The 40887-nt window shown below is 61.5% G+C and carries 35 protein-coding genes and 2 pseudogenes; 26 read left to right on the forward strand and 11 right to left on the reverse strand.

The features are described from left to right. The 5 genes from EOB59_RS14950 to lpxK form a co-directional block, all read left to right on the forward strand. Positions 1 to 752 (forward strand): 3'(2'),5'-bisphosphate nucleotidase CysQ (locus EOB59_RS14950; RefSeq protein WP_245486633.1); only part of this gene is annotated, 752 nt, incomplete at its 5' end. A gap of 103 nt (positions 753 to 855) precedes the next feature. Beyond that, positions 856 to 1101 carry a DUF4170 domain-containing protein gene (locus EOB59_RS14955; RefSeq protein ID WP_027038609.1) on the forward strand — a complete coding sequence of 82 codons (246 nt, stop codon included), beginning with the start codon at positions 856 to 858 and terminating at the stop codon, positions 1099 to 1101. Positions 1102 to 1106: 5 nt separating this feature from the next. Beyond that, complete coding sequence (locus EOB59_RS14960; RefSeq protein ID WP_128288669.1) at positions 1107 to 1898, forward strand: lysophospholipid acyltransferase family protein; 792 nt, start codon at positions 1107 to 1109, stop codon at positions 1896 to 1898. Continuing rightward, positions 1895 to 3211: a lipid IV(A) 3-deoxy-D-manno-octulosonic acid transferase gene (waaA, locus tag EOB59_RS14965; protein WP_027038607.1), complete on the forward strand. Its 1317-nt coding sequence runs from the start codon at positions 1895 to 1897 to the stop codon at positions 3209 to 3211. Before EOB59_RS14960 ends, waaA begins: the two co-directional genes overlap by 4 nt. Position 3212: 1 nt before the next feature. Then, positions 3213 to 4238: a tetraacyldisaccharide 4'-kinase gene (lpxK, locus tag EOB59_RS14970; protein ID WP_128288670.1), complete on the forward strand. Its 1026-nt coding sequence runs from the start codon at positions 3213 to 3215 to the stop codon at positions 4236 to 4238. On the opposite strand, the gene EOB59_RS14975 is transcribed toward lpxK, so the two are convergent. After that, positions 4235 to 4468 carry a DUF2093 domain-containing protein gene (locus EOB59_RS14975; RefSeq protein WP_128288671.1) on the reverse strand — a complete coding sequence of 78 codons (234 nt, stop codon included), beginning with the start codon at positions 4466 to 4468 and terminating at the stop codon, positions 4235 to 4237. The genes lpxK and EOB59_RS14975 overlap by 4 nt on opposite strands. A 77-nt stretch (positions 4469 to 4545) precedes the next feature. On the opposite strand from EOB59_RS14975, the gene EOB59_RS14980 reads away from it, so the two are divergent. Further along, positions 4546 to 5181, forward strand: coding sequence for a hypothetical protein (locus EOB59_RS14980; RefSeq protein WP_245486634.1), 636 nt, complete (start codon positions 4546 to 4548; stop codon positions 5179 to 5181). A gap of 42 nt (positions 5182 to 5223) precedes the next feature. Here the strand turns inward: EOB59_RS14980 and EOB59_RS14985 are convergent, their stop codons facing one another. Then, positions 5224 to 6159, reverse strand: coding sequence for a LysR family transcriptional regulator (locus tag EOB59_RS14985; protein WP_128288672.1), 936 nt, complete (start codon positions 6157 to 6159; stop codon positions 5224 to 5226). 91 nt (positions 6160 to 6250) lie between these two features. On the opposite strand from EOB59_RS14985, the gene EOB59_RS14990 reads away from it, so the two are divergent. The 4 genes from EOB59_RS14990 (at position 6251) to EOB59_RS15005 (ending at position 8735) form a co-directional block, all read left to right on the forward strand. Then, on the forward strand, positions 6251 to 7144 hold the full coding sequence (locus EOB59_RS14990; protein WP_128288673.1) for a DMT family transporter: 894 nt from the start codon (positions 6251 to 6253) through the stop codon (positions 7142 to 7144). Between the two features lie 85 nt (positions 7145 to 7229). Beyond that, a complete protein-coding gene (locus tag EOB59_RS14995) occupies positions 7230 to 8105 on the forward strand; it encodes an alpha/beta hydrolase (RefSeq protein ID WP_128288674.1) in 876 nt (291 codons plus the stop codon). Positions 8106 to 8165: 60 nt separating this feature from the next. Next, complete coding sequence (locus EOB59_RS15000; RefSeq protein WP_128288675.1) at positions 8166 to 8492, forward strand: hypothetical protein; 327 nt, start codon at positions 8166 to 8168, stop codon at positions 8490 to 8492. A gap of 12 nt (positions 8493 to 8504) precedes the next feature. Continuing rightward, a complete protein-coding gene (locus EOB59_RS15005) occupies positions 8505 to 8735 on the forward strand; it encodes a hypothetical protein (RefSeq protein ID WP_128288676.1) in 231 nt (76 codons plus the stop codon). 26 nt (positions 8736 to 8761) lie between these two features. Here EOB59_RS15005 and mutL read toward each other — a convergent pair whose 3' ends face one another. Both mutL and EOB59_RS15015 read right to left on the reverse strand, forming a co-directional pair. Next, positions 8762 to 10636, reverse strand: a complete 1875-nt coding sequence (mutL, locus tag EOB59_RS15010; protein WP_128288690.1) for a DNA mismatch repair endonuclease MutL — start codon at positions 10634 to 10636, stop codon at positions 8762 to 8764. Positions 10637 to 10722: 86 nt separating this feature from the next. Next, the gene (locus tag EOB59_RS15015; protein ID WP_127408827.1) at positions 10723 to 11625 is read right to left on the reverse strand and encodes a LysR substrate-binding domain-containing protein; all 903 of its coding nucleotides are present in this window, start codon (positions 11623 to 11625) and stop codon (positions 10723 to 10725) included. Between the two features lie 90 nt (positions 11626 to 11715). Here EOB59_RS15015 and EOB59_RS15020 point away from each other — a divergent pair, with 90 nt between their 5' ends. The 5 genes from EOB59_RS15020 (at position 11716) to EOB59_RS15040 (ending at position 17030) form a co-directional block, all read left to right on the forward strand. Further along, positions 11716 to 13266 carry a trimethylamine methyltransferase family protein gene (locus EOB59_RS15020; RefSeq protein ID WP_128288677.1) on the forward strand — a complete coding sequence of 517 codons (1551 nt, stop codon included), beginning with the start codon at positions 11716 to 11718 and terminating at the stop codon, positions 13264 to 13266. A 42-nt stretch (positions 13267 to 13308) separates the two neighbouring features. Further along, the gene (locus tag EOB59_RS15025) at positions 13309 to 14958 is read left to right on the forward strand and encodes an ABC transporter substrate-binding protein (RefSeq protein ID WP_128288678.1); all 1650 of its coding nucleotides are present in this window, start codon (positions 13309 to 13311) and stop codon (positions 14956 to 14958) included. 96 nt (positions 14959 to 15054) lie between these two features. Further along, positions 15055 to 15531, forward strand: a complete 477-nt coding sequence (locus EOB59_RS15030) for a DUF3828 domain-containing protein (protein WP_128288679.1) — start codon at positions 15055 to 15057, stop codon at positions 15529 to 15531. 4 nt (positions 15532 to 15535) lie between these two features. Further along, complete coding sequence (locus EOB59_RS15035; protein ID WP_128288680.1) at positions 15536 to 16147, forward strand: hypothetical protein; 612 nt, start codon at positions 15536 to 15538, stop codon at positions 16145 to 16147. 7 nt (positions 16148 to 16154) lie between these two features. After that, positions 16155 to 17030: an alpha/beta fold hydrolase gene (locus tag EOB59_RS15040; protein WP_128288681.1), complete on the forward strand. Its 876-nt coding sequence runs from the start codon at positions 16155 to 16157 to the stop codon at positions 17028 to 17030. Between the two features lie 7 nt (positions 17031 to 17037). Here the strand turns inward: EOB59_RS15040 and queF are convergent, their stop codons facing one another. Beyond that, positions 17038 to 17499: a preQ(1) synthase gene (gene queF / locus EOB59_RS15045; protein WP_010915503.1), complete on the reverse strand. Its 462-nt coding sequence runs from the start codon at positions 17497 to 17499 to the stop codon at positions 17038 to 17040. 101 nt (positions 17500 to 17600) lie between these two features. On the opposite strand from queF, the gene EOB59_RS15050 reads away from it, so the two are divergent. Continuing rightward, positions 17601 to 19646, forward strand: coding sequence for an NADH:flavin oxidoreductase (locus EOB59_RS15050; protein ID WP_127810750.1), 2046 nt, complete (start codon positions 17601 to 17603; stop codon positions 19644 to 19646). Positions 19647 to 19858: 212 nt separating this feature from the next. Further along, complete coding sequence (locus EOB59_RS15055; protein ID WP_127270107.1) at positions 19859 to 20596, forward strand: hypothetical protein; 738 nt, start codon at positions 19859 to 19861, stop codon at positions 20594 to 20596. 55 nt (positions 20597 to 20651) lie between these two features. Here the strand turns inward: EOB59_RS15055 and EOB59_RS15060 are convergent, their stop codons facing one another. Together EOB59_RS15060 and EOB59_RS15065 are read right to left on the reverse strand one after the other, a co-directional pair. After that, positions 20652 to 21392, reverse strand: a complete 741-nt coding sequence (locus EOB59_RS15060) for a polysaccharide deacetylase family protein (protein WP_127399265.1) — start codon at positions 21390 to 21392, stop codon at positions 20652 to 20654. Between the two features lie 133 nt (positions 21393 to 21525). Beyond that, complete coding sequence (locus EOB59_RS15065) at positions 21526 to 23592, reverse strand: EAL domain-containing protein (RefSeq protein WP_127330657.1); 2067 nt, start codon at positions 23590 to 23592, stop codon at positions 21526 to 21528. Positions 23593 to 23923: 331 nt separating this feature from the next. Between EOB59_RS15065 and EOB59_RS15070 the strand changes: the two genes are divergently transcribed. The 7 genes and pseudogenes from EOB59_RS15070 to EOB59_RS15100 all read left to right on the forward strand — a co-directional run bounded on the left by EOB59_RS15070 (position 23924) and on the right by EOB59_RS15100 (position 32601). Next, complete coding sequence (locus EOB59_RS15070) at positions 23924 to 25111, forward strand: glycine C-acetyltransferase (RefSeq protein WP_128288682.1); 1188 nt, start codon at positions 23924 to 23926, stop codon at positions 25109 to 25111. A gap of 52 nt (positions 25112 to 25163) precedes the next feature. After that, positions 25164 to 26198, forward strand: a complete 1035-nt coding sequence (gene tdh, locus EOB59_RS15075; RefSeq protein WP_128288683.1) for an L-threonine 3-dehydrogenase — start codon at positions 25164 to 25166, stop codon at positions 26196 to 26198. 714 nt (positions 26199 to 26912) lie between these two features. Beyond that, positions 26913 to 27081 (forward strand): annotated as a pseudogene (locus EOB59_RS36315) (transposase); the annotation flags it as partial. An 812-nt stretch (positions 27082 to 27893) separates the two neighbouring features. Then, entirely contained in the window at positions 27894 to 28580 is a 687-nt protein-coding gene (locus tag EOB59_RS15085; protein WP_024505585.1) for a response regulator transcription factor, read from the forward strand. A gap of 71 nt (positions 28581 to 28651) precedes the next feature. Further along, positions 28652 to 30073 carry a type II and III secretion system protein family protein gene (locus tag EOB59_RS15090; protein WP_245486636.1) on the forward strand — a complete coding sequence of 474 codons (1422 nt, stop codon included), beginning with the start codon at positions 28652 to 28654 and terminating at the stop codon, positions 30071 to 30073. A gap of 12 nt (positions 30074 to 30085) precedes the next feature. Continuing rightward, positions 30086 to 30646, forward strand: coding sequence for a CpaD family pilus assembly lipoprotein (locus tag EOB59_RS15095; RefSeq protein ID WP_128288684.1), 561 nt, complete (start codon positions 30086 to 30088; stop codon positions 30644 to 30646). Between the two features lie 83 nt (positions 30647 to 30729). Further along, entirely contained in the window at positions 30730 to 32601 is a 1872-nt protein-coding gene (locus EOB59_RS15100; protein WP_128288685.1) for an acyltransferase family protein, read from the forward strand. A 483-nt stretch (positions 32602 to 33084) separates the two neighbouring features. On the opposite strand, the gene EOB59_RS15105 is transcribed toward EOB59_RS15100, so the two are convergent. Next, positions 33085 to 34224: a porin gene (locus EOB59_RS15105; protein ID WP_128288686.1), complete on the reverse strand. Its 1140-nt coding sequence runs from the start codon at positions 34222 to 34224 to the stop codon at positions 33085 to 33087. Positions 34225 to 34905: 681 nt separating this feature from the next. Here EOB59_RS15105 and EOB59_RS15110 point away from each other — a divergent pair. Then, positions 34906 to 35262, forward strand: a complete 357-nt coding sequence (locus tag EOB59_RS15110; RefSeq protein ID WP_024505577.1) for a hypothetical protein — start codon at positions 34906 to 34908, stop codon at positions 35260 to 35262. Between the two features lie 467 nt (positions 35263 to 35729). Then, a pseudogene (gene hemN / locus EOB59_RS15115) lies at positions 35730 to 37055 on the forward strand (oxygen-independent coproporphyrinogen III oxidase). A 234-nt stretch (positions 37056 to 37289) separates the two neighbouring features. Here the strand turns inward: hemN and EOB59_RS15120 are convergent. From EOB59_RS15120 to EOB59_RS15130, 3 genes are all read right to left on the reverse strand, one after another. Then, the gene (locus EOB59_RS15120) at positions 37290 to 38933 is read right to left on the reverse strand and encodes an MFS transporter (RefSeq protein WP_024505576.1); all 1644 of its coding nucleotides are present in this window, start codon (positions 38931 to 38933) and stop codon (positions 37290 to 37292) included. Between the two features lie 173 nt (positions 38934 to 39106). Next, on the reverse strand, positions 39107 to 40090 hold the full coding sequence (locus EOB59_RS15125; RefSeq protein ID WP_024505575.1) for a beta-ketoacyl-ACP synthase III: 984 nt from the start codon (positions 40088 to 40090) through the stop codon (positions 39107 to 39109). After that, positions 40087 to 40887, reverse strand: an 801-nt coding sequence (locus tag EOB59_RS15130) for an aminotransferase class III-fold pyridoxal phosphate-dependent enzyme (RefSeq protein ID WP_128288687.1), incomplete at its 5' end; no start/stop codon positions are given. The genes EOB59_RS15130 and EOB59_RS15125, both read right to left, overlap by 4 nt.

A 40887-nucleotide genomic window follows, 5' to 3' on the forward strand; every position in this document is an offset into this window, starting at 1 on the left:
TGCGCGATGCCGCCCGCGAGGCGGGGCTCATCGCCATGCGCTACTTCGGCAACAGCCCGCAAGTCTGGATGAAGGGCGGCACATCGCCGGTCAGCGAGGCCGACCATGCCGCCGACGCCTACCTGCGCGAAACGCTGCTGGCGGCGCGACCGGATTATGGCTGGCTGTCGGAAGAGACCGTCGACGATCCGGTCCGGCTTTCGGCACGCCGCACCTTCGTCGTCGACCCGATCGACGGAACGCGCGGTTTTCTGGAAGGCCAGCGCACCTGGTGTGTCAGCGTTGCCGTCGTCGAGCATGGCCGCACGCTGGCCGGCGTGCTGGAATGCCCGGCGATGGAGGAGACCTATTGGGCGCTGCCCGGCCAGGGCGCCTTCCGCAACGGCAAGCGCATTGCGGTTCGCAAGCTGGCGGATACGGCCGAGATTTCCGGGCTGAAGCAGTTGACCGACCTGATGCCGGCCGAATGGCAGGCGCGGCTGAAGCGGGCGCCCTACAGCCCTTCGCTCGCCTATCGGCTGGCGATGATCGCCAATGGCGTGCTGGATGCCACTTTCGTCAAGCCGAACGCGCATGACTGGGATATCGCGGCGGCCGACCTCATCCTGCGCGAGGCCGGCGGCCAGCTGCTCGACCAGCATGGCCGTGCTCCACTTTATGCCGGCGAGGTGACTCGTCACGGCGCCCTCGCTGCCGGCAGCGGTGAATTGCTGGCCGTGCTCGCCGGCGTCATCGCCGGTCTGGACGCGTGAAAGCGTTTTCCCCGGCGAGATGAATTCATCTCGCCCTAAAGGTTCCAAAGTTGGCGGCTTTGGTCTAGACCTGTGACAAACTCACGATATGTGAAGGACCGACATGGCCGCGGAAGACGGAAAGAAACAGCTTTTGCATCTGGTGTTCGGTGGCGAACTCAAGAAGCTTGGCGGCACCGAATTCCGCGATCTCGAGGGCCTCGATATCGTCGGCATCTATCCCGACTATCAATCCGCGCACACGGCGTGGAAAGCCAAGGCGCAAGCCAGCGTGGACAACGCCCACATGCGTTACTTCGTCGTTCATCTGCACCGGCTGCTGGACCCCGACAACAAGGTTGCCGGTTGACTTCGATGGAGCATGACCTGGCGAAAGGGCCAGCAAGCGATGCCGCGCCCACGGGCAGGGGACGCAGCCGCACGACCAAGGCCTTCTGGCGCAAGATTCGCCAACCGCTGGCGCAGTCGCGATTCGTCAAGAACGCCATCGCCAGCCTGTTCGCCCAGCTCGTGCGCTTCGTGCGCCTCACCAATCGCGTCGTCGAGGGATCGGCACGGTTTTCGGGCGGTGCCTATACCGAATTCGAGCCTGGCATCATCGCCTTGTGGCATGGCCAGCATCTGCTGACGCCAGCCTATTACCCCAAGCGCAAGCCGCTGGTCGCCATGGTTTCGCGCAGCGCCGATGCCGAGCTCAACGCCTTGATGCTGGAAAAATTCGGCATCGAGGCGGTGCGCGGCTCGGGCGGGCGGGAGAATGCCAGGCACCTCGACAAGGGTGGGGCAAAAGCGCTTATCGCCCTGAAAAAGTCGCTCGCCGTCGGCAAGAACGTCGCCATGATCGCAGATATTCCGCACGGCACGCCACGAGACGCAGGGCTTGGTATCGTTCTCCTGGCTCGCCTCTCGGGCCGGCCGCTTGTGCCTGTCGCCATCACCACCAGCCGCCGCAAGGTACTGGAGAAGAGCTGGGACAAGACCACCATCAACCTGCCGTTCGGCCGTTCGTCGATCGTCATCGGTCAGCCGATCTTCGTGGCGGCCGGCGCCGATGAGGCCGAAATGGAGCGCAAGCGCCAGGAAGTGACGACCGCGCTCAATGCCGCGACCGCCGAGGCCTACCGTCTCGTGGATGCCCCGCGATGAGCGGCCGCTGGGCGCGAGCCATGCTGTCGGCATACCGTTTCGCGGGTGCGGCCGCCTATCCGCTGGTCGGGCCCTATGTGGCCTGGCGCACCTCGCGCGGCAAGGAAGACCGCTACCGCCGCCGCGAGCGCTATGGCGTCGCCGGCCGCGCGCGCCCCGACGGGCCGGTGATCTGGATCCATGCCGCGAGCGTCGGTGAGACCATAGCCGTCGTGCCGTTGGTCGAAAGCATCCTCGACTATGGCGTCAACATCGTGCTGACGACCGGCACGGTCACCTCGGCGCAGGTCGCCGACGAGCGTCTCGGTGACCGGATCATCCACCAATACGTACCGCTCGATCTCAAGCCGGCGGTCAGCCGGTTTCTCGATCACTGGCAGCCGGATCTGGCGATCATCGCCGAATCCGAGATCTGGCCGATGACCATCCTCGAGCTTGGCGCGCGCCGCGTGCCGCAGGTGCTGGTCAATGGCAGGCTGTCCGACCGCTCGTTCAAATCGTGGAAGAAACGCGCCAACATCGCTGAGGCGTTGTTCGAGAACCTGGCTCACGTCGTGGCGCAGTCGGATGTCGATGGCGAGCGGTTTCTGGCGCTCGGCGCCCGGCCGGTCACCGTGTCGGGCAATCTCAAGGTCGATACCTCGCCGCCGCCCGTCGACGAACGGGCGCTGGCGACGCTGCGGCGGCAGATAGGCACGCGCCCGACCTGGGCGGCGATCTCGACCCATGACGGCGAGGAAGTGGTCGCGGCTGAAGTCCACGCGACGCTGCACAAACGCCACCATGGTCTTCTGACGATCGTCGTTCCGCGTCATCCCGATCGCGGCGAGGCGCTTGCGGCGCAGATTTCCGGCATGGGCCTGAAGGTCGCGCGGCGCAGCAAGGGCGACAGGATAGCCGCCGACACGGATATATTGCTCGGCGACACGATCGGCGAAATGGGACTCTATCTCCGGCTGACCGAAATCGCCTTCGTCGGCCGCTCGCTGACCTCCGAGGGTGGCCAGAACCCGCTGGAGCCGGCCATGCTCGACACGGCGGTTCTCGCCGGGCGCAATGTTCAGAATTTTCGCGAGGCCTACCAGCGTCTGCTCGACAGCGGCGGCGCCAAGCTGGTGCGCGATCGCGACATGCTGGCCGGCGCCGTCAATTTCCTCCTGACCAACGAAGTGGCGCGCCACGAGATGATGGCGGCGGGTGTGGCGACCGTCGACGAGATGCGTGGCGCGCTGGCGCGCACGCTGAAATCGCTTGAGCCCTATATCCAGCCGCTGGTCGTCAAGTCGCGCCTGAAGGGCGCGAACGGTCGCTAGCGTGGCCTCGGAAGCACCACCATTCTGGTGGGAAGAGCCGGACTGGCGGGTCCTGGCACTGTCGCCGCTATCGGCCATCTATGCCGCCGCCGCCGGCCGCGGCATGCGGCGGGCCAAGCGCGAGAAGATCCAAGCACCCGTTCTGTGCATCGGCAATTTCACGGTTGGCGGCACCGGCAAGACACCGGTGGCCATCGCGCTCGCCGAGCAGGCGAAGCGAATGCATCTGAAACCAGGCTTCCTGTCGCGCGGCCATGGCGGCTCGTTCGCCGAGCCTCACGTGGTCGATATCGACCATGACAGTGCCAAGCATGTCGGTGACGAACCGCTGCTGCTCGCCGAACACGCGCCGGTGGCGGTGACGCCGAACCGCGCCGCCGGCGCCCGGCTGCTGCTGGAACGGCATGGCTGCGATTTCCTGATCATGGATGATGGCTTCCAGAGCGCCCGCATCCACATCGACTACGCGCTGGTCGTCGTCGACGCGCGCTATGGGATCGGCAATGGCCGCGTCATTCCGGGGGGGCCGCTCAGGGCCAAAATCGTCGACCAGTTGGTCTTCACCAGCGGGCTGTTGAAAATGGGCGAGGGCACTGCCGCTGACAGCGTGGTCCGCCAGGCCGCACGCGCCGGCCGGCCGATCTTCGAGGCCCATACAGAGCCAAGCGGCAAGGCAGGGCTTGCCGGCAAGCGGTTCCTCGCCTTCGCCGGTATCGGCCATCCCGAGAAATTCTTCGACACGGTGCGCGAAGCCGGCGGCGAACTGGCGTTGACGCGGCCGTTTCCGGACCATCATTTCTATGCCGAGGACGAACTTGCCGAGTTGGTGGCGACCGCACGCGCCGAAGGGCTGGTGCTCATCACCACCGCCAAGGACGCCGCCCGACTGCGCCACGGCGCCTCACAGGACTTTCTCGACCGGCTCGAGGTGCTGGAGATCGACACGGTCTTCGAACTCGATCACGTTCCCGAGCGCATCATCGACGAGACGCTCGATGCCTGGCGCCAGCGCAAGCTGAAGGGTTAACCGCGCTTGCGCAGCTCCGGATGCATCTCGATTTCGCGGCGCAGCGAGGCGGTGGCGCTGATGTAGGGCTCCTGCCTGGCGACGCTCCAGTATTTCAACTCGTCGAGCGGAATGGTTTCGCCTGTCACCGCGCAACGCACGAACGCGCCGGGACTGGTAACCTGGAAGTCGCCATCCAGATAGCGGATGCGGGCTTCCTTGCCGCCGGGGCCTTCGAAACGGTTCATCATGCGGGGACGCCAGGGTTCATGAGGATTTCATCGCCATAAATTCCCGGCGAGGTCAAGCATGCGACAAGCCTGAGACAATGCTGAACGCTTATTGTGAGGCGGAAAAATGGTGTTGGTGGGCCGCAATGGACATTTCCTCCACTCGTCTTCCCGCCTTGCTCAGGGAAGTGATGACGCCGCAGGCCGTGCCCTCGGGGCAGGCTGATCCAGTCATGACGGCACTGGTCAAGGCGCTGGTCCAACCGCCGGCGCCGTCTCTGCTCGCACAACAGACAGCGCCAGCGCTGTTGACTTTGCCGGCCGCGCCAATGGCCGTCAAATCGCAGCAGATCGCATCGGCTGGCATCGTCGATGCCTATCTTGCCCAACTTGAGACGGGCGAAGAGGCGGCGTTGGCAACGATCGCGGCGAGAAAGGCAAAACCCGAAGCCGAAACGCCGCGAGCCTTCTTGCCGCCTTCGACAACGGCTAATGATAATGCTCCTGCCAGGGTTGCGGGGCTGTCATTGCTGTCGCTTATCCCGCCGCAGGCTCCAGTCCCGCGCAACGCTGCCGCTCTGGGTGCATTGGCGGGCAGGCACAGGCCGGCCAATCAATCCCATGGTGCGGCGCCGAACCCTGAGCACTTGCTGGTGAAGGTCGGCTTTGTTTCGATAATGGCCGGTTTGCTGGGAACCGTGATCCTTGGGTTCGTTCTGTTGTTGCTTCGCTGAGCTTCGAATCGGCTGGTTCTCGATATATGCCCGGCGGAAGGCCTACCGCTCGGCTTCGATGAACGCCTCGATCTTTTCCGGCGCCAGCCCGGCCTCCCCCGCGATGCGGCGGGCGAGGTCGGCGGCTGCGGTACGCGCGGTACGCGGCCGCCCGATCGGCCGGTCGAGCCAGTAGGACACCGGATTGAGCGCGGTGCGCTCATCGACGGGCGTGATGCGGCCCGATTGCAATTGATGCCCGGTCAGGGGTGGGCGTGCCAGCGCGATGCCGAGCCCATAGGCGGCGGCGTCGAGCACCAGATTGTAGTCCTCGAAGCGACGGTCCTGCGGGCGCGGGCGATAATCCATGCCTTGCGCGGCAAACCAGGCGCGCCAGGCAGACGCGTCGGAATCGTTGATCAGCGGATATTTGAGCAGCCGGGCAGGGTCGCCGCGGCCGATCTCGCGGGCAAGCTCGGGTGACGCGACGGGGAAGACATGTTCCTCGAAAAGCTGCACCGAGACGCGGCCCGGAATGCCGCCGCGTCCACAACGGATGGAGAGATCGATGCCCTCATCGGCAAGATCGGCCTGGCGGATGTCGACATCGAGCACGATGCGCAGCTTCGAGGGGTTGTTCTCCAGAGCCGCCATGCGCGGCATCAGCCACAGTCCGCTGACCGAGGGGATCGAGGTCAGCCGCACCACCGCCGTGCCACGCGGCTCGACCCAGCGGTCGGAATGGGTCGATATCAGCGCAAAGGCTTCCGCCGTGCGCAGATGCAGCCGGTTGCCCTCGATCGTCAGCGAGACACCGCGCGCCCCACGGTCGAAGACTTTCAATCCCAGCCAGTCCTCGAGCTTGGCGATCTGCCGGCTGACGGCGCCATGGGTGATGTTGAGCTTTTCGGCGGCCGCCGAAAAGCTGCCTGTTCGCGCCGCCGCATCGAAGGCGCGCAGTGTTTCGAGCGGTACCATTGTGTCCGAGCTGTGATCCATAGTCACAGGTGATCCTCGATTTGGTCGTTTGTCAACTGGCCTGAAATGGCGTTTTCTGCCTTTCAGGACCGAAGAATGCGAGGGCAGTGAGATGAACGGAATGACGGGCACGTTGAATTCGACACAGCGGATGGACACCACGGCAGCCATTGCTGTCGCGCTGACGGTGGTTGGTTGGGCCTCCGCCTTTCCGGCGATCCGCGCCGGTCTCGCTGCCTTCGGACCGCTGGAACTCGGCGCATTGCGCTTTGCCATCGCCGCCGTGCCGGCGGCGATCTTCCTGGCCGTCAAGCGACCGGCGCTGCCAAGGCTCGACGAAGTGTGGCGCCTGGTCTTTGGCGGCGCCATCTTCGTCGCGCTCTACACCGTCATGCTCAATTTCGGCGAACTGACCGTCTCTGCCGGTGCCGCCGGCTTCATTATCAATGTCAGCCCGATCTTCACCGCCATCATGGCGATGGTCCTGCTGGGCGAGCGCTTTTCGGGCATGGCCTGGGCCGGTACGGTGATTTCCTTCGCCGGCATTGGCGTCATCGCCATGGCCGACGGGAATGGACTGTCTTTTAACACGGGTGCTCTTCTGGTGCTTGGTTCGGCCTTGTGCTCGGCCGTCAACACCATCGTCCAGAAGCCGCTGTTTGCCCGCCATCATCCGTTGACCATCTCCGCTTCGAACATGGTGCTCGGCGCACTATGCCTGGCACCCTTCCTGCCGTCGGCCTTTTCGCAGGCGGCGGTTGCCGACGCAGCAGGCCTCGGCGCCGTCATCTTTCTTGGCATCGTGCCCAGCCTGATCGCCTATGCCGCCTGGGCGACCGCGCTGTCGCGTCTGCCCGCCGCACGTGCCTCCAACTTCCTCTATCTGGTCTCGCCGATGTCCGCGCTGATCGGCTTCTTCTGGCTGGGCGAAGTTCCGACGCTGCTCGGCATAATCGGCGGCGCGCTGGCGCTGGGCGGTGTCATCGTGGTGAATTTGAAGAGATGAATATTGCCGGCCGTCCGCTTCCCTCATTCGGGAACGATGCCTCGGTCAAACGCGTTTAGCCGGTGTTTATTCGACGGAGGTCCGAATGCCGGGTGCAACGACGCACCGACGCATGCAACTGGGTGATCTATCCATTTTCTATCGCGAGGCAGGGCCGCCAGAAGCACCTGTCTTGCTGTTGCCGCACGGCTATCCCTGCTCTTCGTTCCAATTCCGCCGACTGATGCCGGCGCTCGCCGACCGCTGGCGAACGATTGCATTCGACTGGCCGGGCTTCGGATACAGTGGCACACCAGATCCGGCCGCCTTTGGCTATGATTTCGACGCCTATTGCGACGTGCTTTCCAAACTTGCCGATGAATTCGGTCTCGAACGCTACGCCTTGTGGCTGCATGATTACGGCTCGCAGATAGGACTCCGGCATGCGATCTCGCACCCGGAGCGGATCAGCGCCCTGATCATCCAGAACGGCGACATCTACGAGGACGTGCTTGGCTCCAAATACGCCACGATCAAGGCTTGGTGGACCGACAAGACGCCCGACAAGCACCGTCCGCTCGAGGCCGCGGTAAGTGAGGACGGGTTCCGGGCCGAGTTCATCGGAGAAGTGGCTGACGACATCGCTACGCGCGTGCCGCCCGATCTCTGGAGCCTTCACTGGCCACTGATGAACACGCCGGTTCGTCGGCAGATCGCCGTCGGTCTGATGGAGAAGCTGGAAGCCAATCTCACCTGGTTTCCGCGCTACCAGGCTTATTTGCGTGAACACCATCCGCCCACGCTGATCCTTTGGGGGCCAGAGGATGGCTATATGCCCGCGGCGTCGGCACGGGCCTATCATCGCGATTTGCCCGATGCGGAACTGCATCTGATCGAGGGGGCGGGTCACTGGCTGCTGGAGACACATTTCGACGACGCGTTGCCGCTGGTCCGCGATTTCCTGGCTCGTGTTCACGGCTGATCATAGCCGGCGTCCGCCGCCATGCTCAGTTTGCTGTCCGCCTGACTGAAGGAGAACCTCATGCCGACCAAACCGACCATCGCGCGCATCTGGCGCGGCCGACCCCGCCGCGACGTTGCCGACGCCTATGAGCCATACCTGCGTGCCGAGGGTATTCCGCCCCTCGAGAAGACGGCGCTTGGTGTCCAACTGCTGCGCGAAGACCGCGATGCCGAGACGTGGTTCACAACCATCTCGTATTGGGCCGACATGCAGGCGATGACCGCCTTTACCAAAGGCGAACCGACCAAAGTCCATCATCTGGACCGCGATGCCGAGTTCCTGATCGAACTGCCGGAGCGGATCGACATCCACCGGATACTCGTCGATCGCCAGGGACTGCGCTGAACGGCGAATTTGGTGGTTCGCAATCTCGCCTTCTTCGCGGTGATGTCGCTGATCTGGGGTCTGACCTGGGCGGCGATCAAGCTCGGTCTCGATGACGTGCCTCCGCTCCTGCTGGCGGCGGCACGCTATTTGCTGACCGCCGCGCTTCTGGCAACAGCGGTGCGTGGAGCCGGCGCGGCGTTCGCCCACGGGCGAACGGTGGTCTCGGCATTGCTGGTCAACACCGGCACCTACGAGCGGTGAAGCGATGGCCCGCAATCCGTCCGCAGCTACCGCCGCCCGAAAAGCCGTTCGATGTCCGCCAGCTTGAGTTCGATATAGGTTGGGCGGCCGTGGTTGCAGGTGCCCGAACCGGGCGTCGCCTCCATCTGCCGCAGCAGCGCGTTCATCTCCTCGGCCTTGAGCAGGCGGCCGGAGCGCACAGAGCCGTGGCAGGCCATGGTCGCGGCTATTTTGTCCAGCCGCTCCTTCAGCGTGTCGACCGTGTCGTTGTCGGCGATCTCGTCGGCGAGGTCGCGCACCAATTGCCCGACATTGGTCTCGCCCAGCATCGACGGCGTCTCGCGCACCGCGACGGCGCCGGGGCCGAAGCGCTCGATGCCGAGACCGAAGCGGGCCAGCGTTTCCGAATGCAGCGCAAGCCGCTCGGCATCCTCTTCCGGCAGGTCGATGATCTCGGGCAGAAGCAGCATCTGCGAGGGCACCGGGCGCGAGTGCAGCGCATTCTTCAGCGCCTCGTAGACCAGCCGTTCATGCGCCGCATGCTGGTCGACGATGATGAGCGAATCCCTGGTCTGGGCGACGATGTAGTTCTCATGCACCTGGGCGCGCGCCGCGCCCAGCACCGCGCCGAGCAGGGTCTCGGCCGCTTCATCCTGCCCTGCGCGCGCATCGGCGCTGGCAAGCGGACCGGCATCGAAAGCCGCCTGCTCGTTTTCACGCAAGCCGCGCTGCTCGAAGCCCGCACCCTCGAAACCCATATCGACCGGCCGCTGCGACGACCGGACGGGATCGAAGCCGGACGGGCCCGACGCGCGGTAGGCCGCGTCGTAGCTGCGGTGGCCGTTTGCCGGTCCGCCGTGGCCGTAGGATGCGGCCCCTGGCCGGAACGCGGCCATCATGCCGGCGGCACCCGTGGTGGCGGCGCGGACGCCGGCATCGGCCAGTGCCTGTCGAATTGCACCGACGATCAATCCGCGCACAAGGCCGGGATCGCGGAAGCGCACATCGGCCTTGGCTGGATGGACATTGACGTCGACGATGGCCGGGTCGAGCGTCAGGAACAGCACCGTCACCGCATGGCGGTCACGCGGCAGGACGTCGGCATAGGCACCGCGTATGGCGCCGGCGATCAGCTTGTCGCGCACCGGGCGGCCGTTCACATACGCATATTGCTGCAGCGCGTTGCCGCGGGTGAAGGACGGGATCGACACGTGGCCGGTCAGATGCACGCCTTCGCGCATCGCATCGATGGCAATCGAATTGTCGGGAAAGTCGGTGCCCATCACCTGGGCGACACGGCGCAGGCTGCCTTCCGCGCTGTCATCCGCCGCCGGCAATTCCAGCGTCGAGCGGTCCGAGCCGGCCAGCGTGAAGCGCACTGCGGGGAAGGCGATGGCGATGCGCTTGACCACATCGCTGGTGGCCGAGCTTTCGGCGCGTTCGCCCTTCATGAACTTTAACCGGGCCGGCGTTGCGAAGAACAGGTCGCGCACCTCGATCGTGGTGCCGCGATTGGCCGCCGCCGGCCTGACAGGCAGAACGCGGCCACCCTCGATGCCGATCTCGGCGGCGCTGTCACTTGCTGCCGTGCGCGAGCGGATCGACAGTCGCGACACCGAGCCGATCGACGGCAGCGCTTCGCCGCGGAAGCCCAGCGAGCGGATGTCGTTGATATCCTCGGTGAGCTTGGAGGTGCAATGACGTGCGATCGCCAGCGCCAGCTCCCGTTCGGGAATGCCAGAGCCGTCATCGGTGACGCGGATCAGGTTCAGCCCGCCGCCGGCTGTGACGATCTCGACGCGCGAAGCGCCGGCATCGAGCGCATTCTCGACCAGTTCCTTGACGACGCTCGCCGGACGCTCGATGACTTCGCCGGCGGCGATCTGGTTGATCATCGTTTCGGAAAGCTGGCGGATGGGCATGGCAGCACTATAGGCGGATTCGAGGCTGATGCGGAAGGATTCGGTGTTGCGGAACAGTGGATAGGCTGGCTGGGAGGCGCTGCCCCTCACGCTTGCTCCGCCAGCCAGTCTCGCACCTTGCGGGCGTTGTCGCTGAGTTCCCGGTTTTTCGGCCAGACGACATAGAACGCCTTGCCGGTCTTCAGCACATGATCCGTCACCGGCACCAGCAAGCCCGACGCCAGCAGCCGCTCGGCGAGGTGCCGCCAGCCGAGCGCGATGCCCTGGCCTTCCATGACGCCCTGGATCACCAGGCCGTAGTCGTTGATGCGCAGGCCGCGCGCGGTATCGCTGAGATTGGCGCCCGCCGACTGGAACCATTCGTCCCAGCTGGCCGCCTCGCGATACGGCTCCTCCAGATGGATGAGGCGGTGCGTGGCCAGTTCGGCAGCGGATTGGGGCAGGCCGAACTTTGCCGCATAACTGGTGCCGGCGACGGGAAATATCTCCTCGTCAGCCAGCGGCAACGAATGATAGTCCGGCCAGTCCCGCGGCGCGCCGCCGCGCACGCCGAGCGGAATGCCTTCCGCGATGATGTCGAGGTCGCGGTCGGCGGTCTGGATACGCAGGTCGATGCCCGGCAGTTCGTCGCGGAACTGCTGCAGGCGCGGCATCATCCAGAACGAGCCGAACGCGGTCGAGGCAGCCAGCGTGACATGACCGCCGGTTGCCTGCAGGCGCAGATCCTCCGCCGATTTGCGGATATGCGAAAGGCCGAGCGAGACATCGGCATGGAAGCGCTCGCCGGCCTCGGTCAGGAGAACCTGGCGGTGGCGGCGCTGGAACAGCTTGGCGCCAAGCCGTTCTTCCAGCCCGCGCACGGCATAGGAGACGGCGGCCTGCGTCATGCCGAGCTCGCGCCCGGCGGCGGTGAAGCTCGACAGCCGCCCGGCCGCCTCGAAGACGATCAGGCTGCCGGCCGAGGGCAGGAGGTGGCGCAGGCTTCGCATAAGCTGAGCTTATACAAGAGATCAGGATTTTCCAGCGTCACATCACCATTTTGTCGCGTTAGGCTCCTTCATGAGTGGAATGGAGTTGCCATGAACGCACCGGCCCCTGAAGTGACCGAACATGCCAACCGCCGCAGTGGCGGCCGCCTGGGACGCAAGGCCCTGCGCGGAGCTCCGGTAACGTCGTTTCCGACCCTGGTCCGCCAGATCCCCGTCTACCAGATGATCCCCGATGAGGCGGTCGAGCTGATCCACGAGGAGTCGCTCTTGATCCTCGAAGAGGTGGGATGCGAATTCCGCGACGACGAGGCTATCGCACTGTGGAAGGCGGCGGGCGCGGATGTCTCGGAAACTCGTGTGCGGATCGACCGGGCCCTGCTGATGGAACTGGTATCGAAGGTCCCGTCGGAGTTCACGCTCAATGCGAGGAATCCGCAGCGTACGGTGCGGGTGGGCGGCAACAATACCATCTTCGTGCCGATGTATGGCGCGCCCTATGTGCGTGACCTCGACAACAACAGGCGCTACGGCACGCTCGCGGACCTCAACAATTTCCACAAGCTCGCCTACATGGCGCCGGCGCTGCATTCATCGAGTTCGGTCATTTGCGAGCCGATGGAAATCGCGGTACCGAAGCGTCACCTCCACATCATCCATTCCGCGCTTAAGCATTCCGACAAGCCGTTCATGGGCATCGTCACGTCCAAGGAGCGGGCGGAAGACACGATGGCGATGGCAGGCATCGTGTTCGGCGAGGATTACGTCCGCGACAATCCGGTCCTGGTGTCGATCACCAACTGCAATTCGCCGCTGGTGTGGGACGCCACCATGCTGGACGCGATGAAGGTCTATGCCCGAAGCAACCAGCCGCTGATCCTCGCACCCTTCGCACTGTGCGGCGCCTCGACTTCGGCGTCGGCCGTCGGGGCAGTCGCGCAGGTCAATGCGGAAGCGCTGGCGGGCGTCGCCTTCACGCAACTGCTGCGCCCAGGGTCGCCACAGATCTACGGACAGTTCATGGTCACCGTGGACATGAAGACCGGCGCTCCGATGGGCGGCACGCCGGAGGCGGCCCAGATGATGTACCTGATGGGCGCGCTGGCGCGGAAATACAAACTGCCGTGGCGCACCTCAGGCTTCCATGTCGGATCGAAGCTCAACGACGCCCAGGCGGGCTACGAGGCCAACATGCTGATGCATGCCGCCATCCTCGCCGGCGCCAACTACATCTGGCACTCCGCCGGGTGGCTGGAGGCCGGCCTGAGCTGCGGCTATTCGAAGTTCGCAACGGACTGCGAACAGCTGGTTGGCTGGTACAAATATGCAGGCGGCCTTCCGTTCGACGATTTCAAGGAAGCGATGGCAGCGGTCCGCGAAGTCGGGCCGCAGGGCCATTTCCTCGGCACCAAACACACGCTCGAACATTTCGAGTCGGCCTTCTTCATACCCTCGATCATGGACTTCAATTCGTACGAACAGTGGAAGGCAGAAGGGGCGAAGGACCACGACACGCGCGGTCGCGAGAAGGCGCGCAACATGCTGGCGGATTACGAGGAGCCGAAGCTCGACGAAGGCATCGCCGATGGCCTGATGGATTTCATCGCGCGGCGCGAGGAGAGGCTGCCGGACAGCGTCAGTTGACGCGAAGAACCAAGATCAAAGGGAACCAGACGGGAGGAAAAAATGGCATTCTTCAGAAGCAGTGGCGATCGCGTGCCGAGCGCTATCGAGGCAATGGCGGTCGAAGCACGCGCGGGTCGTGTCGATCGGCGCGAGTTCCTGGCGCTGGCAAGCGCCTTCGGCGCATCGACGGCGCTTGCCTACGCCATGATCGGCCTTGCCGTGCCGGATCGGGCCTTGGCCGAAGAGCCGAAGAAAGGCGGAACGCTGCGCGTCTCGATGTCGGTGAAGGGGCAGAAGGATCCGCGCACCTACGACTGGGTTGAGCTGGCGAACATTTCGCGCTGCTGGCTGGAGCCGCTTGTCCGCTATACCAGGCAGTTCACCTTCGAGCCGGTTCTGCTCGAAAGCTGGGATATCAATGACGACGCCACCGAATACGTGCTGCATGTGCGCAAGGGCATCACATGGAACAACGGCGATGCCTTCAACGCCGATGACGTCGCTCACAATCTGACGCGCTGGTGCGAGAAGAATGTCGCCGGCAATTCCATGGCCGCCCGTGTCGGCGCGCTGATCGACGCAAAGACCGGCAAGGCCAGGGATGGCGCGATCACCAAGGTCGACGACAACACGGTCAAGCTGAAGCTAAGCGAACCAGACATTTCACTGATCCCGAATTTCACCGACTATCCGGCGCTCGTCGTGCATCGCAACTTCGATGCCGACGGTGCCGATCCGATCAAGAAGCCGATCGGCACGGGACCGTTCGAACTGGTCTCCTACGATGTCGGCCAGAAGGCGGTCGTCAAGCGTCGCGAGAATGGCAAATGGTGGGGTGGTGAAGCGCCGCTCGACAGCGTCGAGTTCATCGACTACGGCACCGATTTCAACGCCACCGTGAACGCGTTCGAATCCGGTGAGATCGACCTCAATTTCGAGTCGCCCGCCGACTTCATCGACATTCTCGACAAGATGGATCTGGTGAAATCGGAGGTGGCGACGGCGACGACGCTGGTTGCCCGCACCAACATCACCCACAAGCCCTATGATGACCAGCGGGTGCGCAACGCCCTGCAAATGGCCGTCGACAACAATGCGGTCCTCCAACTTGGTTATGCCGGGCGAGGCACCCCTGGCGAAAACCACCACGTTGCCCCGATCCATCCGGAATACTATCCGCTGCCCAAGAAGACACGCGACGCCGCCGGCGCCAAGAAGCTGATGGCGGAAGCCGGACACGCTGACTTCGAGCATGAGCTGATCACCATCGAGGACGATTGGCAGAAGAATACCGGCGACGCCATTGCCGGCCAGCTGCGCGATGCCGGAATCAAGGTGAAGCGCACGGTGCTGCCGGGTTCGACCTTCTGGAACGACTGGACGAAATATCCCTATTCGATGACGATCTGGTACATGCGCCCGCTTGGCGTCCAGGTGCTGGCGCTCGGCTATCGCACCGGCGAGGCCTGGAATGAATCGGCATATTCCAACCCCGATTTCGACGCCAAGCTCAAGCAGGCGCTATCGCTCATCGACGTGGAGAAACGACGCGAGGTCATGAAGGATGTCGAGCAGATCCTGCAGGATTCGGGCGTCATTATTCAGCCGTTCTGGCAGAAGCTCTACAGCCACCAGAACAAGAAGGTGAAGAACTATGGTGTCCACCAGACATTCGAGATGGACCTTCAGAACGTCTGGCTGGACGGCTGAAACAAGGCGCGGCAGGACTTCATGAGCCGCAAAAAAGCCGATATGCAGGATGCGTGGTATTGATAGGCTCAAGCCATCAAAAGCCGGAGATTCTGCATGAGACTGACAGTGCTCGTTGCCGTCCTTTCGATAGCCCTGCCGGGCGCCGCCGTCGCCGGACCGGCGTCCGACGCGGTGAAGTTCTTCTATGTCCCGGCGGTCAAGTTCGAGGCCGACGAACAATATCGGGATCGGTTCACCGAACCGGTGACGAAACTGTTCGAGCTGAACGACCAGGCAACGAAGACGAACCCGGACCAGGTCGCCTGCATCGATTTCGATCCTGGTCTCGACGCCCAGGATTTCGATCAGAAAACCGTCTCGAAAACGCTGAAACTGTCTGAGAAGTTGGATGGCGATAACGCACAGGTCACGGCATCCTTCAGCCTGTTCTCCGAGGGCGATTCCAAACGTGAAATGCTCTGGTCGCTCAAGAAGATCGACGGCAAGTGGAAGATATCGGACATCGCTTCCAAGACCAGCGACTGGACGCTCAGCGCGCTGGAATGCATGGCCGGCCAGACGCCGGAGTGAAGCGATGGCCCATCGCCGGTTCCTGACGCTGTCGGGTGTGTGCCTGCTGGCGGCTCTGAGCGGCGCCGCCGCGCAAGGCTTGTTGGGTGCGCCGCCGGCAAACGCCCCGGCCGGCACCCAGCCGCGCGACAGCGGGGCACCGCCCGCAAATGCGCCGGGCGGAGCGGCGGAACCGGCCACGCCGCCGGTGGGATGGTCGCCAGCCGAAGCGGCGCCCGCCGCACCGATCCAGCCGGGCTCGCCGACCGCCGTGGTGCGGCCGTTTTACGATCAGGTCGGGCTGGAGATCGATCCGGCCGAGCGAAGCCATTTCATCGACCCGGCCAAAACCGTGCTCGACAAGAGCGACGCGTTGCGCAAATCCGGGCAGGGCGAGTGCCTCGACCCCAACATGGCGCTCGACAATGCCGATTACGACAAGGCCGAGATCGACAAGAGCCTGAAGACGCTCGAGGCGATCAACGGCGACCAGGCCAAGGTCATCGTCGCCTTCGTCATATCGGGCAACCCGCACCGGCTGGAATGGAAATTCAAGAGGGTCGACGGCGACTGGAAGATATCGGACCTATTGTCGGTGACCGGCGAATGGGCACTCAGCCAGTATCAGTGCGAATGAACCGGCGATGAAGCTTTGCTTTTCGCTAGCCATCGTGCTGGTCGGACTCGGCGTTGCCGGGGGCGTGTTCGACTGGCACATCGGCACGATACTGGTCGCTCGCCAGCCGCGGCAAGCTCTGGCAGCGCCTGGCGACTTCTCCGTCGAGCGCGTCGTACTCGACCAGGCCGATGCGCCCGAGCTTGTCGGCTGGGTAGCCGATCGAAAGGGCAGTTGCGGTGCGATTGTGCTGCTACATGGGCGCGGCGCCAACAGGCTGGCCTTGGTTCAAAAGGCGAAGCTCTTGTTCGACGCTGGCTATTCCGTTGTCTTGTTCGACCTCTCCGGTCATGGAGAGAGCGGCGGCGCCGTTCAGGGCTTCGGGTATTCGGAAGGCCCGGACGCCTCCCGTATTATTACCTTTGCTCGGCAACGCTTTTCAGGCCAGAAGCTTGGCGCCATCGGCTCGTCGCTTGGCGCCGCCGCACTTGTCTTTGCCGCACCGCAAGCGCCTGCCGATGCTTATGTGCTGGAGCAGCTCTACGCAACCTTGCGCGAAACTACAGCGTGGCGAATGCCTTTCCACTTCTGGCGCGGTTTCCAAGCCGATGTCCTTTTGGCACAGATGCCGCTTCGTCTCGGGTTGAGCGCCGATGATGTCAAGCCGGTCGACCATCTTGCTGCTATCGGCAAGCCGCTGATGCTGCTTGCAGGCAGCACCGACCCTTTCATCGATCATGGACAGGTGCTGGCGCTGCAGAATGCTGCCGCTGGTTCACAACTCGTCTGGTTTGGGGGCGCAGGCCATGTCGATCTGCTGCGCTACGACCAACTGCGCTACAGCGATGCTATCTTTTCCTTTCTTGCAACAAAGCTCTGCCGGACGGGTGCCATCCATGGTTGACGTTCGCTCAACCTCGTCCGCGATAGGGCGCAACCCCGGTGTCGGGCAGCCAGGCGCCTTCCGGCGGAGCGCCTGTCTGCCAGAACACATCGATCGGAATGCCGCCGCGTGGATACCAATAGCCGCCTATGCGCAACCACAGCGGCTTGGTTGCCGCCACGATGCGGCGGCCGATCATGACGGTGCAGTCTTCATGGAAGGCGCCATGGTTGCGGAACGAGGTCATGAACAGCTTGAGCGACTTCGATTCCACCAAAGCCGCATCGGGTGCGTAGTCGATGACGATATGGGCGAAGTCCGGCTGGCCGGTGACTGGGCACAGCGAGGTGAATTCCGGGCAGGTGAAGCGCACGATCGCCGGCGGTCCGTCACCGCGCGAAAACGGTACGGTCTCCAGGACCGCTGCTTCGGGGCTTTGTGGCGTCTCGACGTGCGCGCCGAGTTGGGTGAGGGTTTTGGTGTCGATCATGGGCGCAATCCTTGTCGCATGCTTCCGGAGTGCGTGCGGGACGACATGCTTGAAAACGAATTTTGCCGCTCATTAGCACAATTTGAAACCGCAGGAAGACGATGACCAGCAACGATCCGCTTCTCCAGCCCTACCAACTCAAACACCTGACGCTGAAGAACCGGGTCATGTCGACCAGCCATGAGCCGGCCTATTCCGAGGACGGCATGCCGAAACAGCGATACCGGCTCTACCATGCCGAGAAGGCCAAGGGCGGCATGGCGCTGACCATGACCGCCGGCTCGGCGATCGTCTCTCGCGATAGCCCGGCCGCTTTCGGCAATCTGCATGTCTATGACGACAGGATCGTGCCGTGGCTCGCCGAGCTCGCTGACGCCTGCCACGAGCACGACTGCAAGGTGATGATCCAGATCACCCATCTCGGCCGCCGTACCGGCTGGAACAAGGCCGACTGGCTGCCGGTGCTCTCGGCCTCGCCGGTACGTGAGCCGGCGCATCGCGCATTCCCGAAGACGATCGAGGACTGGGACATTGAGCGCATCGTGGCCGACTATGCTTCGGCCGCCCAGCGCTGCGAGGCCGCCGGCCTCGACGGCATCGAGTTCGAATCCTACGGCCATCTGATGGACGGCTTCTGGTCGCCAGCCACCAATCATCGCGACGACGAATTCGGCGGCTCGCTGGACAATCGCCTGCGCTTCACCAACATGGTGCTCGATGCCGTGCGGGCAGCTGTCGGCGACAAATTCGTCGTCGGCATCCGCATGGTCGCCGACGAAGATTTCGAAAAAGGCCTGTCGAAGGCGGAGGGGATCGAAATCGCCAGGCGGCTGGCGGGCTCCGGCAAGGTCGATTTCCTCAACATCATCCGTGGCTCGATCGAGAGCGATGCGGCGCTGACCAAGGTCATCCCGGTAACCGGCATGCGTTCTTCGCCGCATCTCGATTTCGCCGGAGAGGTGAGGGCGGCGACGAAATTCCCGACCTTTCACGCGGCGCGCATATCCGACGTGGCCACTGCACGCCACGCCATCGCCACCGGCAAGCTCGACATGGTCGGCATGACCCGCGCCCATATCGCTGATCCGCACATCATCAAAAAGGTGATGGAGGGGCGCGAGCATGAGATCCGCCCCTGTGTGGGCGCCACCTATTGCCTCGACCGCATCTATGAGGGCGGTGAAGCGCTTTGCGTCCACAATGCCGCGACCGGCCGCGAGGCCGAAATCCCGCATATCATCGTCAAGACCGAAGGACCGAAGCAGAAAATCGTGGTCGTCGGAGCCGGCGCCGGCGGACTGGAGATTGCGCGGGTCGCGGCTGAGCGCGGCCACAAGGTGATGGTGCTTGAAGCATCGAGCCAGGCCGGCGGCCAGGTGCGATTGGCGACGCAGAACCCGCGCCGCAAGGAACTGATCGGCATCATCGACTGGCGGCTGGCCGAACTCGACCGGCTCGGCGTCGAGATCCGCTACGACACCTGGGCGGAAAAAGACGATGTCCTGGCGCTGTCGCCCGATGTGGTGGTGGTCGCTACCGGCGGCCTGCCGCAGAACCCGCCGCTGACATCAGGCGACAACCTTGTCACCTCGAGTTGGGACATCATGGCCGGCAGCGTCAAGCCGGCCGAAAATGTGCTGCTCTATGACGACAATGGCGGCCATCAGGGCATGGGCGCCGCCGAACTGATCGCCAATGCCGGCTCGAAACTCGAGCTTGTATCGCCGGAGCGTTTCTTTGCCCCGGAAATGGGCGGCATGAACCATGTGCCCTATATCAGGGCCTTCCAGGAAAAGGGCGTCACCATCACCATCAACACGCGGCTGCGTTCGGTGCGGCGTGAGGGCAACCAGCTGATCGCAGAGCTGGCTTCGGATTTCGCCGATGGCTGGCGCGGCGAGCGCAGGGTCGACCAGGTGGTGGTCGAGCACGGTACGCTGCCGCTCGACGATCTCTACCTCGCGCTGAAGCCGCTGTCGAAGAATGGCGGCGCGGTCGACTACGAGCGGCTGGTGAGTGGTGGCGACATCTTTCCCAAGCGCAATCCAGAAGGCGGCTTTGTTCTGTTCCGCATTGGCGACGCGGTCGCCTCGCGCAACATCCACGCCGCCATCTATGACGGCATCAGGTTCGGCTTGCGGATCTGAAATTAGCTATCGCCAGGATCGGTGGCGCGCGGCCGAAGCTTCCTGCAAGAGCCCCTAGACTGGACTTTCCCTGTCGTACTTGTAACGATCTAGGGTGATCCAAACGCTTGGGATCAGTTTCATTCTACTGCAAGTCTGCAGGGAAATCGCGAAGCAGTGCGTCTTCTGCCGAGAAAAGCTGACGAAAACCTAACAAAGTCCGGGGGGACAAGTTGACCAAGAAAGATCCGTTCGTTCCGCGCCAGACCAATACGGCGCTCTACATGCAGCTATACGAGAATGGATATTCGGTTGCCGATATCGCCCGGGTGCAAAAGGCGTATCGTGTGTGTTGCGCGATGTTCAACGGCCGCTACCGCAAGACAGGACGGCCGTTCATCTGCCATGCGGTGGGGGCTGCGTCATCGGCCGCGCATTTCGATAAAAGCGTCGATCTTGTCTTGGCCGCGATGTTTCACGCTGCCTACGACAGCGGCCACTATCCGGACGGAAAGTCCAGCAGGCGCACCGATGCACACCGCAGATGGCTGGAGCAAACAATCGGTCCCCGGGTTGAAGGTCTTGTCGCCCGCCTGGTCGGACTGAAATTCGATACCGGAGACCCCGAGCGCCTTGTGGATGCCGGTGTGCCGGCCGGCGACGAGGACATCTTGTTCCTAGTGCTTGCCCATGAGGTGGATGACCTGGCGGACGGAGGATTGGCGTTTGCGCCCAAATACGGTCAGTCCATACGATCGAGGGTTGCTGCCTGTGCCACTCTGGCGAGGTATCTGGGCCGCGAAAATCTTGCCGTCACCATCGAAGGTTACGGTGCCCGCTACGAGACGATGGCGTGGGCTGCTCCCCTCCAGGAGACGAAGCTGATTGGCTTTCAGATTACGCCAAATTTACGCACATACATCAAATTGCGTCGCCACAAGTTACGCGGCGAATCAGTCGAGGTGCTTTGACACCTTGCTGATCCCGCGATGCGCAATCCGCTGAGAACTGGCCGTCCTTGCCGGCTCAGTCGTCATAGCCCTGGATTGCCCCAAAGCTGTAACGGCGCAGCTTCAGCGCGGTGATCAAATTGGTCAGCTTCGTCTTGCCGTCGAAACCGTTCTGGAACATTTCGTCATGCATCAGCAGGATCAGCTTGCCGGGCTTGACGAAGCGGCCATAGCCGAACAGGTGATCGATCTCGCTGACCAGATGATCGACGCTCTGCACCGGCTCGCCGTTGTCCTTGTGCACCCATTCATGGTCCCAGCCGTAGAGATAGAAGCCTGAGGCCGCGACAAACTCGTAGTCGGGCTCTTCACGCCCCTCCTGGGCGAGCCCAAGCGAGGTGTCGTTTTTCGACATGGAGGGCAGCCTGAACACGTCGCGCCCCGGTAGCCTTGCATGCACCACGGGCTTCAACCCGAGCACCGCGTTTGCCCTTACCATGTCGGCGACGACACCTTCGGTGTCGCCGTAGAAATGCCGGTAGTGATTGTAGGCATGGCTGTAGCTGTGGTTGCCGAGCGTCACCAGAGGAAGCTGCCTGGCGCGCTGGACGAGCGCTCTGTTGGCGGCGCTAGCCTGTGCGTGCATGCCGACCATGAATAGGGTTGCAGGAACCTGCTCGGCTTCCAGCACATCGAGGATGTTGCTTGTGCCGTTCAGCGGCCCATCGTCGAAGGTAAGATATATTATGCGATCGGCCCCTTGGGCGGGAACCGCAAAAATCAAAACCGCCGCCAGCACAAACCGAAACGGTGTCATCAGCCCCGATATCCGGTTGCGATCACGACAAGGCCGCCATGTCCACAACGGCTTGTCAAGGCGAGCCGGTGCATGTCGCCCAAAAGTGCGCAGCGGTTTTGGGATAACGACATGCGCAAACAAAAAGGCAAACCTATGCCAGGCTTCCTTGCAGCACCGTCAGCTTGGCCTTCTTGGGCATGCGGGCGGTCAGCCATTCCAGCGCCTTGTCGTGCGGCATCGGGAAGGCGATGGAGTAGCCCTGCACCTGGTCGCAGCCGATCGCCATCAGCGAATTGAGCTCGGCCTCGGTTTCGGCGCCCTCTGCGACGATCGAGATGCCAAGGCCACGCGCCAGCTCGGTGATGGCGCGGACGATCTTCGAGTTGTCGCCATTCTCATGGATGTTCTGGACGAAGCGGCGATCGATCTTCAGCCGGTCGATCTCGTTCGGGTTGACATGGCTGAGCGAAGCATAGCCGGTGCCGAAATCATCGAGTTCGAGATGGACGCCGGCTGCCCGGATGTGCCGCAGCTTGGCCGCGATACCCGTCTTTTCGTCATCGAGGATGACGGATTCGACGATTTCCAGCGACAGTTTCTGCGGCGGCAGCCCGGCCTTTTCCAGCGTCTCGAACAAGAACGCATCGAAATCGTGTTCGCGCAGCTCGGTGCCGGAAACATTGACGGCAAGCCGTCCGAAGGCAATGCCGGCGCGATTCCATTCGGCCGCCTCGTTGATCGCCTTGGTGATGACGATGCGGCCGATCTCGGGCATGAAGCCGCATTTCTCGGCGACCGGAATGAACTCGCCGGGCGGGATCATGCCGCGCTCCGCATGGTTCCAGCGCACCAGCGCCTCGATGCCGCTGATCGTGCCGTGGGTCAGTGAGACCTGCGGCTGGAAATAGACCTGGAACGCCCGCTCGGCGATGGCAACCTTGATGTCGTGCTCGAGCTGCTTGCGATAGTCGAGTTCGCGGCGCAGCTCCTCGGAAAAGAAGGAGAAGTTGCCTCCGCCAAGCTTCTTGGCGGAGTAAAGCGCAAGATCGGCGTGGACCAGCAAATCCCCGGCATTGTCGGCGTCGATCGGATAGACCGCGATGCCGGCGCTGGCGCCTGGGAGAATGGTCGTGCCCTGGAAGACGATCGGCTCGTTGATATGTGCCAGGATGCGTCGCGCCAGCATATTGATGTCTTCGGTGCCGCCGGCGCCGCCGAGGATCATGACGAACTCGTCGCCGCCCAGGCGCACGCACAGATCCGACGCCCGGCAGGAGTCGCGCATGCGCTGTGCCGTGACGACCAGCACATAGTCGCCGGCGGCGTGGCCGAGCGTATCGTTGATCTGCTTGAATCGGTCGAGATCGAGCTGGACGACGGCAAGGCGTTCGCGACGCCGGTGCGTGCCCTTGATCAGCGTGTCGAAATGATCGGTCAGGAACGTGCGGTTGTGCAGGCCGGTAAGGCCGTCATGCACCGCGATGAAGGCCATGGAATTGCGCGCGTCGATCAGTTCATGCGTCTTGCGCAGGATGGCGTTCGACATCGGCCTGAAGATGAAGAGCGCCACCAGTATGATGACGCCGATTGTGGCATAGAACAGCGTGCGGTGGAGAGCGAGCAGCTTCTCGGAGCGGTCGTCGGCGTCGGCAGTGATGCGCTGGCCAAGCGCGGCGTAGCCCGACAAGGTCGCATTGGCGACGGAGGCGTCGAGATTGACGCGTTCGTCACCGCCTTTGTAACCGCCATTGCCGCTGAATTGCGATTCATAGGCCGAGATCAGGCGGTCGCCATTGGCGATCAGCCCGACCGAGAAATAGTCGAGGTGGAAGGGCTTGGCGAAAAGGACGCTTTCGATCGACTTCGGGTCAAGCTTGGCCGGCGATTGCGGATCGGCTCCCGTCTGATCGAGCAGCAGGTCGTAGTTCGTCTCGAACTCCGCCGTTGCCTGCTTGAGCGCGCTGACCAGCGCCGGTTGCTTGTCGCGTGAGCCGGCGCCCGTTGCACCGGCAAGGAAGACGATGCGCTGCGACAGCGTCTTTTGTGTGCTGACGATGTCGAGCAAGGTGTGATTGTGCTGTTGGGTGGCCATCATCTGCTGCAGCAGGATGAAGGAGGCGATCACCATGGCCGCAATGATCAGCAGGGCCAGCCAATAGCCGGCCTTGATCAGCAGTATGAGCTTGCCTGAAACGGTTTGCACCGGCTGCTGCGACATTTTCGGGGGCGGCCCTCTCGCCTACGGATTCTTGCCTAAAGATTCTTGTATGAGCACCATTGAACTGCAAACGTTAACAGGACCGGAAATCGACGGCTGCCCGGCGAGGGGCGGCTGTCGAAAGATCGCGAAATGGTTATCGGCTCGTTTAGCGCCGTACCGGCATTTGAGCGGTCATCGGCCAGAACCCTTGTCGCGGCGTCGTTTCCGCCGCCGCATGATGATCGACATCGGGGCGGCATCGTGCTGCTTGCCACCGATCCGGTCGTTTTTGCGATGGATTTTTCACGCGGACGAGACGACAGTCAGCCCACATCAAACGAGGCCGACCATGACCGCAGCATTCCTCTCCCACATCGACAGCGAGCTCGCGGGGCTCAAATCGGCAGGCCTCTACAAGTCGGAGCGGGTGATCACTTCAACGCAGTCGGCCGAGATCGAGGTTGGCGGCGACAAGGTGCTGAATTTCTGTGCCAACAACTATCTCGGCCTCGCCGATAGCGCCGATTTGCGCAATGCTGCCAAGCAGGCGCTCGACCGCTATGGCTACGGCATGGCATCGGTGCGCTTTATCTGCGGCACCCAGGAAGAGCACAAGCAGCTCGAATCCACGATCTCCTCTTTCCTCGGCATGGAAGACACTATCCTCTACGGCTCCTGTTTCGATGCCAATGGCGGCCTGTTCGAGACGCTGCTGGGCGAGGAAGACGCCATTATCTCGGATGCCTTGAATCATGCCTCGATCATCGATGGCGTGCGGCTGTCGAAGACCAAACGTTTCCGCTACGCCAACAACGACATGGCCGATCTCGAGGCGCGCCTGAAGGAAGCCCGGGACTGCCGCTTCCGGTTGATTGCCACCGACGGCGTGTTTTCGATGGATGGCATCATCGCCAATCTCAGGGGTGTCTGCGACCTCGCCGAGAAATACGACGCCATGGTGATGGTCGACGACAGTCATGCCGTCGGCTTCGTCGGCCGGAATGGCCGCGGCTCGGCCGAACATTGCGGCGTCGAGGGCAGGGTCGACATCATCACCGGCACGCTCGGCAAGGCGCTTGGCGGGGCCTCCGGTGGCTACACCTCGGGCAAAGGCCAGATGGTCGACTGGCTGCGCCAGCGCTCACGGCCGTATCTCTTCTCCAACACGCTGATGCCGGCGATCGCCGGCGCTTCGATCAAGGTGTTCGAACTGATCAAGGACGGCGATGGGCTGCGCGACAAACTCTACGACAATGCAGCGCGCTTCCGGTCGCAGATGGGCAAGCTCGGCTTCACGCTGGCCGGAGCCGATCATCCGATCATACCGGTGATGCTGGGTGATGCCAGCCTGGCGCAGGAGATGGCGGCGCGCATGCTGAAGCGCGGCATTTATGTCATCGGCTTTTCCTTCCCGGTGGTGCCGAAAGGCCAGGCGCGCATCCGCACGCAGATGTCGGCGGCGCATTCCAGCGCGGATATCGATCGGGCAGTGGAAGCGTTTGCCGCCGTCGGGCGCGAACTCGGGGTCATTTCCTGAAAGGCTGGAATCGAAAAGCGATTCCGGATCAAGAGATTCAAGGGACAAAAGCATGTCGAACATGATGAAGGCGCTGGTGAAGGCCAAGGCCGAACCAGGCATCTGGATGGAAGAGGTGCCGGTGCCGGAGATCGGCCCCAACGACGTGCTGATCAAGATCAAGAAGACGGCGATCTGCGGCACCGACGTGCACATCTACAATTGGGACCAGTGGGCGCAGAAGACGGTGCCGGTGCCGATGGTGACGGGCCATGAATTCGTCGGCACCGTTGCCGATTTCGGCGCAGCGGTCACCGAATACAAGGTCGGCCAGCGTGTATCGGGCGAAGGCCACATCGTCTGCGGCCATTGCCGCAACTGTCGCGCCGGGCGAGGGCATCTGTGCCGCAACACGCTCGGCGTCGGCGTCAACCGTCCTGGCGCCTTCGGCGAGTATCTGGCGATTCCGCAGCACAATGTCGTGCCGATCCCCGATGATGTGCCCGACGAGATCGCCGCGATCTCCGATCCGCTGGGCAATGCCGTTCACACCGCATTGTCATTTGATCTGGTCGGCGAGGATGTGCTGGTCACCGGCGCCGGGCCGATCGGCATCATGGGCGCGCTCGTCGCGCAATGCGTCGGCGCGCGCAAAGTGGTGATCACCGACATCAACCCGGTGCGGCTGGCGCTAGCCAAGAAACTCGGCGTCCAGCATGTCGTTGACGCCTCGAAGGAAAAGCTGCGCGACGTCATGCCGGTGCTCGGCATGACCGAGGGGTTCGACGTCGGGCTCGAAATGTCGGGCGCCGCCCCCGCTTTCCGCGACATGATCGACACCATGAACAATGGCGGCAAGATCGCCATTCTGGGCATCGCGCCGACCGGCTTCGAGATCGACTGGAACAAGGTCATCTTCAAGATGCTGCATCTCAAAGGCATCTACGGCCGCGAGATGTTCGAAACCTGGTACAAGATGATCGCGCTTGTGCAGGGTCCGCTGGATGTCTCCGGCCTGATCACCCACCGCATCGGCATCGACGATTTTCAGATCGGTTTCGATGCGATGAAGAGCGGCAGTTCCGGCAAGGTGGTGATGGACTGGTAGGGATTGCCTTGGCCGCTATTCAGGAAAAGCTGACGACAGCACCTCTGGTCCGCCGGACATTTTCCAACTAGGGGAACATGGCTGGGTGGAGAGCTATGGCTACGCTACGTGCGCTCGCTAATCATACACGGCGACGTATCGCGGCCCACCCGGTGACGGTCGATGGGGCAATTCGCTTCAGTCGATGACGGAAACCCGGTGAACCGATGCTGAGGCCCCGACGCGATCGTCTATTTCCTATGATCTGCGATTGAGGTCGAGGTGTTGCCGCTTTCAGCGGGTAAGATGCGATAGACGACTTCCGGTACCCTTCCGGTCAGCGAAAAGGAAGGCAACGAGCCGCATTGCCTCAAGCAAAATGTTACCAATAGTGTCCTGTTCCAAAGGGGATGGACAGGTCGTGCCATTCCGGTTCGGGGGAAGGATGGCGCGGCTCAGCATGGCGACACGGTGAAGCGGCGATCGTGGAGCTTTATTGCGGCGTTGACAAGCGGCGCATTCTGGATGAGTTCGAGGCGGTAACCGGCTATTATTCGCAAGCGCGCGATCCGTCTTATGAACCGTCGTGAGCAGAGGCCGTCTGCGGGCAAGAGCCGCAGCCGCTGTTACGGCAGCGATGTCCGCGACGCGCTCATCGTGTTGTGGGAGGATTCGGAGCGGCTGGGTCCGCATCGACGCTCGCGGCGGCCAGCGCCGCCGGGCAGGAATGAGTTCGCAGTTCGCCGCTCGGTGCCAGCCCGCACCTTCGGCGATTGGAAAGATCCGCCGCCCGGCTTTGTTGAGCGCATTCGGGCACGTCTTCGTCAGGGAGCTTCGTGCAGACGATGGTGCTGACCGGATTGCCGCCGGCTGGACCGATTGCATTCCGCTCCGCACGCGCGACAGCGGCAATGTGATCATGGCGATCAAGCAGGCCCGCTCCCGGTTTCGCTGACCCTGTGCTGCTGTTTGCCGGCATCCGCCCGCACAGGAAGAGCTTGTAAAAGCGGTCGGTGCGGAAATCGAGGAGCCGTTGGTCGTCGATCTTCAGCCTGAACGCGGTCGTTTGCTGGTGCCGCAAATCGGCTGTTGCATGTACATCCCTGTCAGACGTCAGTTTTCCTCGCCTATTTTGGTGTCGAGCGCGAAGTGCTCCAACCAGATTGCAAGGCTTTTTGGAAATGAGAGCGGCTTTGCGCAGGGCGCTCCGTTGTTGAGCATTCAAGCTACCAAGCCAATGACGCGCAGGTTCCACCAGGCTCGCCAGCCTTGAAGGACAGCGAAAAAAGCAGAGCACGACAGACACAACAGTGCATCAGGACGCCGCAGTCGTTGAAGATGGTGCGCTGCATCCATACCGTGGATGCATTCGATCCAAATAATCGATTTGTTCAATCAGTTTCTCGAAAGCTAACCCTACCCTCTGTGGGAATCGGGCTCTGAGCCGCGACGCTGCCTTGCGAGCGCAGGGGCTGCACGTAGGAGAGATGATGCAACGAGAAATCGCACGCGGGTTGCTGGCCTCGTGGGTTCGCCGACCGGCGTATTTGAGCCCGTCAGTTGGTCCTCACCCGCGCCTATTGCCACCGAGCGACTTGCATGTCCCTCCGACTCGGACCAGTTCCGAGAGCTGCGACGAGTTGCGCGCCGTGTGCTCCGATCAGATGGCCGCCGGTGACGCGTTCGATGGGCCGTCCCTCTTCGAGAGGAGATGAAATGCGAACGCTGCTCGTGGATCATCATGCGGATCTTGCGCGCGCCATGCGACTTGCGCTCGGGGATGGCGGCTTCGTCGTCGATGTCGTTGGTACTCTGGAACTGGCTTCGAGTGCATTTTCTTGCGCCAGCTATGAAATTCTCCTGCTGGAATTGGCTCTGCCAGATGGCGATGGCTTGGGTTGGCTGAGGCAGTTGAGGACCCACGGGCATTCAGTTCCTGCCGTCATTATGAGCAGCCTTAACGATCTCGATAAGCGAATTGCGATCTTCAACGGTGGTGCGGACGACTTTCTGCTCAAACCCATCTCTACCGATGAGCTTATTGCCAGAATGAGAGCCATTCTGCGCCGGGCGACACAGATGACCGACCTGAGGCTCGTATTTGGCAATCTCGACTTTGATCCGGTCGCCCGCCAGGTTTTCGTTGATGGACACCCAATGATGATCGCACGTCGCGAACTCTGTATTCTAGAGCACCTGCTTAACCGGGCAGGCCGCATCGTGCCCCGTGCGCAATTGGAAGATCACCTCTATTCATTCAACGACGACGTGTCTGCCAACGCGCTTGAAGTCGGAATTTATCGTTTACGGGGACATCTGACCAGATCAGGTGCAACGCCACGGATCAAGACCATCCGAGGCATTGGTTACATCCTAGAATTGACTGACGCCTCGTCCGCATAGTTTGTCGAATCGAAAGAAGATCTATTTTGCTGATCCTTCAACATCCTTGCCCTGCGCTCAATTGGCGGGCGATCGCCAACAAGGTTACAAGACCTGCAGTGCCCCGTTACCTGGGCCATCTCCTCTGCGCGCTTATTGTGACTTTCCCACTTAGTGTCGCGGCGCAAAACAAGCAGGACAAAGGCCCGCCGCATGCGGCTTCGAATAGCATCAACGCCACGCTGACCCTTTCCTCTTCGCTCGGGGAGACCGTTCATCTGCCCGCGCCAGCCACGACCATCTTTGTTGCTGACCCCACGATCGCGGATTTTCAGGCGCCATCGAGCAAAACAATCTTCGTCTTTGGCAAGAAATCGGGGCGGACCAGCCTATTCGCCTTGGATGGCAATGGCGAGCCTCTCGCCGAATTGCGTATCGTTGTCACGCAACCGATCGGGGATTTACGCGCCATGTTGCGGGAGCAGGTCGGCGACTATCCCATCCGCGTCAACTATACGCCGCGCGGCGCAATCCTTAGCGGGACGGCGCCCGACGCAGAGGTCGCCGACACCGCAAAAAGAGTCACTGAGCAATATCTGGGCGACGGAGCGCAAGTCGTCAACAACATCAAGGTCGCTGGATCCCTGCAAGTTAACCTCAGCGTGCGCGTAGCCGAAGTCTCACGCAGCGCCATGAAGTCACTCGGCGTCAACTTGTCCGCCTTCGGTCAAATCGGCAATTTCAAAGTGGGCGTTCTAAGCGGAAGCGCTGCAAGCGCTGGGTCTGGTTCAACCCAGGGTGGCGGTACAGCAGAAATCGGATTCGACAACGGTGCCGTCAACGTCAGCGCGGTTCTCGACGCGCTCGCCAAGGAGCATATAGCTTCCGTCCTGGCTGAGCCGAACCTCACCGCTATGTCGGGTGAAAAGGCCAGCTTTCTCGCGGGCGGCGAATTTCCCATTCCTGTCCTGCAGGAAAACAGGCAGGTATCGGTTGAATTCCGTCACTTCGGCGTCAGTCTGGAATTTGTGCCGACAGTTCTCAGCAACAATCAAATCAACATTCACGTAACGCCCGAAGTCAGTGAACTGTCGACGCAAGGTGCCGTGCAAATCAACGGAATTTCCGTGCCGGCAGTTTCCACCCGCCGAGCCGATACGGTCGTCGAACTCGCCAGCGGCCAGAGCTTCGCAATCGGCGGTCTAATCAGGCGGAACGTCAACAATGATGTCAGGGCCTTTCCCTGGCTCGGAGAACTGCCGATCCTGGGACCGCTTTTTCGCTCGACCTCGTTTCAAAAAGAGGAGTCAGAACTGGTCATTCTAGTTACGCCTTACATTGTAAGACCAGGCTCCAACCCAAACCAGATGAGCGCACCGACCGAGCGGGCGGCACCGGCTTTGAACGGAGGGGGCGCTCCGACGAATTCCGTGACAAGTCCCCCGCGAGACCGCGCTGCTATCCGTGCGGGCGCGCCAAGCGCCCAGGGCGGTCTCGGCTTCATCATCGAATAGTGTCATCCAAAGATGTTGCGTTTTATAATCCTCTTTGTCGCTCTGGCACCAAGCGTAAGTGGCTGCACAAGCACTACGCCAGTTGATGTCGAACCATCGGCACCAATGCTTGTCCGAGAGGAGACCACCGTCCTGACGTTGCAAAGCCTGCGCGCTTCCGAACGGCAGCGTTTGCGTGTTTTCCTAGACAAGGCCAGTCGCGGCCGGTTCGATGCCATCCACCTCCTCATCAGCGGTTCGCCCCAGCTCAGCGCAGGGGTAGCCCATCAGGCCAGGCAGTTGGCAATCGAAGAAGACAACATTCAATTGCGCGATCAACACGACGCCGGCTCAGTGCGAATTGAGGCGATTGTCTATCACGCCCGTCCGCCGGTCTGTCCCTCATATGGTGCCTTACCCAATGAAGAATCCTTCAAACAGCCGCTTGGTTGTTCGACAGGATATAACCTGGCCGTGATGGTCAACGATCCGCGCGATCTGCTCGACAATCAGGCCGTCAAGGCCGGCGATGGCGATCGTGCTTCTGTACCAGTTGCAACTTACAGAACATTCGGGACGGATAAAGGTGGCTGATACCGCCCTTATCTCGGCAGCACTCCTACCGGAGATTGAAAGCTTCCAATCGCGTCCTGATCTAAAATAAAAGGAACCGCTGGATGCAATATAGGCGCTATATCGAGGGCCTTAGGGCCGTTGCTGTACTTCCGGTCGTACTCTCTCATTTCGGAATTTCGGCGATCCCGGGTGGCTTTAGCGGGGTCGATATCTTCTTCGTCATCTCCGGCTACCTAACCAGCGGAAGCCTCCTGGATGACCTTGAACGCGGCCAATTTTCCATCGTCAACTTCTACTGGCGCCGTGCCCGGCGCATTCTGCCGGCGCTCGTCTTTGTGATGCTTCTCACCTGCATTGCGGCATTGTTCATTCTTCTGCCACCGGATCTGCGCGGATTCAGTCTTAGCATCATAGCTACCTCGACCTTCTGGTCGAACGTTTTCTTCTGGAAAACGTCAAGTTACTTCTCTATCGATGCCGCGCTTCTACCACTGTTGCACACCTGGCCGCTTTCCGTAGCGGAGCAGTACTACATCTTCGCACCAATCCTGATGTTCCTAATCTATCGCTACATCGGGAAGCGCTGGCTGACGACACTTCTTCCGATAATTCTCTGCAGCTTCGTAGTGGCGGTGATGGCGACATCGCTGGCACCCACCGCCGGATTCTATCTGCTGCCGACCCGAATCTGGGAACTCATGTTGGGCGCCCTGCTCATGCTCAAATGCCCCTCGCCGCTGGGCAACCGATTCCTGATGGAGTCGGTGGGGGTGGCCGGATTTGGCCTTCTCGCCATCGGGTTCTTCGCGATTTCGGCGAGTGATCCGTTCCCAGGCTACAACGCCTTGTATCCATGCATCGGAACGGCCCTTCTGATCTATGTTGGCCAAAATACCCCCTCGACGGTCGCAACCCGCATGCTCGAAGTCCGGCCGCTGGTCTGGATTGGGCTCATCTCGTATTCGTTGTATCTTGTTCACTGGCCTCTCGATGCGTTCGCGCACTATCTTTCGTTCCAAAAACTCGATCCGTTGATGACCGGTGCGATGTTGGTGGCAAGCCTCGCATTGGCTGCATTCTCCTGGAAGTTTGTAGAGCAGCCGTTTCGACAGAAGAGGGCCTTCACCTCCCCGGGGCCTATCTTCGCCTTTTCAGCGCTCGCGATCGTTGTCCTTTGTGCCGGCGGAGCGGCGGGGGCGCTCGGCAACGGCTTTCCGCAACGGTTTCCGGACTATGTCCAGCGGCGCATTTCCGTCGGGGACTGGAGGAATGGCATCTGTTTCAACGAGGGCACCAGCCGGATCGAAAGCTGGAATATGGAGGATTGCACGCGCACCAGCGGTTTTCCAACAACGGTTTTTTTGTGGGGCGACTCCTTCGCCGCGCACTATGTTTCCGGCTTGGGTGCTAACATAAATCGATTGCAGGCGAACATCGTTGAATATACGTACGCCAGCTGCGCGCCGATACTCTATTACTACCCTTACGATCGTCTTGATTGTGTCCGGTTCAATCGCAAGGCCTTGGACGTCATCTTGGAAGCGGACATCAAGACGGTTATCCTCAGCGGTAGATGGAGTGACTATGAGGTCAGAGGTTTCGACGGTCTTCAGCAAACAATCGCTACGCTTCGTGCCCTGGGCGTGCGCGTGTTTGTCATCGGCCAGTCTCCGCAGTTCCCAACTGACGTCCGGAAAATTGCGTTCTTCGCCAAGCGCCAAAATCTGGACGATACGTCCTGGCCGATCGCGATGGACCCCGACATCAACGAACGTGTGCGCTCATTTACCAAAGGCGCCACATTCATCGATCCGCTGAAATTCCTGTGCAGCGCAGGACGCTGCGCCTATTCCGATAGAGGAGAGTTTATATATTTCGACTATGGTCATTTCTCTTCAGCCGGCGCCACACTGGCAATCTCGAAATACTGGCCGGCTTTTGGCAAGGACAATGCTCTTCCTAAGACGAAGTAGCGGCTCAGCGGCTGACAAGCACCAGTGCGGGTCCCTGTGATAGCTCCTGCTTCCGCAGCAGCCGCGACGATGGAGCTGTTCAGGTTTAAGGCCACCCGATAGTGACCTAGGATGGGTGCTGCCACGCGGCTCGGACTCAGCGTGCATTATCACGTAAATGTTGAGAGAATGAATGGCGCCGCGAAGGGCAATTCCAGCCGTCCAAAGCGACAGGCGTGTCGCGGCCTCGACATTGCAGTGGCGCTTACCTAACACGGCCTCACACTGCCCTCTAAACGGCCCCGAATTTGAACTGACGGCCCCTGGCCGGTTCATCGGGCAGGTCAAGGGCTAGGCTGTAGTACACAGGGCTCATCCCTTTCAGTTTCAAGTTGGTACGATGGGCCGTGGACGGTTGATGCAGACTTCAAGATGGCGAAAGAAGCTCTCCATGCGTGCGTTGTCGAGGCAAGTGCCTTTGCCATGCTCGCGACTGGAGAGATTTCAAAATGAGCCTTGTAAGCGGAGAATGCCGCCGACGCTGTTCGGCTTGCTCGTGCCCTTGACGGCGGTAGGCTCGGCAGGGCCGAGGCCAGAGTTGCCGTAGTGGTCGTAATCGACCTCGGCTGTGACCGTGAAGCCCGCAACGACCATGTAGGCGACGTTTGCAGCCACACCAGAATCCTTGAGCTGATCACCCGAGACCTGAAGGTTGAACGAAGTTTTCTCGTCAAACTCGTAGGTGGCGCCCGCCCAGAAAGCCCACTGGCCGTTCCAGATTTTGTACGAGCCGCGCCCATGATTGGCAATTGCGCCGTTTGAGTCCTCGTTGAGACTGGCATTGGAACCGTAGCCGAAGAGTCCAAACAGCGACAGCTGGTTTGTGACAGCGACGTCGACGCGGATCTTGCCGGCAAAAGCTTCGTAATTGCTGTCATAAGCCGCGACGCCGGTGATCGAGCCCCAGCCTTGCGTGTATTTCAAGCCGGCGACAACGTGCGGAATATAGCTGTCGATAGTGCCGGCTGAGCCCGATCCTTGTTCGAGCGAAATCACAGTCGAAATGCCGTTGCCGGCGTCGAAGTGGTACTGAGCCACGTTGGTGTCGAAGCCGGCCGACGGAACGAGCATACTATCGAGAACGTCGCCAGCGTAGCTTGCAAACGTATCGAAGGCCGACCCCTCCTTGCCAACTCGCAGGCCTCCCAGCTCGACCCAGGCAGAAGCCAGTGCGAGGCCGCTGTTGAAATCATAGTTCTGAGGACTGTCATGCGAGTTAGCGCTGTTGCCAAAATTCACCTGGGTTTCGGTATAGGTCGTCAACGCGCCGAGCTCGGTCTGCTGGCCGGTCCAAGTTTTGAACGTGAAGCGTGTGCTGTTTCGCCAAGTGCCTTGGTCCTCGCCAGTTCTCACGTCCGAGGTTCTTGCGCTGTCATACGATCGGACGTCACCCAGGCCGATATCGTAACGGACATAGCCGCCGATGCGCAGGCAGGTCTCGGTGTTGGGAATATAGGAATATCCCGAGCCGAGGACGTCGCAGATCTTGATGTACTCGGCCGGTTCCCGCTCGGCGCCAGCTGCTCGACCGACGGAAACGGTCATCAGAGCAGTTAAGCCCAGAAGAGGACTCTTGATGTACATGTCTAGATCTCCATGAAGGAATAAAAAGGATAGAGGCGAAAGAGCAAGCTTTTCCTCTAAATTTTGTGCGTGTTGTCTCCAATATGTGGACGCCAAAGCGCTTGACACGAGAGGTGAGCCAGCGTAAAAGCCACATGTACTTATAATAGTGTTTTTTGCTAGGAGATTCATTATCGTTTACATGTGAAACACTCCGGTCGGACCGCTGCAGCTCTCCGAAATAGAGCAGCAAGCGACATGCCAACCTGAAGCGTAGATGCGGCCGACACCAAAATCGGGCCGACGCGCCTTCGTCTCGCTGGAATCACTTTTTTTGAGGGTCACTGCGAAAAGCAATGTGCGACACGGTTCGCCATGTTCGATATGTGACAGTCTCGTTAACAGCGACGGCTTCCCGTCTGACCGCAACGCAGGCCGCGCCATGCGCTACCGAGAAGGATCACTGCGCGTACGCTCCGCAAGGGCTGCGCCAGGAACAGAGGGCGTGCACGTCCGAGGCGTCGCATGGTGGCCGCAGCACCTTTTCGCCGCTGTAAGTTCGCCGTGCAGGTACATTTCGCGGCCGGAAGCGAGAGGGAGCGCACCCTGAAACGGCTGCCTACGGCTCGCCTCGAGTAATTGGCGATGAACAGCATTCTCGAGAACTTAGTCTCGACGGAAAGAGCAACGAAAGGAAGCCGCTTGGACGAGCACGATCCGAAGGAAGAACCGATCGAGACCATTTTCCGCAACGGCACAATCACTGCCGTGGGTATCCTGCTTGCCTTTTCGCTCGGCTTCCTCACTCATTGGGCCGCGAACCCCTTGCCATGGCAACTCTACGATCTGTTCGCCGTAGTGCCGATCCTGCTCGGCATCGCACTGCAGATGAGAGCGCTGTCCATGCTGCTCGACATGAGTTCCTTGCGGCGCCCCATCTACGAACGCGCCAATCGCATTTTCATGGTCGGCCTCATCCAGACCGCGTGTGGCGTCGGCATGGCCATCTTGGTCGATCTTTTCGGGATATCGGTAGGGGGCACGCTGCCCGGCGCTTGACGACAAGCCACACCGCCGCTCTTCGCTCGAAGCGACGTCAAGCCGGGGAACCTTGTGCACCCCCTAGCGGCGTCCTCCTTTCATCAAATGAGCCGACGTCAGCTTTAGAGCGTCTCGGTGGCTAAAGCCGGTATGGTTTTTCGGCCGGCAGGGAAGGCCGCTGGCTGGACCTGGATGGCGTCTGAACGAGGCTTGACAGGTCCGTTGCGTCGGACATGAATTTCGCATTGCAAAGTTCTTCCGCAGACGCCTCAAGCACACTGCACTGGCGTCACGTACTCAGACGTTGAATGCGGCACCGCACCATCACCTCAGGCGCAACCATGGCACGCGCGCTCCCCGGCGTGGTTGACCCCATCCTGTCCAAACGAGACTGCGACATAAGCGGGACGCACTGACTTAGGTCAGAGACCAGGACGAGCGCGCAACGAAAGAATGATGGATCAGCGACGTGGGATGACAGCTCCTTGCACACCTCAATCCTGACAAAGTACCGGGACCCCCGGCCGCCTTGGTATACCATCTATCCGACTGTGCCAGACTTCTCTGCGGCAGTTGGTGCTGACGATTATGAGGAATGGCTGGGGGGCCTCCCGGCCCACGAATCGGTGTCGCTCTATTTCCACATTCCGTTTTGCCGATCCATGTGCTGGTATTGCGGCTTCCCTACCGCGGTCATCCGTCGCAACGGCCCGATCCTTAATTATTTAGCGGTGCTGCGTCAGGAGATCAGTTTGGTGTCGGAGCAAGTGCGGCAAGGCTGCCGGTGAGCGATGTGCATTTCGGCGCGGAACGCCTCACCTTATCGGGCCAGCCGAGCACTTGGCGCTGATGGAATTTCTACGCCGCCACTTCGCTTTCAGCAAAACTGCTGCGATCGCCGTGGAGATCGATCCCCGAACGTTCACACCGGAAATGGCCGAAGCCCTGGCAGCTAACGGTGTCAACCGCGCGAGCATCGGCGTGCAGAGCTTTGATCCCGATGTGCAAAGGCGATCAATCGGATCCAGAGTAAGGTGCAGACGGCCGCTGCAGTCGAAAATCTCCGCCGGCATGGCGTTGGCCATATCAACTCCGACCTCATCTTCGGTCTATCGAAACAGACTGTGCAGTCCTGCATCCAGACCGCGATGGCTGCGGTCGCCATGCGCCCCAACCGGCTTGCGGTGTTCGGATACGCGCATATTCCTTCCGTGATAAAGGATCAGCGCCTAATCGAGCAGGCAGGTCTACCGGACGGTGATCTTCGCGCCGAACAGGCTGCAGCTGTCGCCGAGACACTGGTTGGCGCTGGCTACCGGGAGATCGGGCTCGATCATTTCGCTCCGCCGGACGACGAACTTGCGCTAGCGCAGAAGACCGGGCGCCTACGGCGTAATTCGCTGGGATACTCGGCCGATACTTGCAAAACCGTGATCGGCTTCGGCGCGTCGGCTATTGGCCGAGTCCGCGAGGGGTATGTTCAGAACGAAGTAACACGGGATTCTTACGCCCGGCACATCGCAAGTGGACGTCTGGCGACATCAAAGGGCCACCGTCTGACCGACGATGACCGGGTGCGCGCAGCGATCATCGAGCGACTGATGTGCGATTTGGAGGCCGACGTGCCGACCATCTGTGCCGCCCACGAAATCGAACCAGCTCGTTTTCTCGATTCAGTTGAGAGTTTGGTGACGCTGGCTGAGGAGGGGATCCTGGACGTCGAAAACGGCTTCATCCGCGTGCGGCCGGAGCACCGCTTTGTTGTTCGCGCCGTTGCTGCTGCATTCGATGCTTTTCTCGCGAATCGATGAGTTGAGGCCACGACGCCGAAAGGCATCAGACCTTGTTTGGCGCTCGTCGGCATGGGCTCTCGCAGAAGACTCCGCAAGCGTATGCAGGGGACTTCCACTTGACGCCGCGTTCACCATCATCTCGCCTGGGTGCGCGCGAAAGCGCACAACCCGGAGCACGCTGCTCTCGGTGTGAGGCTGTGCTCTGCAAAGCACCGGTGATCCACCCTGTCCCTGGACAGCAGCTTGATGGCGTCATCTTGGAGGACGAGAAAAGATTGTCGAGGTACGGGTACGAATTGCCTCGGTCGTCCGTTCAATCGAAAGCACTGTCTGCGGAGGCACCTCTCCTTCATGCAGTGACAGGAGATGCTGGGCGACTTCCTTATCTGCTGCGGTGAGTCGATGATTTAGGCGGAGAAAGTCCATCCAGGTGGGGGTGCGGAATGTCTCCGTCCAAAGTGACGGTGTTTGCAGATTTCGCTGGAGCGTCCAGTTTCGTGCACCGGCACGGCTCTGGACGTGTCGCCGCGTGCGCATGGAGCCCAGAAAGGCCTCGATATTTTCCTCCGATATCAAATACTCGACCTTGGCCACGATAGGGCCACTTCTGGGTTTCAGATCGAGAGCCACGTCCGGCGGATGAAAAACTGAACTTTCTTGGTCGGTTTCTTCCCAGGGACGGACCGGCAACACGATCCCCGCTGCTGCAACCAGCAACAGAGCGCCTGCGGCGCCCTCCAATGCTGAGGTCAAGGAATAATTTTGCGCGACAGAACCCCAGATCCAGCTGCCAGCAGCCATACCGCCTGCGCTCAAGGCGTAGTAAATGGAGAGCGTGCGGCCTACAACCCACCTTGGGCTTGCCAACTGCACCGACACGTCAATGCCCGTCCAGGTGATAAGCCAACCCGCTCCGCCGAGCGCCAGCGAAATGGCCGCCACAGGAACCGACGATGTAAGGGCAAGGGAGAGGCAACAGACTGCACAAGCCACAGAGGCGAAGGCCACCAGCCTGTTTTGAGACGTGACCTTCCTCAAGAAGCCGTTGCCCATGCCCGCGATGAAAGCACCCATGCCGAAGCCGGCCAATAAGATACCGTAGACAATTGGCCCACTCTTCAACTGATCCCGGACCACGAGGGGGAGCAACGCCAGAATGGAGATGCTTGCCAATCCGAAAAGAGCGGCTCGGGCGGTCGCTGCCCTGATCTCCAAAGACATCGCCGTAAAGCGCACTCCGTCATGAATTGCCGTCGTCATTCTCTCACGAGGGAGAGGCGAAGAGCGGACCTCCCATTTGGTGCGCCATATCGCGCTTATGGGCGCCAGATCACTCACCGCAGCCAAGGCGAAAGCGGCCAGCGGCCCAAAGACGGCCAGGATCACGCCCCCCAAGGCCGGACCAACGCTGCGCACAATGTTGTATCCGACGGACATAAGCGTCACTGCGGCCGGAATGTCGCGTTTGTGAAGGATATCGCCGACCGAAGCGTGCCAAGCCGGATCATTCAAGGCAAAGCCGCAGCCGGCCAGGAAACCTAACCCGAGAATCAGCCAAGGACTGACAAATCCCAGACCCACAGAAATCATCAGCGTCGTCGACGCCGATGCTATCAGGCAGTGTCCCGCAAACATCACCCACCGGCGGCTGAAGTTGTCGGCAATGGCTCCGGCGAAAACTGAGAGGAAGAACACCGGCAATGTGGATGCGGCCTGGACGAGTGCCACCATGAGGTCGGACGCTGAAATCGTTGCCATAAGCCAACTGATGGCGACCGTTTGCACTAGCCAACCGAGGCTCGAAATCTGGGTGGCCGCCCAAATTGAGCGAAACACCTTGTTTCGAAATGGGGCGAGCGTCTTTGAAACGGGCGGTTGAGGATTTTCGCTCTGCATGAGGTATTGCTGGCCTTCGATGAGCGCTGCGATTTGAGCAAGCGGGTCGATACTTAGACATCGCGGAGCACCGCACGGAACCCAGCTCTATGGAGCTTGCCGGCGACTATTTACGTATTGAGCCATTCTCATAGTCTCATTCATGAGCAGTCCTGTGCGCAAGCATTGCTTTGCTAAATTCCCACCACAAGCGCGCCGCCGCTGAGACCCGCACCCGCTGCCGCCAAGAGGACTTTCTCGCCAGGCCGAAACGGCTGCGCCCGATGGGCCAGCGACAATGAGAGCGGGATCGTCGCGGCGGAAGAGTTGCCATATTCGGCGATCGTCTTGACGATCGAGTGATCAGCGATGCCGAGGTTCCTGCCGACCGCGTCGAAAATGCGCGCATTGGCCTGATGCGGCACGAAACGATTGAGGTCTTGCGGCCTCAGTCGGGCAGCAGTGAGCGCATCTCTCGAGCAGGCGGTCATCATCTCCACGGCCTTGCTGAATACTTCACGGCCGTCAGTGATCGTCATCCGTGTCTGCGCGAGGTCGAGGTCGGCATGGAACGGAGTGTTGCTTCCCCCGGCGGGAATCTGGATTAGCCCGTAGCGCGAGCCGTCGGAATCCACCGAAGCGCCGAGAATGCCTCGATCCGGGTCATCGCAAGGACTGATCACCATGGCGCCGGCGGCATCGGCAAACAGCACGGCGCTGGCGCGCTCGGCCAAATTGATGCGGTGGCTGAGGATGTTGGCGGCGATGACAAGGCTCGCTTTGCCGTGCAGGCGGGTGAACCCGTCGGCGAACATCAGCGCATAGATGAAGCCGGCGCAGGCGCCGGTCAGGTCGATCGCTCCGGCGCGGCCTAGCCCCAGCCGATGTGCGACCAGCGGCGCGCTTGGCGGCAGAAGGTGATCGGGCGTCGACGTGGCGAGCAAGAGTAGACCGACGTCGCCGCGGTCGATACCGGCATTGGTCAGCGCCATGTCGCCGGCAGAGGCGGCAAGGCCCGACAGCGTGTCTTCGTCTGTTGCCCAGAAGCGCGAGCGAATTCCGGTGCGCCGCTCGATCCAGCCGGGCTCAAGCCCGAGCCGGTCTTCGATTTCCGGGTTCTCGACCTTGCGCGCCGGCGCATGATGGCCGAAGCCGAGAACGCGCGACGATAGGTTCATGGCCGCGAGCCGAAGCGTTCGCCGGCCTCCTCTATCGCGTCATAGAGCCCGCCCAATTCGTCGCTGGTGATGCAATAGGGCGGCAGAAGATAGAGGACATTGCCGAGCGGGCGCACCAACAGGCCGCGCTCAAGGAAAAAAGCGCGCAGTTTTGGCCCGATCTCGGCCAGATAACCGGCTGAGCCGGTGCGTAGGTCGAGTGCCGCGATGGTGCCGGTTGTCCGGCAGTCGGTGAAATATGGATTGCCCCGGAAGCGTTGCAGCCCGGCGGCCTGCCTCGCGCTCAAGACCGCGATCCGCTCGGCCACCGGCTCGTCACGCCAGATCTCGACATTGGCAAGTGCTGCCGCGCAGGCGATCGGATTGGCGGTGTAGGAGCTCGAATGGAAAAACGTCTTCTTGCGATCCTCCGAAAAGTGAGCGTGGAAGATGGCATCGGTGGCGATCGTGGCGGCCAGCGGGATGGTACCACCGGTCAGACCTTTCGACGTGCACAAGATGTCCGGCGAGACGGACGCCTGTTCGCAGGCAAACATGGTTCCGGTGCGCCCCCAGCCGGTCATCACTTCATCGGCGATCAGCAGCGTGCCGGAGGCTTCGGCGATCCTCTTCAATTCGGCAAGAACCCAGGCCGGATACATCAGCATGCCGCCGGCGCCAAGCACCAGCGGCTCGACGATCAGCGCGGCTGCGCGCCGGTCGCGGCTAACGGCCTCGAACCGATCCAGCGTTTCCTGCTCGCGCCCGGCGGCCGGGAAGGGGATGGCGTCGACCTCGAACAGCAAAGGATCATAGGC

This window comes from Mesorhizobium sp. M7A.F.Ca.MR.176.00.0.0 (assembly GCF_004023165.1).
Classification (GTDB): domain Bacteria; phylum Pseudomonadota; class Alphaproteobacteria; order Rhizobiales; family Rhizobiaceae; genus Mesorhizobium.

Excerpts from the sequence above, each read along its gene's own strand:
- EOB59_RS15065 (WP_127330657.1), bottom strand. The coding sequence starts at position 23,592 with ATGTCGCAGCAGCCGGTGCAAACCGTTTCAGGCAAGCTCATACTGCTG.
- EOB59_RS15020 (WP_128288677.1), top strand. The coding sequence starts at position 11,716 with ATGAACGCACCGGCCCCTGAAGTGACCGAACATGCCAACCGCCGCAGT.
- mutL (WP_128288690.1), bottom strand. The coding sequence starts at position 10,636 with ATGCCCATCCGCCAGCTTTCCGAAACGATGATCAACCAGATCGCCGCC.
- EOB59_RS15030 (WP_128288679.1), top strand. The coding sequence starts at position 15,055 with ATGAGACTGACAGTGCTCGTTGCCGTCCTTTCGATAGCCCTGCCGGGC.
- EOB59_RS15095 (WP_128288684.1), top strand. The coding sequence starts at position 30,086 with ATGTTGCGTTTTATAATCCTCTTTGTCGCTCTGGCACCAAGCGTAAGT.
- EOB59_RS15085 (WP_024505585.1), top strand. The coding sequence starts at position 27,894 with ATGCGAACGCTGCTCGTGGATCATCATGCGGATCTTGCGCGCGCCATG.
- EOB59_RS14975 (WP_128288671.1), bottom strand. The coding sequence starts at position 4,468 with ATGATGAACCGTTTCGAAGGCCCCGGCGGCAAGGAAGCCCGCATCCGC.
- tdh (WP_128288683.1), top strand. The coding sequence starts at position 25,164 with ATGTCGAACATGATGAAGGCGCTGGTGAAGGCCAAGGCCGAACCAGGC.
- EOB59_RS15070 (WP_128288682.1), top strand. The coding sequence starts at position 23,924 with ATGACCGCAGCATTCCTCTCCCACATCGACAGCGAGCTCGCGGGGCTC.
- EOB59_RS14955 (WP_027038609.1), top strand. The coding sequence starts at position 856 with ATGGCCGCGGAAGACGGAAAGAAACAGCTTTTGCATCTGGTGTTCGGT.
- EOB59_RS15105 (WP_128288686.1), bottom strand. The coding sequence starts at position 34,224 with ATGTACATCAAGAGTCCTCTTCTGGGCTTAACTGCTCTGATGACCGTT.
- queF (WP_010915503.1), bottom strand. The coding sequence starts at position 17,499 with ATGATCGACACCAAAACCCTCACCCAACTCGGCGCGCACGTCGAGACG.
- EOB59_RS15015 (WP_127408827.1), bottom strand. The coding sequence starts at position 11,625 with ATGCGAAGCCTGCGCCACCTCCTGCCCTCGGCCGGCAGCCTGATCGTC.
- EOB59_RS15050 (WP_127810750.1), top strand. The coding sequence starts at position 17,601 with ATGACCAGCAACGATCCGCTTCTCCAGCCCTACCAACTCAAACACCTG.
- EOB59_RS15000 (WP_128288675.1), top strand. The coding sequence starts at position 8,166 with ATGCCGACCAAACCGACCATCGCGCGCATCTGGCGCGGCCGACCCCGC.
- EOB59_RS15120 (WP_024505576.1), bottom strand. The coding sequence starts at position 38,933 with ATGCAGAGCGAAAATCCTCAACCGCCCGTTTCAAAGACGCTCGCCCCA.
- EOB59_RS14995 (WP_128288674.1), top strand. The coding sequence starts at position 7,230 with ATGCCGGGTGCAACGACGCACCGACGCATGCAACTGGGTGATCTATCC.
- EOB59_RS15125 (WP_024505575.1), bottom strand. The coding sequence starts at position 40,090 with ATGAACCTATCGTCGCGCGTTCTCGGCTTCGGCCATCATGCGCCGGCG.
- EOB59_RS15060 (WP_127399265.1), bottom strand. The coding sequence starts at position 21,392 with ATGACACCGTTTCGGTTTGTGCTGGCGGCGGTTTTGATTTTTGCGGTT.
- EOB59_RS15035 (WP_128288680.1), top strand. The coding sequence starts at position 15,536 with ATGGCCCATCGCCGGTTCCTGACGCTGTCGGGTGTGTGCCTGCTGGCG.
- EOB59_RS14985 (WP_128288672.1), bottom strand. The coding sequence starts at position 6,159 with ATGGATCACAGCTCGGACACAATGGTACCGCTCGAAACACTGCGCGCC.
- EOB59_RS14980 (WP_245486634.1), top strand. The coding sequence starts at position 4,546 with ATGCTGAACGCTTATTGTGAGGCGGAAAAATGGTGTTGGTGGGCCGCA.
- EOB59_RS15100 (WP_128288685.1), top strand. The coding sequence starts at position 30,730 with ATGCAATATAGGCGCTATATCGAGGGCCTTAGGGCCGTTGCTGTACTT.
- EOB59_RS14960 (WP_128288669.1), top strand. The coding sequence starts at position 1,107 with ATGGAGCATGACCTGGCGAAAGGGCCAGCAAGCGATGCCGCGCCCACG.
- EOB59_RS15040 (WP_128288681.1), top strand. The coding sequence starts at position 16,155 with ATGAAGCTTTGCTTTTCGCTAGCCATCGTGCTGGTCGGACTCGGCGTT.
- EOB59_RS15025 (WP_128288678.1), top strand. The coding sequence starts at position 13,309 with ATGGCATTCTTCAGAAGCAGTGGCGATCGCGTGCCGAGCGCTATCGAG.
- EOB59_RS14990 (WP_128288673.1), top strand. The coding sequence starts at position 6,251 with ATGAACGGAATGACGGGCACGTTGAATTCGACACAGCGGATGGACACC.
- waaA (WP_027038607.1), top strand. The coding sequence starts at position 1,895 with ATGAGCGGCCGCTGGGCGCGAGCCATGCTGTCGGCATACCGTTTCGCG.